Source organism: Arthrobacter sp. P1_A5 (genome assembly GCF_056406825.1).
Genome location: NZ_JBFTZL010000003.1, coordinates 1 through 56,438 on the forward strand (window position 1 = coordinate 1; position 56,438 = coordinate 56,438).

Genomic DNA, 56,438 nt, shown 5'->3' on the forward strand with positions numbered 1-56,438 from the left:
TGGCGAGCATGAGCACGTTCAGCCAGGTCCCGTGCTGGTTCCCGGCGGCCAGCCACAGATGCGCGAGGCACGACGCCGCGGTCACGGCGGCGCAGATCCGGGAATGGAAGACGACGCCGGCGAGGCCGGCCCGGCGGCCCAGCCTGGCTGCGACACTCACGGCGCCGGCCTAGCTGTGGCAGTGTGCGCCGGCGTCGCCCTCGCCATGGCAGCTTGAGGACTGTTGAGCGTTGGCCGGCACGTCCAGCACGGGGCTCCGGTCGAAGAAGCCCTCGGGGCGGAGCTTGAAGCCGACCGTGTCCACCGGCATGATGGGCCAGTCCTCGATCCGGGGGAAGTGGGTCAGGCCGAAGGTGTGCCACACCACGATGTCCTGGCCGTCGATGTCGCGGTCCTGGGCAATGTAGGCCGGCAGGCCTGCTCCCCCGGCGTGCTGGTTGACGAAGTCCCCCGTGGGGTACCGCTCCTCCTCCGCGAACCGGGTGACCCACAGGTCCTTCGTGGCAAAGGCCGCGCGCCTGGCGATGGAGGACTCCGGATCTGCCAGGAGAGTGGGCTGGCCCTGGGCATGCAGCTTGTAGCCCACGGGTTCGCCCAAGCGGTTGCGTGATTCCGGGTTGGAAATGATCCAGGTCCGGCCGCTGCGCGCGTCGGCTTCCCGGACGGCTTCCGACTCGCGCGCCAGGACAGTCCGCTTCCGGGAGAACGCGTTGCCGCGTTCGTTGCCCTCGCCCATTCCCTGGCGGACCACGTCTTCTTCTTCGACCCGGTTGGTGAGGCCGTCGACCGCCATATCGAGACGGGCGCTGAACAGGTGCTGGTGGTACGGCGCGCCCAAGCCCGGGGCGAGCTGGGAGATGTTGGCCGAGCCGCCTTCGGGGTAGGCGGAGGTGAAGACGACGCCGGTGGCCTTGGCCTCGAACTCGATGGTGCCGTCGAGGTAGAGGTACCAGTAGAAGCCGTAGTCGTAGTTGCCGATGGTGGTGAAGAACGAGATCACCAGGCGGCGGTTGCGGCGGGTGTAGTTGATGCCCGTCCAGAGGTCGCTGTGCTTGGCCAGGATCCCCCAGTCTTCCTCGTGCATGCAGATGCCGTTGCGGATCTCGCGGGGGTTGCCGAAGGCGTCACTGATGACGGGGCTGAGGTAGGTGATCTCGCCCAGGCAGTCGCAGCCCAGTTCCAGGGAGTTGGCGTACTGGCCCACGAGGTATTCGCCGGTGTCGAAGTAGTTCTGCCACGACCGGATCGGCGACGGGTCCCCGTACGGGACCACCATTTCGGCGATGGATGCGCGGTTGATGATGGGACGCAGGCGGTCGCCGTCCTGGAAGGCAAGGTTGTGCAGCACCACCCCCTCGCGGACGTCGAAGCCGACGTCGACACTCCACTTTTCCCATTCAACGTGGTTGCCGCCGGTGACCGTGAAGCTGGGCCCGTCCGGCTGCGTGATGTTGATCGGCTTCTGCGTGGTGCGCATCGGGCCGGTGAGCTCCGGATCGGTGTAGTTGCCGTGCTCCGCGGGAATCGGGACGGCGCCGGTGTCCAGCACCTGCGTCACTTCCTGGCTCACGACGTCGACATATGCCACGAGCCCGTCCACCGGGTGCGCCCAGGCGCTGTCCTCGGGGAAATCCTGCACGAAGGCCAGACCCCGAAGGATCCGGCGGCCCCTTTCCTCCGGGTACTCGAAGACGCCGGCGGACAGCGGGGCAACGCGGACCTTGCTGACGTCCAGACCGCGGCTGGCGAGGGCCTTGAGCCAGCGCTCGTCCGTGGCCAGGAGCTGTTCGACGACTTCGAATTCCTCCTCCAGAACCGGGAGCTCGCCGGTCACCGCCGTGTCCAGCTCGACGGCGGAAACCACCGTGCCGCTGGAGACCGAAACGGTCACATCGGCCGGCCTTCCCCCTGCGGCATCGTGCAGGAAGACCCGGAACCGCCGGTCCTCACTTTCGGCCGGCGCGTTCCGGGCGGGGTCCAGCAGACCGAGGTACGCGATGCGCCGGGTCTCGCCCAGCAGTCCCGCGGCACGCAGGATGCCCTGGACCGCGGTGATTTCGGCGCCCGTGGCCAGGCTGTAGCGGCTGTACGGACTAAACGAGGTGCGGGTGTCAGTTTGTGCGGTCATCATGACGGCCTTCGTTCGGTGACCTTTGCAGGTCAGAGCTTTATTTTCTATAGTTGTAGAGAATACGGAAATGTAAGCTGTGCCACAAGAGTCCGACGCAAAATATTTGGGGAGCTGTCCGGTGCCAAAGATTGTCGACCACGACCAGCGGCGGCTTGAACTCGTCGACGCCACGTGGCGGATCATCGCCCGGCTCGGGATTGAAAGTGCCACCATGCGGGAAATTGCCCTCGAGGCAGGCTTCGCGAACGGCGCCCTCAAGCCCTACTTCCCCACCAAGGATGACCTGCTGACCTTCGCGTTCGGGCACGTCTTCAACCGCACCAACGAGCGCATCGCAGGAGTCACCGCCGGGCAGGCCGGACTGGCGGCCCTGCGGTCGTTTTGCGTCGAGGTGCTGCCGTTGGATGAGGAACGGATCAACGAGGCCCGGATTGTCATCCCGTTCTGGCAGAAGGCCATCAACGACCCCGGCAAGGCCCGGATCCACCGCGATTCGATGGAGCAGTGGCTTGCAGCGATGCGCCAGTATCTCGCCGAGGCCCGGCACGCCGGCGCCGTCACTACTACCGTCAGCGACGCCGCCCTGGCCGGGCAGCTGCTCAACCTCCTCCTCGGCGCGCAGATCGCGGCGGCACTTGCCCCGGAAGGCCAGGTGGAACTCGGGCTGAACGAGCAGCTGGAGGGCTTCCTGACCCTGCTGGGCTGCCAGGCCCGGTAACTGGGCCCGGGCGATCTTTTTTCGCCGGTTGTCGAAAAAAGATGACAGCGGCGGGCTGCGGCGCTACCCTGAAAGGACTGTGTCCCATGACAGACTCCCAGAAATACGACGGCGTCAGGATCTCCTATGACCGCAGTTGCAGCCCGCCCTCCGCTCGGTCCCACGGGACAGGACGTCCGAACCAGCACGGCAGAATCCTTCGACCACTGGCGGCACCTCGTCGCGGAATCCTTCGTTCCCCTGGCCGCCTCGAGCGCAAATGCGGACAACTTCCACGGCCGCTTACGGGCCCGCAGGCTGGACCGCGTGGCACTCGTCGAGGTCTCCTCCACAAGCCATGAGGTCCACCGCACACCGGCGCTGATTGCGCAGTCCAACCAGCGCTATTTCAAGCTCAACCTCCAGCTGCAGGGCACCGGGCTCCTCATCCAGGACAACCGCGAGGCAGTCCTGCATCCGGGCGATCTCTCCATCTATGACACCAGCCGCCCCTACACGCTTGCCTTCGAGGGCGACGCCCGGCTCATGGTGCTGATGTTTCCCTGGGACGCACTGTCCCTGCCGCCGGAGTGCATCGCACAGCTTTCGGCCGTGCGTTTGGCCTCCGACGGGGGCCTCGCCGCGATCGTCGGGCCGTTCATTGCCCACCTCGCGGAGAACCTGGAGGCGCTCAGCGGCCCCAGCGGATCGCGGCTGGCCACCAACGCCCTTGATCTCGTCTCCACGATGCTGCATTCGGAACTGGACATGTCCCCCGACCGTATGAAACCCCAGGCCCTGTTGGCGGCATCCGTCCGCGAGTACATCGATGCCCACCTGGCCGATCCAGTGCTGTCACCGGCGTCCATCGCGGCGGCCCATTTCATCTCCACCCGGCACCTGCACAACGTCTTCCATGAATCCGGGACCACCGTGGCGAGCTGGATCCGGACCCAGCGGCTGGAGGGGGCGCGCCGCGAACTGCGCGATCCGCTCCTGGCCGGAATGCCGGTCGGAGCCGTGGCCGCGCGCTGGGGCTTCCTGGATGCGGCCCATTTCAGCCGCTCCTTCCGGGATGCCTTCGGTGAGTCCCCCAGTGACTGGCGGCGCGGCGCCTGAGCCTGGCCTTCACCCCCTGCCGAGAGCACCTGCTGTCGTCAGCACCGCCGTTGTCGGCGCCGCGGAAACTACAAAGGCAGAGGGGGGGGGGGCGGGGCGGTGCGTGACCCCTGCGCGCGCGGCCCTGCCCTCCACGGCAATTTCCACCAGCACACCGGCGGTAAACACTATGGGTACGGTCAGCAGCAGGCCCACGGCCGTTTCGGCACTGCCGCCGATCAGAGCGGTGAAGTTGATGATGACGAGGGACAGGACCCAGCCAAGCAGCAGGGTGGCGAGCACCGGTGCCACCGCGGTCTGCCAGAGCTGGCCGGGCACCCTTTCCCGCCGGAAGTACGCGACGACGGCCAGCGAACAGAGCATGTAGAGCACCAGGAGCGCGGCCACGGCCAGCCCGCTGAACCAGGAAAAGAGGGTGAGGACAGGATCCAGGGACAGCACCGCGAACGGCGCCACGAGCAGGAAGGCGACCACGGTCTGGATCCGTGCAGCGACGGCGGGCGCTTTGTGCCGGTTGGTCCGGGCCACTCCGCGGGGCATCGACCCGCGCAGGGCCAGCGAATGGAGGTAGCGGTTGATGCCGTTGTGGAAGGCGATGATGCCGGCCAGCAGGGAGGTCACGAGCAGCATGCCGGTGACCGTTCCGGCCCACGGCCCGAACAGCTCCACCATCGGCGTCAGCACGAACGCGGTGGAATCGCCCGATTCGAGGGCCGCGCCCGCGGCGTCGATGACGTGCGAGGGTCCGTAGTAGCTGACCAGCATCCAAGAAATGAAGGAGAAGAAGACCGCGATGACGACTACCGAGAGGTACGTGGCCCGGGCTACGGTGCGGTGGGCGTCCTTGGCCTCGGCCGAGTAGATGGCCGTTGATTCGAAGCCGAACATGGAGGCGACGGCGAACATGATGGCAACGCCCGGGGCGCCTGCGCCGATCGCCGCGGGAGAGAAGGACGCCGCCAGGCTGATCCCCTCCGGCCCGCCGCCCCGCAACAGCACGGTGAACCCGAACATGAGCAGGATGGCGACCTCCAGGCCCACGAGCACCGCCAGGACCCGCGCCCCGAGTTCGATGTTGAGGGAGCCCAGCACCTGCACGCCCGCCATGGTGATGGCGGCCAGAAGCCACCAAGGGACCACGATCCCGGCAGATCCGAGGAGGCCCGAGAACGCCGCGCCGTACAATCCATACATCGCGGCCTGGACCGTGCTGTACGCGAGGAGCGCGAGCCACGCCGCTCCCGCGCCGACCTTGCGTCCGAAGGCGGCGGTGACATAGGCGTAGAAGGCACCGTTGGCCTGGATCTTCCGGCTCATGGCCACGAAGCCGACCGCGAAGATCACGATGACGATGCCCACCACCAGATACGCGCCGGGGGCGCCGGCGCCGTTGCCGAGCGCTGCGGCCAGGGGTGATGCCCCGACGATTCCGGTCAACGGCGCCTGGGCTGACAAAACAAAGAAAAGAATGCCCATGACGCCGACGCTGCCGGCACGCAGCGCGGTGGAGTGCTCCGTGCGGGGGCTGGATTCTGCGGTCCGGGAATCTGAATTTGAAATACTCATCGGATCCTTCTTAACGGTCATGAGTCTGGGGAACGGCGGTCTGGGAAATGGGGGTGCGTTGCACCGTGAAATCCAGCATGGCAGGTGGCGCCCGTCACGCTTTTGTCGCTGAGCGACCGGTTGTTGTTCCTGAGCGTAGTCAGCACCAGGGCCGTCGCCGCCTGCACGGCCGGCCGGACGCCCTCCGGTCCGCAGCCTCGGGAAATTGCTTTCGGTGTTCCGTTCGCTCCCGCACAACAGCTCTTCGCGGATAGACAAGCCCCCCGGCCCCTCGCCGGAGCACGCTTGAAACAGCACTCTTAGGCCGCACCGGCCGCGTTCTCTGACCTACTCGATGTGGAGTACCCCCATGGAAACCTACGACGCCCTACTCGCCTCGATCACCCCGGTGGCCGGGGAAACCCGCACGATCTTTGACCCGGCCACCGGACAGCCGGTCGGCGAAGCACCGGTCCACACCGTTCAGGACCTCGAAGCCGCCATCGCCGCCGCAGCCGCCGCGCAGCCGGCCTGGGCTGCACTGGGCCACGACGCCCGGTCCGCCGCGCTGCTCAAGGCCGCCGACGCCGTCGAACGCTCCGCCGAGGAACTCGCCCGCCTGCTCTCCCGCGAGCAGGGCAAACCGCTGAACGGCCCGAACGCCCGCTTTGAGGTCGGCGCCTGCGCCGCCTGGCTCCGCGTCGCCGCCGGCACGCCCCTGGACCCCGAAACCGTGGTGGACGACGGCGAAACCCGCGCCGAACTGCACTACCGGCCCATCGGCGTCGTCGGCGCGATCGGCCCCTGGAACTGGCCCATGATGATCACCGTCTGGCAGCTCGCCCCAGCCCTGCGCATGGGCAACGCCGTCGTCATCAAGCCGTCCGAATACACCCCGCTGTCCGTCCTTGCCCTCGTCGAAGTCCTCAACCAGGAACTCCCCGAAGGCCTCCTCACGGCGGTCTCCGGCGGCCGTGACGTGGGCGAGGCCCTGGCCGGACACCCCACGATCGGCAAGATCATGTTCACCGGCTCCACCGCCACCGGCAAGGCCATCATCAAATCCTCCGCCGATACCGTCAAACGCCTCACCCTGGAGCTCGGCGGCAACGACGCCGGCATTGTCCTGCCCGACGCCGACCCGAAGGCGATCGCCGAGGGCCTGTTCTGGGGCGCCTTCATCAACACCGGCCAGACCTGCGCGGCGCTCAAGCGCCTCTACGTCCACGCCGACATCTATGACGCCGTCTGCGAGGAACTCACCACCGTCGCCCGGGCCATGCCCATGGGCAACGGACTCGACGAGGCCAACGTCCTGGGCCCGCTGCAGAACCGCCAGCAGTTCGACATCGTCGCCGGCCTCGTCGGGGCAGCCCGCGACTCCGGCGCCAGGATCCTGCTCGGCGGCAACCCGGAGAACGACCAGCCCGGGAACTTCTACCCCGCCACCCTGGTCGCGGACATCGCCAACAGCAACCCGCTGGTCGCGGAGGAGCAGTTCGGCCCCGCCCTGCCGATCATCCGCTACGGCACCGTGGACGAGGCCATCGTAATGGCCAACGCCGTCGACGTCGGCCTCGGCGCCTCGGTCTGGTCCTCCGACCCCGCCGAAGCCCGCAAGGTGGCGGCCCGGCTCGAGGCCGGCACCGTCTGGATCAACAAGCACGGCGCCGTGGACCCCCGCATCCCGTTCGGTGGCGCGAAGCAGTCCGGCTACGGACTCGAATTCGGTGTCGAAGGCCTCAAGGCCCTCGGCGTTCCGCAGGTCATCAACGGCTGACGCTGCACTTAGCAGGGGCCATCAGCGCAGCGCCTGCGGCACTGGTTCGTGCCGCAGGTAGCTGCGCCGGAACCGGCCGCTGCCGGCGGTCAGGGCCCGCAACTCCACCGCGTACCGCAACAGTTCCTGGTCCGGCACCTCGGCGCTGATCTCGGTGCCGTCGGCGCCGGCGGAGGTGGTTCCGGTCAGGCGTGCCCGCCGGGAGGACAAGTCGCTCATCACGGCGCCCACATGGTCCTCCGAAACGCTGATGGTCACGGACGAGACCGGTTCCAGGAACTGGATGCGGGTTGCCCCGGCCGCCTCCCGGAGAGCCAGCGCCCCGGCCGCCTGGAAGGCAGCATCGGAGGAATCCACGCTGTGCGTCTTGCCGCCGATCAGCGTTACCTTGATATCCACTACCGGGAACCCGGCCGAGACGCCTTTCTGCATCTGGGCCCGCACGCCCTTTTCCACCGAGGTGATGAACGGCCCGGGAATCACGCCGCCAACGGTCTTGTCGACAAACTCGAACCCGCCGCCACGGTCAAGCGGTTCCACCTCGATGTCGCACACCGCGTACTGGCCGTGGCCGCCGGATTGTTTGACGTAGCGCCCGTGCCCGGCGGCCGGCGCGGCAAACGTCTCCCGCAGCGGCGTGATGACCGGGACGCTCTGCAGGTTCACGCCCTGGTCCCGCAGCCTGCCCAAGACGACGTCGGCGTGCGCCTCGCCCATGCACCACAGGATCAGCTGGTGGGTTTCGGAGTTGCGTTCCACCCGCAGCGTCGGGTCCCCGGCCGTGACCTTCCCCAGGTTCCTGGCCAAGGCGTCCTCGTCGCCGTGCGTGGCGGCTTCGATGGCGACCGGCATAAGCGGGTCCGGCATGTCCCAGGCGGCCACCAGCAGCGGCAGCTCCTTGGCCGAAATCGTGTCGCCGGTCTCGGCGGTGCCCAGCTTGGTCAGCGCGCAGATATCCCCCGCGACGCAGAACGGCACTGGCCGCAGTCCTGATCCCAGCGGCGAGTAGAGGTGGGTGACCCGCTCGTCGCTGTCGTGGTCCTCGTGGCCGCGGTCGGCCATTCCGCGGCCGCCCACATGGATGGCGGCGTCCTCCCGCACCACGCCGGAGAAGACGCGCACCAGGCAGACGCGGCCAAGGAACGGGTCGATCGTCGTACGGACCACTTCACCGAGCAGCGGGCCGTCGGGGTCGCAGCCGAGCGCCCCGGCGGGCACCCCGTCGAGGTCGGTCGCTGCGGGGACGTCGCGCTCCCCCGGCGTCGGAAACGCACGCACCAGGACCTCGAGCAGTTCCGACAGGCCGAGTCCGGACTCCGCCGAGGCCGGCAGCACCGGATGGAAGGACCCGCGGGCCACCGCCGTCTCAAGATCGGTGATCAGGACGTCGGGGGCGATTTCCTCGCCTCCGAGGTAGCGGTCCATGAGCGTCTCGTCTTCGCTCTCGGCAATGATCCCTTCGATCAGCGCGCCCCGTGCGGACTCCGCGGCGGCGAGTTCGACGCCAGTCGCGGCCCGGGTGGCCGGCGCCGGTTCCGCATCACTGTAGTCGGAGACCGTGCCGGTCAGCAGTCCCAGCAGCCCGGTGACGGGACCGTCGGCGGGGACCGGCAGGTAGAGCGGAAGGATGGAGTCGCCGAATGCCAGGCGGCAGCGGGCGATGGCGGCGTCGAAATCCGCGCGCGGATGGTCCAGGCGGCTGATGACCACGGCCCGCGGCATCCCGAGCCGCTGGCACTCGCTCCAAAGCGCCGTGGTCGCTGCGTCGACATCGTCGGTGGCCGAGACGACGAACAGCGCCGCATCCGCCGCCCGGAGCCCTGCCCTCAGCTCGCCGATGAAATCCGTATAGCCCGGAGTGTCCAGGAGGTTGACCTTGATGTCCCCCACCATCACCGGCACCACCGCGAGCGCCACGGAGCGCTGCTGCGCGATGGCGGAAGGATCCGAGTCGCTCACCGTAGTGCCCTCGGCGATCGAGCCCTTGCGGGTGATGGCTCCGGTGGCGGCAAGCAGTGCCTCGGTGAGCATCGTTTTTCCGGAACCGGAATGCCCCACGAGTGCCACATTGCGGACCTTGTCCGGCTGTTCCGGCGGGGCGACGCCGTTGGCGTCTGCCCGCCGGAGGTCAGACGTACCCCGGACCGGTCCCCTTGACTGCGTCTTGGCGCCTTTCGATGGCATGAGAACCTCCCGGCGTCGCATCCACTCGTGCCCTGCAGGGCCTTGTGTTAAGGATTGGACACCCTGGGACGCCCGGACAGCAAGGTCTTTTTCAGGCCGTGGCCGGAGCAACCAGGGACCCGGAGGCTGCCCGGTTCCGGAGCCAACGGCCCAGGGCCTTGCCTTTGCCCTTCCACCAGCTGTCCTCGTCGCTGCCATAGTGCCACCGGAAGATCACAGCGACCATGACGAACACTCCGGCCGCGACCTCGGGCCAAGAGCCGGAGGCGGCATCGAGGAGCACGCTGATCGCCATGACCAGGATGGAAGGCAGCGCAAGTGTCCGGAACCACGTGTTGGCGACGTACCGGCTGCGGGATCGCGGCACGGAGACCGCGCGGACGAAGTCGAAGCACAGGCAGACGACCACCAGGGCCTGCCCCAGGGACATCAGGATGTGCCCCGGCAGGGAGCCGGCAAACAGCACGGCCGCCTGGAGCCCCGGGCTCACGGCGTGCCCGTCAAAGCAGCCGGCCGTGAAGAATCGGCAGTGGACGGATCATACTCGGTTGAATCATGCATGCGATGCCCCCCGGCGTCTACGCTGCTCCTGCGCTGGCTCCGCGCCCGGGCTTCCCGTAGGAGCTGTAGGCGTGTCATGCCAGCCTTTTCTGACACTCCAATTCAACGCGCGGAATGGGCATGAAGTCACGCAAATGAGGTACCCGACTATCGGATGGTCGGGTACCTGATTGCGTTCCGGTGTACTCGGTTCGCTCCTGCCGCTACTTGCCCCGGCGGATTCGCTCCACAGCCCGCCGGCCGGCTGATCGGGCAAAAAACAGACTTCTTGCTCCGTTGCTCCTGGTCGGCACACCTGCCCGGCACCAAGCCAAGGGCGAACTCGTCAAGAATCCGCTCCTGACCGTCATCAAGAATGTGGTCAACACGGGCGTCCCGTTCATGGTGATCCTCGTATATATCATCGGGTTGCCGATCCTGCGCGACATGCTCGCCGGCGCCCAGGGCGCCTGGTTCTCCGAGCTGTTCCCCGCCAACACCCGGACCTCCGGGGCATCCATCGGATACCAGTTCTCGGCCGCAATCTCCGGCTTCATCCCCCTCATCGCAGCAGCCACGGCCGCGGCCTGGAGCTGGAGCGGCGTGGCAATCGTCTACATGGCCTGCGGAGCCATCGGACTCATCCCCGCCCTGCTCACCAGGGAAACCTGGGGAAACAGCGAACGCGCCGCCGTCGACCAGCTCATCGCCGCCAGCAAGTAGGCCACGGCAGCCCCCCACCGGACGGAACAACAGGACGGAACGACAGGACGCAACAACAGCTGTGCCCGGGACCACTGGTCCCGGGCACAGCTGCGTGTCCTGGCCGATGAGTCCTAGCCCATGCCCCTCGGCCGCCACACTACCAGCGCCTGCGACCGCGCCTGCGGACGCTTGCCGCGGGCCAGGCTGACGACGTCGCCGGCGGTTCCTGCGGCGAAGATCCGCGAATCGGCCCCTTGGCGGCGCCGGCCCAGCTCCTCAGTCAGTTCGCCGACCCGGCGCTGCAGGGCGGCCACCTGGTTCTCCAGCTGCAGGATCCGCTTGATGCCCTCGAGCGAGACCCCCTCCTGGGAGAGCCGCTGGACCTCGCGGAGCATGTTCACATCCCGCTGCGAGTAACGCCGCGACTTGCCCGGGGCACGGCTGGGCGAAACGATGCCCAGACGGTCGTACTGGCGCAGCGTCTGCGGGTGCATGTCCGCCAGTTCCGCGGCAACGGAGATGACGAAGATCGGCTGGTCGAAGTCGATGGCCATGGCTGGATCCCGTTCCTAGAGCCGGGCCTTGGCTGTCAGGCCCGCGCGGACGTCCTCATTGGCGGTGGCCGTGGCGAAGGCCTTTACGGCCTCCTCCGCTTCCTTGTTCAGCTTCCGTGGAACAGCGACGTCGATCGTCACCAGCAGATCGCCGGTGGCTTTGGCGTGCTTGACGCCGCGGCCCTTGACACGCAGGGTCCTGCCCGAGGGCGTCCCTGCCGGAACCCTGACCTTGACCGTGTCGCCGTCGATCGTCGGAACCTCGATGTCGGCGCCCAGGGCCGCCTCCGGGAAGGAGACCGGGACGTGGATCCGGAGGTTGTCGCCGTCGCGGACGTAGAATTCGTGCGGCTTTACCGAGACGGTGACCATGAGGTCGCCGTTGCCGGCGGGGGCGTACTGCCCCTTGCCGCGGACGCGGACCTTTTGTCCGTCCTTGATGCCGGCCGGGATGCGGACGTCGATGATCTCGCCGTCCGGTTCACGCAGGCCGATCGTGGTGCCGCGGATGGATCCGCCGAATGAGATCGAGGTCGACGCGGTGCGGTCCGAGCCCTTCTGCGGAGCCCGTTGGAAGGACTGGCCCCCGCCGCCGAATCCGCCGCCGCCGAAGAGATCTGCGAACTCGGGCGGAATGCCGCCGGCCGTGCTGTAGCCGCCGGAGTGGCGGCCTCCGCCGCCGGTAAAGAGGCCGCCGAAGAGGTCCTCGAAGCCAGCTCCGCCGCCGGCCCCGCCGCTTCCGCCAGGGGCAAAGCGTGCGCCGCCGCCCATGGCCCGGATGGCGTCGTACTGCTGGCGCTCATCGGGGTCCGAGAGCACGGAATACGCCTCGGAGATGTCCTTGAACTTCTTCTCCGACGCGACGTTCCCCGCGTTGGTGTCCGGGTGGTGTTGCCGGGCAAGTTTGCGGTAGGCCTTCTTGATGTCGGCGTCGGAAGCGTCCTTGGCGACACCAAGGATCTTGTAGAAGTCCTTGTCCACCCAGTCCTGGCTAGCCAATGGCGTTTCCTTTCAAAAGTCGTGCAGAGTGCGTTTCGCAGATGATGGGCCCCCGCCCCTTCGCGTGGTGGCCTGGTCCTGACGGACCAAGCCACCACGCTCCGACAGGCCCGATGCCATTCCCGGGGCCCATCATCTGCTTCGCGCTGTTTCTCAACTCACTTTAGGCGAGCAACACGCTGGCGCGGAGGCCGGATAGGGGGCGGCGGTGTGGAGGGCACCGCGAAGCGGGCACCGCCCCCTATCCGGCGGAGCGCCAGAGGCAACCTACGCCGGTACCGCCACGATCACCTGGGCCGCGCGGAGGACACGGTCGCCGGACTTGTAGCCCGAGCGCAGCACCTGGCTGACGGTGTCGATTTCGATATCCGTGCCGGGCTGCTGGATGAGGGCCTCGTGGATGGTCGGATCGAACTCCACGCCGGTCTCATCGATGCGGACCAGTCCGTACGTCTTCAGCGCAGCCTCCAGTTTGGCGGCGATCGCGGCGAAGGGGCCGTCCGCGAGGTCGCCGTGCTGGCGGGCGGCGTCGACGTCGTCCAGCACCGGGAGCAGGGAGTTCAGGACGCCGATGACGGCCATCTCCCCCGCCACGGCCCGGTCGCGTTCGACGCGCTTGCGGTAGTTGACGTACTCGGCCTGCAGCCGGCGGAGGTCATTCCTGAGCTCCTCCGCCGCGGCCGCGTCAACGCCCTGGGCTACAGATTCCGCGGCGGGCACCTCAACACTGTTGAGGATGTCCTCTGCCTGGGACAGGGCGTCCCCGGAGTCTGCCGCGGCAGCGGCGTGATCCTGGCCGGGGTGGCGGGCCTGGCCGGTCTTCGGATCAACCTTGCGGTTGTCGTGGATCACCGGCTTCTGCGGCTCGTTCTCCTGCTGTTCCGCGTCGCGCCGGCTCTCGGAAGAACCGTGCTCTTCTTCGTTACCGTGGTGCGGCATGATTACTTCTTCTCGTCTTCGTCAACGATTTCGGCGTCGACGATGTCCTCATCGGAACCGGCTGCCTGCTCGCCTGCGGGGGCACCCTCCGCGCCGGTGGCGCCGTCGGGGGATCCGGCGTGGGCATAGATGGCTTCGCCGAGCTTGCTCTGGGAAGCCTGCAGCTTCTCGAACGCGGTCTTCACGGCGGCGTCATCGGTGCCTTCGAGGGCCTTCTTGAGCGCGTCGACGTCGGCCTTGACCTCGGTCTTGACCTCTTCGGGCAGCTTGTCGGCGTTGTCAGCGATCAGCTTGTCCACGGAGTAGGCGAGCTGCTCGGCCGTGTTGCGGGTGTCGGTTGCCTCGCGGCGGGCCTTGTCCTCGGCTGCGTGCTCTTCGGCGTCGTGGACCATGCGGTCGATGTCTTCCTTGGACAGCGCGGTGCCGCCGGTGATGGTCATGGACTGTTCCTTGCCGGTGCCCTTGTCCTTCGCCGAAACGTGCACGATGCCGTTGGCGTCGATGTCGAAGGTGACCTCGACCTGCGGAACGCCGCGGGGGGCCGGCGCGATGCCGGTCAGTTCGAAGGTGCCCAGCGGCTTGTTGTCGCGGGTGAACTCGCGCTCGCCCTGGAAGACCTGGATGGCCACGGACGGCTGGTTGTCATCCGCGGTGGTGAAGGTTTCGCTCCGCTTGGTCGGGATGGCGGTGTTGCGCTCGATCAGGTGCGTCATGATGCCGCCCTTGGTTTCGATGCCAAGGGACAACGGGGTGACGTCGATCAGCAGCACGTCCTTGCGCTCGCCCTTGAGGACACCGGCCTGCAGGGCGGCGCCGACGGCGACGACCTCATCGGGGTTGACGCCCTTGTTGGGCTCCTTGCCGCCGGCCAGTTCCTTGACGAGGTCGTAGACGGCCGGCATGCGGGTGGAACCGCCGACGAGCACGATGTGGTCGATCTCGGAGAGCTTGATGCCGGCTTCCTTGATGACGTCCTGGAACGGCTTCTTGGTGCGGTCCAGCAGATCCTTGGTGAGGTCCTGGAACTTGGCGCGGGTCAGCTGCTCGTCCAGGTGGACCGGGCCGTCGGGGGTGACGGACAGGTACTGGAGGGAAACGTTGGTGCTGGAGGAGGAGGAGAGTTCCTTCTTGGCCTGCTCCGCGGCTTCGCGGAGGCGCTGCAGGGCGATCTTGTCCTTCGTGAGGTCGATGCCCTTGACCTTGAGCTGGTTCAGCAGGTATTCAACGACGCGCTGGTCCCAGTCGTCGCCGCCGAGGTGGTTGTCACCGGCGGTGGCGCGGACCTGGATGGTGGAGAAGTTGTCCTCATCCTTGCCGACCTCCAGGAGGGAGACGTCGAAGGTTCCGCCGCCGAGGTCGAAGACCAGGATGAGTTCGTCTTCCTTGCCCTTGTCCAGGCCGTAGGCCAGGGCGGCCGCGGTGGGCTCATTGACGATGCGCAGGACGTTCAGGCCGGCGATTTCTCCAGCCTCCTTGGTGGCCTGGCGCTGGGCGTCGTTGAAGTAGGCCGGCACGGTGACTACGGCGTCGGTGACCTTTTCACCGAGGTAGGACTCGGCGTCGTTCTTAAGCTTCATGAGGATACGGGCGGAAATTTCCTGCGCCGTGTACTTCTTGTCGTCAATGGCGACGGTCCAGTCAGTGCCCATGTGGCGCTTGACGGACGCGATGGTGCGGTCAATGTTGTTGACGGCCTGGCGCTTGGCGATCTCGCCGACCAGGACCTCGCCGGACTTGGAGAAGGCAACAACCGACGGCGTGGTGCGGCCACCCTCGGCGTTGGCAATGACGGTGGGCTCGCCACCTTCGAGAACGGAGACGACGGAGTTAGTGGTTCCGAGGTCAATACCTACTGCACGTGACATGGATTGTTTCCTTACTTCCTAGGAATCTTGCGGAGATGGCCGCGGACCCGCAGTGGCTCTAACCGCAAGGGCTCTAACCGCAGTGGGTCCGACCGTTATTGAGCGATCTACACTCAACTTTACCCAGAGGGAGACATAAGTCAATTTAAAGTTGAGCGAAGTCGACTCAACTTTGCTTTCCAGTCCCGCCCGCGGCAGCTCCCCGCCGCCTAAATTCCCCTCAATCCAGCCCTTCCGGCGCGTCCCGGGCGGCGTTTCGCCCTGCGCGAACCTGCACCCTGGGCGCAGGGGCACAGGGGCGCAGACCATGGCAGGGGACCAGCCGGCACCCGCGCCGGCTGGTCCCGCCAGCTTTGGTCTCGTTAGTTGTCGCCCCGAGCGGCGTCGCCGTCGGCAGGCTCTCCCGTTGCAGGCCGGGCGGATCGCTCGGGACGGGACGTACCGGCGCTCCCGTAGTCACCTTCGGGGTATTCACCTTCCTCGGCGACGCCGGCCGACTCACCGGCGACGCCGGCGGGCTCACCTGAGACCCCGCCCTCGCCGTAGTCGCCCTCGGGATAGTCGCCTTCCACGTCGCCGACGACGGCGGCTCCGGCCACGCCGGCCTCGCCATAGTCCCCCGCCGCGTACTCCCCCTCGACGGCGGTGGGCGGGAGTTGGCCGGCCGTGCCGGCGGAGCCGTAGTCGCCCTCAACGTATTGCCCCTCAGGTGCCGCGGCCTCTGCCTCAACTTCCGCGGGACCGGCATCGACGTTCCGCGGCGCCGCTTCTCCGGGGACATTCTCTTCAGGCGTGTTCTCTGCCGGCCTGTTCTCTTCAGGCCTGGTCTCTTCAGACATGGATGGATCCTTCCTGGACGCATCTGGCGCGCCCGTGCGGGCGCAGGGGCAGTCTATCGAGCGCCACGGCAGGGCAACAGGGGAACCTGCTTTACCGGGCAGCGCCGGCCGCCGGCAGGCCCGCGACGTCGGCCAGCACCGCGAGGTGGTGGCCGAAGAGCTCCTCCCGGGCAGTGAACGTGCCTGGGCCGTACTGGCCGAAAACCTCGAAACTGACGGCGCCGAAGAGTGAGGTCCAGGCCAGTGCGCCGCGGGCCAGGAGGTCATCCGGCACCGCCAGGCCGAACTCGGCGCGGATTTTCGCCAGGTCCCCCGCCAGTCCGGCGGCCATGGCAGGACCCCGCCGGCCGGTCGCGGCGAGYCGCCCGGCCCGGAAGGCGCCGTCGAGGATTCCAATTAAGGCCGTAATCACCCTCGTCCCGGGGCCGGTGGTCCGCTCCGCCGGGGCCTGGTAACCGGGCACCGGACTGCCAAAGAGCAGGGCGTAGCGCGATGGCTCGCGCAGCGCCCAGTCCCGCACCGCGCCGCCCAGCGCCGCGAAGCGCCCGCCGAAGTCTTCCTCCGGCACGGCCCCGACGGCGGCATCCACCGCATCGCCAAGTTCGTTGTACGCATCAATCAGCAGAAGGGTCAGCAGCTCCTCGCGGCTCTCCACGTAGCGGTAGACCGCCGAAGAGACGACCCCGAGATCACGGGCCACGGCACGGAGGGACAGCGCGGCGGCCCCGTGCAGCGCCAGATGCTCCCGGCCCAGGCGGACGATATCGGCCACCGTCTGGGCGCGGGCACGGTCGCGCGGGGTGCGCAGGCGCACCGCCGCCGGGGCCGCTCCGGCCGGGCCGGCCGCAACGCCGGAGTCTGTCGCGCCCGCAATCCTGTCCTCTGGCATGAGTCCAGCATTCCACATCCAAGAGCACTGACAACAAATGTGAGCACTGCTCTTGACTTGTCGGCAGCGGCGTCGCATCCTGAATGGGAGAGCACTGCTCTCGTTATTTGAAAAGGAGATCGGAATGTCCCAACCTGCACCCTCCGGGCACCAACCGTCCCGGCTCCACGTCGTCACAGGGGCCGGGCCGGTGGGCTGGACCGTCTCCGAACAGTTGGCAGCGGCGGGACACCGGGTGCGCCTCCTGACAAGGTCCGGCAGCGGACCCGCCCACCCGCTGGTGGAACGAGTGTCGATCGACGTGTCCGAGCCCGCCCGGCTCGGCGAGGCCTTCCAGGGCGCCGCGGCCGTTTTTCACTGCATCCACGGCTCGCGGTACAACGCCGAGGTGTGGGCCAGGGAACTCCCGGCCGCCGAGCTGAATGTGCTCGCCGCGGCGGGCGCAGCGGGCGCCATCGTGGTCTTCCCGGAAAGCCTGTAYTCCTACAGCACCCCGGAAAACATCATGACCGAGGACAGCCCCCGGCAGGCGCAGGGCGGCAAGCGCGGAGTCCGGACCGCACTGCTCGCAGCCCGGGCGGCCTCCCCCACCGCCACCGTGAGCATGGTGGCCGGCGATTTCTTCGGGCCGCGGGTCCGCAACTCGCACGCCGGCGAGCGCATGGTCCGGCCCGTCGCGGCCGGCAAGCCAATGCAGGTGATCGGGCGGGCGGACCAGCCGCATTCCTTCACGTACGTTCCGGACCTCGCGGCCGCCATGATTGCGGCGGCTGACAGGCCTCAGGTGTGGAACCGGGTATGGCATGCGCCCACCGGACCTGCACTGACCCAGCGCGAGATCGCGGGGGCATTCGCCAAGGCGGCCGGCGCCCGGGCACCGCGTGTCACCGGAGTTCCCGGGTGGGCGGTGAGGGCAATGGGAGTGTTTTCTCCGGATATGCGGGACCTGGCCGAGACCCTGTACCAGTTCGAGCACCCCTTCGTCACGGATTCCATGGCGAGCCAGGCTGCCCTGGGGCTGACACCGACCCCGCTGGACGAGGCAGCCGCCGCCACCGTCGCCTGGTGGGGGGACCAGGGACAGTGACGGCGGCTGCGGTCTTCGGTTCCGCCTAGCGGACCCCGGCCTCCTCGTTTTCAGCCGGATCTGCCTTCGGATTTTCGGCGGGCAGCGTGGCCCGGGCGCCATCGCCGGCCACGGCCCCGCTCCCGGGCCGGCCGAGCTTGCCGGGCCACCAAAGCCGCGGGCCGATGTCGTAGGCCAGCGCGGGCACCAGCAGGGAACGGACCAGCACCGTGTCCAGCAGGACGCCGAACGCGACGATGAAGGCGAGCTGGACCAGGAACATGATCGGGATGACGCCGAGGGCCGCGAACGTGGCCGCCAGGACCACCCCGGCAGAGGTGATGACCCCGCCTGTCACTACGAGGCCGCGCAGGATGCCGGCCCGGGTGCCGTGCTTGAGGGATTCCTCCCGGACCCGGCTCATCAGGAAGATGTTGTAGTCGACGCCCAGTGCCACGAGGAAGACGAAGCCGAACAGGGGCACCGTCGCGTCCGCGCCCGGGAAGCCGAAGACATTGTTGAACACGAAGGCGGAGACGCCCATCGCCGCGGCATAGGACAGCACCACGGAGGCGACCAGCAGGACCGGCGCGAGCACCGAGCGCAGCAGCAGCATGAGGATGACCAGGATGACGCCCAGGACCACCGGGATGATGGTGACGAGGTCGCGCTGGGCAGTGGTGTTGGTATCCAGCGCCGTGGCCGTCACACCGCCGACCAGCACGCCGCTGTCTATCTTCTTCAGGTCCTGGCGGAGCGACACCACGGCGTTTTCGGCCTCGGCGGAGTCCGCGGCGTGGTTCAGCGTCGCGTTGATCAGGACCTTCCCGTCCCTGATTGCGGGGGCAGCCGGTGCGCCCGGGGCGCCGGTGATGACCGGGGCGCCGCCTTCGGCCAGCAGATAGGCGTCTCCGACGCCGTCGCTGGTCTGCAGTTTCGCCAGAACCTCTTGGGCGTTTGCCTCGTCGGCCACGATCACCGCGGGGCTGCCGGACCCGGCGTCGAAGTGCCGGCCCAGGGCATCCTGCCCGTCGACGGCGTTGGAGGCGGTGAGGATGACGTCGGTCTGGGCGACGCCGTTGGCTTTAAGCTGCAGGACGCCGGTAGCGGCTACCAGGAGCAGCAGCACCGAGGCGACCCAGACCGTGCGCGGCCGGCGGGATACGAGCGAACCGGTGGCCCGCCAGAGTCCCTTCTGGCCCTCGAGGCCGGTGACCAGTTCCGGTTCCCGATCGGTTTCCGGGAGCAGCTTGGGCCTGAACGGCCAGAACGCGGCCCGGCCCAGCAGTGCCATCAGGGCCGGCAGCAGGGTCAGGGCGGCGAAGAGCGCGCAGAGGATGCCCGCCGCCGCCACCGGGCCGAGGGCCTTGTTGGAGTTGAGGTCGGAGAACAGCAGGCAAAGCAGCGCGATGATTACGGTGGCGCCAGAGGCCAGGATCGGTTCCCAGGCCGCCTTCCATGCGGTGACGGCGGCGGCCGTCCGGTTGGTGGTGTGGGTCAGGGCTTCGCGGAACCGGGCCACATACAGCAGTGCGTAGTCGGTGGCTGCGCCGATGACCAGGATGGACAAAATGCCCTGGCTCTGGCCGTTCAACTGGATCCAACCGGCCTTGGCCATGCCGAACACCAGCAGGATCGCGGCGCACAGCGCGAAGACCGAGGTGAACAGCACCATGACGGGCAGCAGCAGGGAGCGGTAGACAATCAGCAGGATCAGGAACACGGCGCCCAGGGCCACGAGCAGCAGGATGCCGTCAATGCCGGCAAAGGCACTCACAAGGTCCGCGGTGAGCCCGGCCGGTCCGGTGACGAAGGTCTGCATTCCGGCCGGCGCGGAAGCCCGGACCTCGTTGCGCAGTTCTTTGACCACCGTTTTCACTTCCGCCGAGGAAGCAATGGGCACCACGAACTGGACTGCCTTGGCGTCCTCGGAGGGGATGGGACCGATCACCGTGCTCCCGGCCTGCAGGGCCTCCAGCTTGCCCTTGAGGGCCGCGGTCTCGCGGAGCTGGGCCGGAGTGAAAGCGGAGTCACTCTCAACCACGATCACTGCCGGGATCTCCTTGGAGTCCCTGAACTTGGCCTGCCAGTCCGCGGCCTCGGTGGCCTCGGCTCCGGCGGGAAGGAACGATGCCTGGTCATTGGATGACACCTCGCTCAGGCGGCCGAATGTAGGGCCGCCGACGCCGGCGATGGCCAGCCAGGCCAGGACGAGCACTGCGGGGACCAGCCAGCGCAGCCAGAACGGGACACGGGTCGCCGCGGACGAAGTCGTTTTCATGTTTCCTTCCAGGGTGCGCCTCGGAGTGGGAGCAGAGATCAACTCCATAGTAGACTATCTCCATCATAGAGATAACCCATCGGCCGGGGCACCGGAGGAGAATAGAGACAGCCGGCGTCAGGCCGCTGCGCAGACCCTGCAGTAGACTCCCGAAGGCGCCGTCGACAGCGCCGACCTGCCGCGGTCAGACCGCCGGGGCAGGATCAAGGGACGAAGGAGGTCCGCCGTGTCAGCCGAATCCCCGGGCCTATCCGAAGACGCGGCCTCGCCCAGGAACACAGTCCCGCCCGAAGCCGCCGGTCCGCCGCCCCTCGTCCGGCTCCTGCAGGAATTCACCCTCGAAGCCAACCGCTATGTGGACTCCGCCGGCGGCCGCAATGACATGCACCGCACGGACCTCAACGCCCTCGCCGTCATCATGCGGCACGCGGCGCGGGACCAGATTGTCACTCCAGGGGTGCTGAGGAAAGAGCTGAACCTCAGCTCCCCGGCCACCACCGCACTGATCGACCGGCTCCACAGTTCCGGCCACGTGGTCCGTGAGCGCGAGGGCGCTGACCGCCGCCAGGTGCAGCTGCGCATGACGCCCAAGGCCTACCGGGACGGCGGCGCAATGTTCCTGCCGCTGGCCCGCCATATGGGTGCAGCCATGGCGAACTTCACGCCGGAGGAACTGGAGATCGTCACCCGGTTCATGAACTCCATGATCGATGCCACTGTCCGGGCGGGCGAGGAAGCGGCCCGCGGCCCCGGGCCGGAGCAAGCGCCGGGGCAGCGCCCCGGCTGAATCGCGGCCCGGACGTCACGGATGGGCGGCGGTTTGCGGCCGGCGACCGGGGAGCGCCTCCGCCAGTGCAGAAGGCGCCGTTTCCGGCATCGTTTCCTGTTCTGGGGTCCCGCCAAAGCGCCTGCCGACGCCGACGGCGGCCGCTGCCAGTGCCAGCGGAACCCCCAGCGCCCAGCCGCTGAAGATCAGGACGGCCACCATGACCCCGGCCGCCACGATTACGCCGTACCAGGCAACGGTCCGCGGCTGCAGCAGCCGAATGCCGGCCGCCAGCCCAAACGCGGTGACGGCCGTGAAACACGCCGAGGCCGCGCCGATCTGGAACTGCATGTCGGTGAGTCCGGCGACGGCGGCAGCGAAGGACAGCAAGGTCAGGACGGCCAGAGTTGCCAGGCTTGCGGCGGGTACCTGTCCCCGCCCGGCACCGCGTGCAAGCGCGGGCGGCAGCACGCCGTCGGACGCCAGAGCAGCCCCGAGCCGGCTGGCCCCGGCCACGAAGGTGTTGATGGGGCCGAACGTCAAAACCGCCGCCGCAACCGCGGTGAGCGGGGCCGCCAATGAGCCCAGCCCTTTCTCCAGCAACGCCGCGACGGGCACCGCAGTAGCGGGCAGTTCCGGGCCGAGGACGGCCACCGAGGCGGCGACAACGCCAATGTAGACCGCGCCCACCACAATCAGCGTGAGCCACGTGGCCCGTCGGAGATCGCGCCCGGGGTTCCGGAACTCACCGGCCAGGTGCGAGACGGCTTCCCAGCCGGCGAAGCAGAAGAACAGCAGGCTCGCGGCACCGCCGACCGCCCAGTAGCCGTGCGGGGCGAAGGGCTGGAAATTTTCCGCATTGGCGTGCGGTGCCGCGAGCACGACGGCGAGCGCGAGCAGTGCCACCAGCAGCACCATGAGCGCCAGTTGCATGCGGCTGGAAACCCTGATGCCGACGGCGTTGCTCGCGAAGGCGGCCAGCAGGATCACCGCCGCCGCGAGGACTGCGGTGTCCCGGCCGCCGCCGGCAGCGTGGGCGATGTAGTTGCCGCCGATCACGGCCGTAGCCGGGGCGCCGAAGGGGATCGAAAAGTAGAAGAGGTACCCGGCCACCACCGAGGCGCGGCGACCAAAGGCACGCTTGACGAAGTGGGCGATCCCGCCGGCGTCGGGCTGCTGGCGGCTCATTTCGGCGAAGCTGAAGGCAACGGGAACGCAGAACACCAGCAGGACGGCCCAGGCCAGGAGCGACGCCGGGCCGGCCTCCTTGGCTGCGATGGCGGGAAGCACCAGGACACCCGAGCCCAGGATCGCGCCGACATAGATTCCGGTGGCCCGGAACAGGCCCAGTCCGTTGCCGGCGCCGCTGCCGCTGCCGTCATTTTTTCTGTTGACTTTCACCCCTCCATTCATCCGTAGAATCACCGGCGCCGGAAGCGGCAAAACTGACGGCCACCCGCAAAAAACTGCCTGCCGCCGCGCCTGCTGACCCGCAGTCGGGGGTCCACCCTTTTCCGGGCGAGGGAGGGTAGCGTTCCATTATGAGTGCGCAGCAGCCTGACGATGTGTACACGCACGGCCACCACGAGTCGGTGGTCCGTGCCCATGCCTCCCGCACGGCGGAAAACTCGGCAGCGTTCGTGCTCCCGCATCTGATGCCCGGGACCTCCGTCCTCGACGTCGGCTGTGGGCCTGGCAGCATCACCTGCGACTTCGCGGAGCTGGTGGCGCCGGGCAGGGTCACAGGCTTGGACCGCTCCCCCGACATCATCGCCCAGGCCGCGGCCCTCGCCGTCGAGCGCGGCGTGGACAATGTCGGCTTTGCCGCCGGCAACATCTACGACCTCGACTTCCCGGACGAATCCTTCGACGTCGTCCACGCCCATCAGGTCCTCCAGCACCTCACGGACCCGGTCGCGGCGCTGCGGGAGATGCGCCGGGCGGCCAAGGCAGGCGGGATTGTGGCGGTGCGCGACGCCGACTTCCACGGCATGAGCTGGTACCCGGCCATCCCCGAGCTCGACGACTGGATGGAGCTCTACCAGCGAATCGCCCGTCGCAATGGCGCCGAGCCCGACGCCGGCCGCCGGCTCGTGTCCTGGGCGCAGGCCGCCGGCTTCACGGATGTGGCGCCGTCCAGCAGCAACTGGCTCTACGCCACTGGGCATGAGCGGCGGTGGCAGGCCCGGGTGTGGGGCGAGCGGGTGCTGCATTCGTCCTTTGCCGACCAGGCGCTCGAGTACGGCCTGGCCAGCGAGGCGGACCTGGCCCGGATTTCCGCGGGCTGGCACCGGTGGGGCTCCACCGACGACGGCTGGTTCCTGATTCCCAACGGCGAGGTCATCGCCCGGGCGTGAGCGGCGGCCAGCGGTCACAGCACCGGCACAGCCCGCCGAAAGTGCAGCCATAACTCCGCGCCTGAGGCTGGGTACAGGCCGAATCCTCGGCCGGCCCGGAAGCCCGGGCCCCAGCAAAGGAGTTTCACCATGGCAAAGATCAACAAGACCACCGCGGGCATCATGCTCGCTGCGGTGATCGGCGGCGGCGCCATCGGCGCATCGGCCATCCCCGCGATGGCTGCCGATTCCACCGGCAGCTCGTCCTCGACCCGGGCCACCGACGGCTACGGCACCGGGGGCCAGCGCGGCCCGCACCAGGCCAACGGAAAGACGGAGGAGGTCCTCACCGGCGACACCGCCACGAAGGTCGAGGCGGCGGTAAAGGCCGCCCAGCCGGATGCGACGATCGAGCGGATGGAGACCGACGCCGACGGCGCCACCTACGAAGCCCACATCACGAAGGCGGACGGCACGCGCGCCACTGTCCTGCTGGATGCGAACTTCACGGTGACCGCAACCCAGGAAGGCCAGGGCGGCCCCGGCGGCGGCCATGGCGGCCCCGGGGACACCGCCACGGATGGCTACACGTCCAACGGCTAACCCTTAGCGGGTCTTGGGCGCGCCCTTGCACGCCCAAGGCCCGCGATCCTGGCGGCACGGCCGGCCTCCGGGGCATTCACCGTCGCGTTGCCGGCAGCCATTCCCTGCTTCCGGGTCTGCGGATAGGGTGCATTAGACATCTGCACTGGAGACCACGGCAAGGAGAAACCCATGCGCAAATTGACGGCCGGCCTTTTCTGMTCTGTGGACGGCGTGGTTGAAGACCCGTTCAAGTGGCAATTCGACAGCTTCGACGAGGAGCTCGGCGCCGGGATGGGCGAGATGATGGGCCGGATCGACACTGCGCTCCTCGGCCGCGTGGGCTACGAGCAATGGGCAGAATACTGGCCCAACGCCGAAAGCGACGCGGACTTTGCCGGATTCATCAATCCGCTGCCGAAATTTGTCGCGTCCCGGACCCTGACAGGCGAGCTGGAATGGCAAAATTCACGCCTGATCGAGGGCCCGCTGGAAGACTTCGTCGCGGCCCTGAAGAACAGCGACGGCGGCGAAATCGGGATCTTCAGCAGCATTTCGCTGGTCCACCAGTTACTGTTCGCCGGGCTGCTCGACACCTTGATGCTGATCGTCCATCCCGTGATCGCCGGCAGCGGGCGGCGGCTGTTCAACGACGGCGATGCCCTCACCCGGCTGGAGCTGCAGTCGTCCCAGCAGACCAGCAAAGGCAACATGATTCTCAGCTACGGCCTCCGCCGCGACTGACTCCCGTCATCAATCGGACCCGCCACGGCCGGGACCGTAAACTTACCTGGTGCAACCCTCCCTTTGGCTGGCCCTGGCCGGCGCCGGCGTCCTGATCAGCTTCACTCCCGGCGCGGGCGCCATCAACACCATGAGCAACTCCCTGAACTCGGGATTCCGACGGTCCCTCTGGGGCATCCTGGGCCAGCAGGCCGCCCTCGTGGTGCACATCCTGATCGTGGCGCTCGGCGTCGGGGTGCTCGTGGCGAGCTCACCGGTTGCCTTCAACGTGATCCGCTACGCCGGCGCCGCCTACCTGGTCTACCTTGGCATCCGGCAGTTCCTGCACAAACCGGACCTGGACCAGGAGAAGGCCGCGGCCCTGCGCAACGAGCCGGGCCTGTCCATGTTCCGCCGTGGCCTCTGGGTCAATCTGCTCAACCCCAAAGCCGTGGTCTTCTTCCTGGCCTTCATGCCGCAGTTCATCCGGCCGGAGCAGCCGCTGCTGCCGCAGTACGTGGTCCTGGCCGCCACCGTGATCGTGATCGACGTCCTGGTCATGTGGTTCTTCTTCGCGGCTGCGGCCCGGTCCTTCCAGCGCTTCACCCGCGACGCCCGCGGACAAAAGGTCCTGAACCGGACGTTCGGCGGGCTCTTCGTCGGCGTCGGCGTCCTCCTGGCCGCAATCCACTAGGCACCGCGGCCGCCGGCGTCCCGGCACCGGCGGCAGGTCAGAGCCCGGGCGCCACCGACAACGCCTGCGCCGTTCCCGCCAGTTCGGGAGCTTCCCGGGCCACGATTTCCTCGACGTAGGCAGTGGCAGCGTCCGCGAGTCCGTCGTAGAGGCGGACAAGGAGTTTCCTGGCCTCGGTCCGCGGCCAGGCTTCCGGCAGGAGCTCGGCGGGAAGATCACGGTCGCTCCACGGGAACGCCCGCCAGGCGTCCATCAGCTCGGTCCTGGCCCTGAAGGCCTCCGCCGGGCTGACCGTTCCGGCGTCGAGGCGTTCGGCCCAGGGCGTGAATTTTTCGGTAAACGGCCGGTATTGTTCCCTGAACTCCTGCGGTGACCACGCCTCGACGAGCCGCTTGCCGCGGAGGCTCGATTCAGCGGTGCGGAAGATGACGTAGTCGTCCACGCCGTAGCCCTTGCAGGTTTCTTCGAGTTCCTCGGCGTGGTCCCGCGGAGACACCCACAGCGCCCCGAACAGCGGCGCGAATCCGCGCCAACGCAGGCGTGAGCGGAACATTTCGCGGACATCCCGCGACGTCTCCGGAATCGAAAACGCGATGACGGTCCAGTGGCCGTCCCATTGGCGGGACTGTTCGCCGAAGACGGAGACCTGCTCGAGGCCGTGGCGGAGCCGGTTGCGCGCCCCCGGGGTGATCCGGTAGCGCGACGTTCGCCCTGCACTGGACTGTTCGAGTACGCCCCGGGACGCCAGGCGGCTCAACGCCGTCGCCGACGCCGAGGCCGTGATTCCCAGGCCCGCGGCCAGGGCGGCGATGAGCCGGGACGGCAGCCATGCCTCGCTCTTGAACCAGTAGTCAACCAGCAGGGTGAGCAGCTGGTGCTGGGTGGACGGCCCCTTCAAAGGCCGCGGAAAGTCGATGGCCAGGTCCGGGTCCATGCCGGGCAGGGAGGCCGGCCGCTCGCTCATCACGCCTCCATCATGCCAGTCACATCCGCCATCATTTTATTTTGCACTTAGATTGACGGACGCCAATTTAAGTGCATACTATTGCACCAGAGTGACGGAGGCCACAGCCGACCCCGCCCGCCCTGCTCAGCATGCGAGCCCAAGATCTTCCCCCAGCCCCACCTTCCCGCGCCATATCCCTGCCCACCTAGGAGATCCGCAATGACCGCTGGTCCCATCGTTCCGCCGACGCCGTTGACGCCGCCCGCGGACCAGGCCCGCCCCGTTTCCGCCGAGGGAACCAAACATGCCCGCCGCGCCGCCACCGCCAGCTTCATCGGCAGCACCCTGGAGTACTACGACTTCTTCATCTACGGTTCGGCATCCGCCCTGATTTTCAACAAGATCTTTTTCCCCGGCATCGATCCCGCTCTCGGCACCATCCTGTCCATGGCCACCATCGGCATCGGCTACGTCATCCGCCCCCTCGCGGCCAGCGTGATCGGCCATTTTGGCGACCGCATGGGACGGCGCCAGATGCTGGTCCTGACGCTCGTGGTGATGGGCGTGGCCACCTTCCTCATCGGCTGCCTGCCGCCGGCCTCCGTCATCGGCGCGGCCGCCCCGGTCCTCCTGGTCGTCCTGCGCGCGCTTCAGGGCGCCTCCGCGGCCGGCGAATCAGTCGGCGCCGTCACCATGACCATGGAACATGCGCCCAGCAATAAGCGGGCCTTCTACAGCAGCTGGGTCAACACCGGCGCCGTGGCCGGGATCATGCTCGCCTCCCTGGCCTTCCTGGCTGTGTCCCTCCTGCCGCAGGAGGACCTGCTCAGCTGGGGATGGCGGCTGCCGTTCCTCGCCAGCATCCTGGTGGTCGCCGTCGGGCTCTGGATCCGCCTCCGGTTGCCCGAATCCGAGGTGTTCGAAGCCGCGAAGGAAGCGGAAACCGAGGAGGAACTGCCCATCAAGGTGGTTCTCCGCGACCATTGGCGCACTATCGTCAAAGTCATCTTCTTTGGGCTCTGGAGCGTGGTGTCGTCGGTCTTCGCGGCCTTCGGGCTGGCCTACGCCACCGGAAAATTCGGGATCCCGTCCGCCGCCATGCTCGGGGTCACCATCGCCACGGCCGCCCTGGGCATCATCGCCCAGCCCTACGCCGGCATCCTCGCGGACCGGATCGGCCGCAAGCCGGTCTTCATCACCGGCAACATCATTTGCGCCGCGGCCGCCTTCGCCTACTTCTGGTCCATCAGCACCGCGTCCATCCCGCTGATCTTCGCCAGCGGCATCCTGTTCATGACCGTGGGCTACGGGATGGTCAACCCGCTGGGCCCGGCCATGACGGCCGAAATGTTCCCCACGAAGATCCGCTACTCCGGCGCCGCCACGGCCTCGCAGCTGGGGCTCGTCGTCACCGGTTTCGCGCCGGCCATCGCCGCGGCCATCGTACAGCCCGGCCCCACCGGATGGATTCCCGTGGCCGCCTTCACCGCGGCCTGCTGCCTTGCCTCGGCAGCCGTCACCGCAATCTGGGTCAAGGAAACCTACAACGTCCCCACCGAGGCGCTGGGGACCAGGGAATCCGCGAACGCTTAAATCCTGATCCCAGGACAAAAGCGGAGGGGAACGGCCGGGTGATTCTCGGCCGTTCCCCTCCCGTCGTGAACAACCCACAGCCCTCGAACAAACCACACGCCCTGAACACGCCAGTGAGGAAACCTTCCGTGACACCGAGCCCCGCGCTAAAGCCTGTGCTGATTGAACAAGACATCGAAACCCGGATGCCGGATGGCACCATCCTGCGATCCACGGTGTACCGCCCGGCGGACGGGGAACCGTGCCCGGTGCTGCTGACCAGGACGCCCTACGGCCGTGACCTCTCCGTCAACTCCGCCTACTTCAACCCCGTAACCGTCGCGGCGGCGGGCTACGTGGTCATCATGCAGGACTGCCGCGGGCGCTTCGGCTCCGACGGGGTTTTCGACCCGTCCGCCAATGAAGCGTCCGACGGCGCCGCGACCGTCGAGTGGGCCGCACTGCTGCCGTACTCCAATGGTGCCGTGGGGATGTGGGGCCGATCGTACTTCGCGGAGACCCAGTGGCGGGCGGCGTCCCTTGCCCCGAAGGGGCTCGCTGCCCTCTCCCCCGGCATTTCCGCCGGAGCCAACGCCAACAACGGTTCCCTGTACCGCGGCGGGGCCTACGAGCTCGGCAGCCGGCTGAGCTGGGGCCATGCCTCTGTCTCGGCCAGCGAGCTCCTCCGCGAATATGCGGACGACCCGGAACGGCAGGGCAAGGAATTACAGGCGTGGCTGGATCTGGACCGCTCATTTTCCGACGGCAGCGCCTTCGACACCCTGCCGCTGCGGGATCTCTCGGCACAGCTTGGCACATTCATGAACCGCCATGTCCTCCCCTCGGCCGGGGAGTCGCCGGGCAACAGCTTCACGCGCCTGTGGGACGAAGCATCCAGCAAGCCGGTGCCGTTGCCGACGCTGCACATCGGCGGCTGGTTCGATATCTTCTGCCCCAGCACCCTCTCCCAGTACTCGATGCAGCTCGAACACAGCAAAACGGGGGCCGCGCCCGCGCCCCGGCTTATCGTGGGCCCCTGGACCCACACGAACTTCTCCGCCGGCTACCCGGATGTGCACTTCGGGGTGAACGCTGCCGGGGGCATGATGAACGGCCTGGGGGATCTTTCCGGGCTCCAGACGGCCTGGTTCGATTCCGTCCTCAAGGGCGAGCCGGAGCGGCTGCGGCAGGTGCCGCCGGTCCTGCTGTACTTCATGGGCGAAAACCAGTGGCGCGGTTTTGAGGAGCTGCCTTCGCCGCGCAGCCACCGCGCCTGGTTCCTCGGCGCGGACGGGACGCTGCAGGACACGCCGGGATCCGGCGGTTCCGTCGGCTACGACTCCGACCCCCTGGACCCGGTCCCCGCCGCGGGCGGCGCCACCATGATCCACGGGGTGTACCCCGCAGGCCCGGCCGCGCAGCACGCCGTGGAGGCCCGCGCCGACGTCCTGACCTTTACGGCAGAGGCGTTCGAGGAGCCGGTCACCCTGTTCGGCGAGGTCAGCGCCACGTTCTTCGCGGCCTCCACTGCCGTGGACACAGACTTCGTGGTGCGGCTCTGCCGGGTCACTCCAGATGGGACATCCCTGGGCATTGCCGACGGCATAGTCCGCGCGTCCTGGCGGGACAGCTATGCGGGCACAGGGCTGTGGGAAGCCGGCCACGAGCCCTCCCCGATCGAACCCGGCCGGCCGTACGAATACACGGTCAGTCTCTGGCAGACGGCCTGCACCTTTGCCCCCGGCGAGCGGCTCCGCGTCCAGGTCACCTCCAGCTGCCACCCGCGCTGGGACCGGAACCTCAACACGGGCAAGCTGGCCTATGACTCCGCCGAGACACTCGTTGCCCGGCAGTCCATCCTGTTCGGCGAGGGCCACCCCAGCCGGCTGACGGCTGGAATCCTGTGACCGCGCCCTCGCCTGGAGCCCCGGAAGCACCCGGGCTGACCTTCCTTGCGGAACTCTCCGTCATCGTCGCCGAGCCGATCGACGTCGGGCCAACACCGGAAGGCCACCGGCGCGTCATCCCGATCACCGGCGGAACGGTCAGCGGGCCGGTCCTGAACGGGCGGGTCCTCCCGGGCGGCGCGGACTACCAGCTCCTCCGGAGCGCCACGCTGACGGAGCTGGACGCCCGGTACGTCCTGGAAACCGACGACGGCGAGCGGATCTTCGTGCACAACACCGCTCTCCGGCACGGCTCGGCCCGGGACATCGAGCTGTTGAACTCCGGCTCCGCCGTCGACCCTTCAAAGATCTACTTCCGCTGCTGGCCACGGCTCACCACTGCCTCCCCCGCCCTGGACTGGCTGAACACCCGCCTCATGCTCGGGTCGGGCGAACGGCGGCCCGGCCGGGTGGTCATCAGGATCTTCACGGTCGATTAGCGGCCGCCCGGCCGGCCGGGCACAGGCAGGACCGGGGCTGCTTCACCGCAGCCCCGGTCTTTCCGTGTGCTTCCTACGCTCGTGCCAAAAGCGTCCCCGCTCCCCTGTCAGACGGGGCCGGGCGCCAGCTTCCGAAGGTCCGCCTTCCGGATCTTGCCGCTCGCTGTCCGGGGCATCTCGTCCACGAAGACGACGGACTTGGGGATCTTGTACCTCGCCAGCCGGCCCTCCAGGTGGGAGCGCAGCTGTTCTTCCGTGAGCCGGGCGCCCTCCCGCAGCAGCACCACGGCCCGCGGCACCTCGCCCCATTTCTCGTCCGGCATCCCGATCACCGCGACGCTTCCGACGGCGTCGAGCTCGGCGATGGCCTGCTCCACCTCGGCCGGGTAGATGTTCTCCCCGCCGGAAATGATCATGTCCTTGAGCCGGTCGGAGATGAACACGAAACCGTCCGGGTCCTTGTAGCCCATGTCACCGGATTTGAACCAGCCGTCCGCTGTGTAGGAATCCGCGGAGGCCCCGGGCCGGTTCCAGTACTGGTGGATGACGTTGGGACCCTTGATCTGGAGCTCCCCCACCGTTGCGGGCGCAGCGGGCCCGGACGCCGGGTCGAGGGGATCGGCCACCCGGACATCGGTGAAGAAATGCGGCAGTCCGGAGGACCCGGCCTTGTCCCGGGACCTCGCCGCCGGCAGCGTGGTGGCGCCCGGGGCCGTCTCGGTCATGCCGTAGCCGTTGGAGAAGCGCAACCCCCTCCGCTCGTAGGCTTCCAGGACCCGCATCGGCACCGCGGACCCGCCGCAGGTCAGTTTGTTCAACGAGCTGAGGTCCGTGGCGTCCCAGTCCGGGTGCTCGCACAGCATCTGGTACGTCGTGGGCACCCCGCTGATGGTGGTTGCGTGGTGCTGCTGGACCAGCTCGAGCGTCCGGCGGGGATCGAACTTGGCCTCCAATATCACGGTGCCGCCTTTGAGGAGCGTGGGCAGGACGCCCATGTCCAGGGAGGCGACGTGGAACATCGGGGAGATCATGAGGGCCACGTCGGTGGAGGCAAAGTCGAAATCGACCAGAACGTTGACGCAGTTCCACGTGATGTTGCCGTGGGTCAGGAGCGCGCCTTTGGGGTTTCCGGTGGTTCCGGAGGTGTAGAGGATCATGGCGGCGTCGTCCAGGCCCACGGGCTCGTCCGGCGCCAGCGCCGCACCGGACGCAATGACGGCCTCATACGCCTCCACGGCGGTTCCCCGGCCAGCACCGCCGTTGGCCCCGCCGTCGGGAACCGTTGAATCGGGCAGCATTGAATCGGGAACTGTTTTGGCTGGCACTGTCGACTCGTCGACGACGATCCGCGAACCCACAGCGGTCTCCGCCGAGCCGCGTTCCGCAAGCACCGCGAGCGCCGCCGAATGGACCAGCAGGACAGCGCCGCTGTCCCGGAGCTGGAACTGGATCTCGGGCGGGGCAAGCCGGGTGTTCAGCGGGACGAAGACCGCCCCGGCCAGGCCGGCGGCGAAGAGGGTCTCCAGGAAGGAGGGATCGTTTTCGCCCAGGTAGGCCACCCTGTCGCCCTTGACTACGCCGCGGTCCCGGAAGGCGTTCGCGAGCCGGGCGGAACGGTCCGCGAGCTCGATGTAGCTGAGACTGCGTTCCCCGGCGATGATTGCGGTCTTGGTGCCCGACTTCGGGCGGCGCCGTTGCAGCCACGAGCCGATGCCAAAATTCTCCACGGAAAATCCTTTCTAGTTAGACGGTAGCGCCAGCGGGCCGGCTTAGGACCGGACAGCCTGCAGATCGTTGTTCTTGGGCTCTCGCGTCAGCAGGATGAAGACGATCGACACGACGGACATGATGGCCAGGTACCAGACCACGGCGGCGGTGTCCTGTCCGGAGTCCTTGAAGATCTGCGCCACGATGCCCGGCGTGAATCCCGCGCCGAGGAGCGTGGCGAGCTGGTAGCCCAGCGAGGCGCCGGTGTAGCGCGAGGTGGTGCCGAACTGCTCGGACACGAACGCTGCGAGCGGGCCGAACAGGGTGGAATGGATCATGAGGCCCACGGCGAAGGCCACGAAGATCAGCCCGATGTTGTTGGAGGACAGGAGCTGGAACATCGGTGTGAGGTAAAGGATGAAGAGCACCAGGCCGCCGACCATGACGGGCCGCCGGCCCAGCTTGTCGGAGAGCCGGCCGCCCATGATCACGAAGGCGATGGACACGAAGGAGGCGGCCGCGAAGGCGTAGAGCACGCCCTGCCGGTCCGCGCCCTTGGACACGGCGTAGGTCACGGAGAACGTGGCCAGCACCACCTGGAGGGCAAACCCGGCCGCGCCGGCCAGCATGGTGAAGATCAGAGTCTTGGGCCGGCGCAGGACCTGCAGGAGCGGAATCTCCCGGCGCGCCGACGCGCTGCCCGGCACCGTCGGCTGGGTGTTGTCCCGTTCGGCATGTTCCCGTTCGGCTTTCTCTTGTTCCAGTGCCGCCTTGAAGATGGGGCTTTCGGAGACCTTGAGCCGGACGAACATGCCGATGCCCAGCAGGACGAAGGACAGCAGGAACGGCACGCGCCAGCCCCAGGCCAGGAACTGTTCGTTGGGCAGGGCCGCGAACGCGCCCATGACCAGGGTGCCCAGCACCGCGCCGGTGGGGGCGCCGGCGTTGACGAACGAGGCCGCGAAGCCGCGCTTGCCCGATTCCGAATGCTCCAGCGCCATGAGGGCGGCGCCGCCCCACTCCCCTCCGACGGCGATGCCCTGGCAGACCCGAAGGATGACGAGCATCACGGCACCCCAGGCTCCGGCTACCGCGGCCCCGGGCACCAGTCCGATCAGGGTGGAGGCGATGCCCATGACCAGCATCGAGACAATCAGCATGTTCTTGCGTCCCAGCCGGTCGCCGAAGTGGCCGAAGATGATGCCGCCGAGGGGCCGCGCCACGTAGCCGGCGGCGAACGTCCCGTACGCGGCCACCACCCCCACCCATTCATCCGCGCCGGAGAAGAACACCTTGGGAAAGACCACCGCGGCGGCCGTGGCATAGAGCAGGAAGTCGTAATACTCGATGGTGCTGCCGAGATAGCTGGAGGCGATGACGGTCCGTGCTTCACGGCGACGCGTACCCGCGTCCATGGCCTGCAACTGCGAAATTTGGGACATCGTTGTTCCTTATGGCAGAGGGGGATGGTGAAGGGGTGTGGCGGTTTACTTGTAGAAGCGGGCGAGGAACTCGGCCACGACGGCCGGGCGTTCCTGACCTTCGATCTCGATCGTGTTGGCGACCTTGATCTGGGCGCCGCCCTTGACCTCGGTGACTTCCGCGATGGTGGCCCGCATGCGGATGCGTGAACCCACCTTGACGGGGGAGGTGAAGCGGACCTTGTCGAGGCCGTAGTTGACCTTGGTGGTGACGCCGTCGACGTCGAACAGCTCGCCCCAGAACGGGATGATGAGCGAGAGGGTGAGGAAGCCGTGGGCGATCGGGGCTCCGAAGGGGCCGTCCTTGGCGCGTTCCGGGTCCACGTGGATCCACTGGTCGTCGCCCGTGGCGTCGGCGAATTTGTTGATTTGTTCCTGGGTGATTTCGCGGTAGTCGGTGGCGCCGAGGTCGGTGCCGGCGAGGGTGAGGAGTTTGTCGAAGTCGACGACGAGGTTGGGCATCTTGGCTCCTGGAGCGGTTGGGTTTGGGTGTCCGACGACGGCGGAACGCCGTCAGCGGGTGAAGAGCGTCAGTGGGTGAAGAGCGTCAGTGGGTGAAGGCGCTGTGGCCGGTGAGGGCCCGGCCGACGATCAGGGCGTTGATCTCGTGGGTCCCCTCGTAGGAGTAGACGGCTTCGGCATCGGCATGGAACCGTGCGACGTCGGCCGCGAGCATGATGCCGTTGCCGCCCACCACTTCGCGGGCCAGCGCCACGGTCTCGCGCATCAGCAGGGAGGTCTGCATCTTGGCCAGGGCCGAGTCCTGGTCCCGGTAGATGCCCTTCTCCTGCTGTTCAGTCAGCCGGACCACCAGGGACAGCGCCGAGGTGACGTTGCCGAGCATCCGGGCGAGCTTTTCCTGGACGAGCTGGAAGGACGCGAGCGGGCGGCCGAACTGCCGGCGCCCGGAGACGTAGCGCAGCGCGGCTTCGAAAGCTCCTGCCGCGATGCCGGCTGCGATCCAGGCGACGTCCGAGCGCATGGCCCGCAGCATCGCCGCCACGTCCCGGAACGAGTTCACGTTGTGGAGCCGCCTGGCCTCGGGGACGCGGACGCCGTCGAGGGTGATGTGGGCGTTCTGCATCATCCGCAGCGCAGTCTTGCCGTGGATCTTCTCCAGGGTCACTCCGGCCGCCTCACGGTCCACGAGGAAAGCCTTGACCTGGCCGTCGGCGACGTCGCGGGCGAAGACGGCCAGGACGTCGGCCGTTGCCGCGCCGCCGATCCAGCGCTTGGCGCCGTCCAGGACCCAGGTGTCGCCGTCCGGGCCAGCCTCACACCCCTTTTCCCTGCGGGCCGTCGTCGCGAGTCCGCCGGCGATGTCGGAGCCGGATTCCGGCTCGGTCAGCGAGAAGACGCCCTTGAGCGAGAAGTCGATGACCCTGGGCATCCAGTCGGCCTGCTGTTCCGCGGAGGCGCCGACCCGGATGGCGGTCCGGAACAGCCCGGCCTGGGCCGTGTACCAGGTGGCCAGCGAGGCGTCCGTGCGGGCGAGTTCGAAGATCCGGAAGCCCTGGTAGATGCCCCGGGCAGGCGTCTGACCCGCACCCGGGACGCCGGTCAGTTCCGCCGGTTCCATGAGGTCCAGATCGATCAGCGGCCGGGCGAGCTGGTCCGGGAACTCGCCGCGCTCCCAGTAGTCGGCCAGGAGCGGGCGGGCCTGGGTGTCCAGGAACTCCCGCAGCCGCCCCAGCACTTTCCGCTCCCCGTCGGTGAGGAGGGATTCGGCGTCGTAGTAGTCGCAGACGCTGTAGAGGCGCTCCTGGGCTGTTGTCTGGGGCGCGGTTTCGACGGGCATCTCAGCCACCGAGCCCGAGCAGGCGGACGGCGTTGTGCTTGAGGATCTTGGGCCGGACCTCGTCCTTCAGCGGCAGGTCCGCGAAGGCGCCCAGCCATTTCTGCGGGGTGATGAGCGGGAAGTCGGTGCCGAACAGGACCTTGTCCTGCAGGACCGAGTTGGCCATCCGGACCAGGGACTCCGGGAAGTACTTCGGGGACCAGCCGGAGAGGTCGATGAACACGTTGGCCTTGTGCGTGGCGATCGAGTTGGCCTCGTCCTGCCACGGCACCGAGGGGTGGGCCATGATGATTTGCAGCTCCGGGAAGTCCGCGGCCACGGCGTCGAGCAGGAGCGGGTTGGAGTAGGCCAGTTTGATGCCGTATCCGCCCGGGAGCCCGGCCCCCATGCCGTTCTGTCCCGTGTGGAAGATGCCCGGCAGGCCCAGTTCCTGGAGGGTTTCCCAGAGCGGGTAGAACTGCTCGTTGGAGGGGTCGAAGCCCTGCAGGCTCGGGTGGAACTTGAACCCGCGCGCGCCGAGGTCGATTGCCTGGTGCTTGGCGCCCTGGATCGCCTCGGCGCCGGTGCGGGGGTCCACGCTCCCGAAGGGGATCAGGACGTCGTTGTTCCGCGCCGCCCCGGCAATGAGGTCCGGGATGCTGTTGGGCTCGTGCTTGAGCTGGGTCCGGGCGTCGACGGTGAAGACGACGGCGGCCATGTTCAGTTCGCGGTAGACCTCGGCGATCCGGTCCAGCGAAGGGCTGCGGTCCTCGGCCTTGAAGTACTTGGCGGAGGCCTCGGTCAGGGCCGCCGGAAGGGACTCGTGGCCGTGGCCGTCCACTTCGAGGTGGACGTGCATGTCGATCGCATCGAGTGAGGCGGCGTCGATGCCGGGTTCGTAGCGCCGGGCAGCCATCTCAGCGGACCTCGGCCGGTTCGGGCTGCAGTTCCGCCGGCAGCGGCAGGAAGTCCTCGCCCACGCTTTGCAGCTTGTCCCCGAAGAGCGCGCCGAAGTTTTCCACGAGATCCTGGTAGCCCCAGCCGCCCTCGCGGTATTCGGTGGCGGCGGCGTCGGGGTGGGTCCAGAGTTGCAGCCGGTCACCGCCCGCTCCGATTGCCTGGCCGGTGACGCCGGCGGCAGCGTCGGAGGCCAGGAAGGCCACCAGCCCGGCGACGTCGCCGGCCGTGCCAAACCCGAGGTCGTGGCGGAAGAAGGCCGGCATCGCCTCGCCGCGTTCGTCGGCCTCGACGGCCTTCTGGAAGTACGGGACGGTCTTGGTCATGGCGGTGGCGGCCACGGGAATGACGGCGTTGGCGGTGACGCCGGCCTTCTTCATTTCCAGCGCCCAGGTGCGGACCATGCCCACGATTCCGGCCTTCGCGGCGGCATAGTTGGTCTGTCCGAAGTTGCCGCGCTGGCCCGTCGGGGAGCCGATGGTGATGATGCGGCCGGGAATGCCGTGCTCCTTGAAGTAGCCGAAGGCCTCCCGGGCGCAGGTGAAGGTGCCGCGCAGGTGGACGTTGATCACGGCGTCGAAGTCCTCGTCCGTCATCTTCAGCAGGCTCTTGTCCCGCAGGATGCCGGCGTTGGTGACCAGGATGTCCAGCCGGCCGAACTCGGTGACGGCTGCCTGCACGAGCCTCTTGGCGACGTCGGAGCTGCCCACCGGGGCGACGACGGCGGCTGCGCGGCCGCCGTCGGACTGAATCGTCCGGACAGCGTCGGCGGCGACCTCGGCGTCCACATCGTTGACGACGACCGCGGCGCCCTGGCGGGCCAGTTCCCGGGCGTAGGCCAGGCCGAGGCCCCGTCCGCTTCCGGTGACGATTGCTACTTTTCCTGACAGGCTCATTGCCGCTCCTTTGCTAGCTGCCTTGTGCATCCGGCCCCGCGGCGTGGGATGCTGTTCTGTATCCATGAAAATATGGATAGTTGAAAAAGTCAACGATTTATTTTTTGGACTATTGGAGTTGGGCATGGCGACCGAAGTTGACGACGGGCCGGGCACCGAGCCTGCGGAGAAGCTCACGGCGGCAACCATCAGCCTGGACGCGGGCTTCCTGCTGGCCAAGCTGCATGCCGGCGGGTCGGTCCTGAACAACCGCGCCCTGGCCGCGTTCGACCTCAAGGAGCGCTCCTACTCGGTGCTCGCCCTGGCCAACAGCGGGCTGGAACCAACCCAGCGGGAGATGGCCGAGTTCCTCAGCCTGGACCCGAGCCAGATTGTCGCCCTGATCGACGAGCTGGAGAAGCGCGGGCTGGTGATCCGGGCGCCCGGGAAGCTGGACCGGCGCGCCAAGATTGTTTCCTCGACCCCGGAGGGGGAAGCCCTCTTCCGGCGGGCCGAGGCCGCGGCGCGGGACGCAGAATCCGCCGCCCTGGCCGGCCTCAGCGCCCCGGAGATCGCGACACTCAAGGGGTTGCTCCGCAAGGCACTGTGGGGGCCGGCAGCCTGATCGCGGCCGCTCAAGCACTGAGGGAATACCCTTGGGGCAGGAGGGAGCCATGACCGTTCGCAGCGCAGGCCTTCTGCTGTACCGGCTAAGGAGTGCGTCCCCGCCCGGCGGGGCGCCGCCATCCGGCAGCGCACCGCAGCTCGAGCTCTGGATAGCCCACATGGGCGGCCCGTTCTGGGCCCGCAAGGACGCCCGCGGCTGGTCCATCCCCAAGGGAGAATACCTCGCCGACGAGGACCCCCTGGCGGCCGCGCACCGCGAGTTCGCGGAGGAAATCGGCACACCGGCACCCGCCGCCGAGTACCATCGGCTCGGCGACTTCCGCCAGCCCTCCGGCAAGATCATCACGGTCTTCACGGCGGAAGCGGACTTCCAGCCCGAACGCATCGTGAGCAACACCTTCGAGCTGGAGTGGCCGAGGGGATCGGGCACAATCGGAAGCTTCCCCGAGATCGACCGCGCGGATTGGACCGCCGAGCCCGCAGCCCGGTCCAGGCTGGTCAAGGGCCAGCTGCCGGTCCTCGACGCGCTGGTCCGGCACCTTGGACTTGACCCGGCCGAACCCGCGCCCGGGCATGACAATAAGTAAAAGTCAGTTGACATCTTTTGTAATACTTCGCGGGGGCCAGCTAGCCAAGAGGCCCGGGATCGTTCATGCTTAGCTATGACCTCAATGTCGAGCCAGTACCGGATCATCGCGGTCTGCACCGGAAACATCTGCCGGTCCCCGATGGCGGAACTTATGCTGGCGGAGGCATTCCGGGCCGAGCGCCTCACGGGGGCCGTGGTCGATTCCGCCGGCACCACCGCGTATGAGGCGGGCCGGCCGATCGATCCCCGGGCAGCGCGCAAACTCACGGCGCAGAACATCGCTTCGGACCGCCACGTGGCGCGCGAATGGCGGCCCGAATGGTTCGCGAGCCGGGATCTGATCCTGGCCCTCGACGTCGACCACTACGGCTGGCTCCGGCAGGCAGCACCGGACCGGGACTCTCTGGCCAAGATCCGCATGCTCCGCAGCTTCGACCCCGCCGTGGCGGACGAGGACCCGCTGGAGCAGGGCATCGAGGACCCGTGGTACGGCGGCCACACCGACTTCGACACCACCTGGAACCTCATCCGGGCCTCCCTTCCGGGGATTGTGCAGCACGTACGCATCGAGCTTGAGCGGCAGGACGGGCAACATCACGGCAGTGATCAACCCAATGCACAGCAGCCGGTACGCTCTATTTCATGAGCCCCGCACCCGTCATCATCGCAATCGACGGGCGCTCCGGCTCCGGCAAGACCACCCTGGCCATCGAACTGGCGGCGCGGTTGAGGGAGCACCACAAGGTCTCGCTCTTCCACCTCGAGGACATCTATCCCGGCTGGAACGGGCTGGCGGCGGGGATCGAACGCTACGTCACCACCGTGCTTTCGCCCTTGCGGCGCGGGGAGAACGCGGAATGGGTCAGCTGGGACTGGGCACGGCACTACGACGGCGAGACCCGCACCACACGCCCGGCCGAAATCGTCCTGGTGGAGGGCGTCGGTGCCGCCGCGGCGGCCGCAGTGCCCCTGCTGGACGCCGTGATCTGGGCGGACTCCTCCGACGCGGACCGCCGGGCCCGGGCGCTGGCCCGGGACGGCGACACCTACGAACCGTTTTGGGACCAGTGGGCTGCGCAGGAAGCGGAGTGGCTGGCGGCCGATGACGTCCCGTCCCGCGCGGATGTGCACGTGCTCAACCTGGCGGACGGCACCGCCCCGGACGACGTCCTGCAGGCCCTTCAGTACCTTCCCGCCGTCGCCCCCGCCCTGCTGCCCGAACTCGCCGCCCGGCGCGGGCTGCAGTTGCTGGCAGAACGGGTCGAGGCCCGGCCCGAGGCCGGGCAGCTGTTTGCGTCGCTCTTTGGCGGTTCACCCAACGCCGTGTGGCTCGACTCCTCCCTGGACCCGGCAGGACTGGCCCCGGAGGCCGCGGAGCGGAGCCGCTTCAGCATTCTGGCCGACGACGGCGGCCGCTTCGGCCAGGCCGTCCGGCACAGTTCCGGACTGACCCGCGTCAGCACGGGCCAGGCCACCGTGACCACCGATGGCCCGTTCTTCCGCTGGCTCGACGGCGTGTGGGGCCGCCGCGCGCTCCGCGCACCCGAGGCCTACCCGTGCGAGTTCACCCTGGGCTGGCTCGGGTACCTCGGCTACGAGCTCAAGCGCGAAACCGGCGGGAGCGACGTCACCGCCGCCACCCCGGACGCCTGCCTGATCTTCGCCGGCCGTGCCGTGGTCCTCGACCATGCCGAGGGCACAGCCTGGCTGCTGACCCTGGACGCACCCGACGCCGGGGACTGGCTTGAAACGGCACGCACGGCCGTCACCGCGGCCGCGCCGGCGCACGTGGCCGCGCACGCCTCCCCGGCCCAGCGCGCCAGTGCCCCGCAAACCACCGCCCCGCAACCCACCGCCCCGCGCTTCGCCGCCCGGGACACGGAAGCCGGCTACAAGGCGAAGGTCACCGAGGCCCAGCGTGAGATCGCGGAAGGAAACACCTACGAGGTTTGCCTGACCACCGTGCTCACGGCTGCCTCGCCCGCGGGGTCTCAGGGCGTGGATCCGTGGCCGGCCTACCTGGACCTGCGGCGCCGGAACCCGGCCCCGTTCGCCAGCTTCCTGCGGTTCGGCGGGCTCGCCGTGGCGAGCACGTCGCCGGAGCGGTTCCTGCAGATTGCCGCGGACGGCAGGATGCGGGCCGAGCCGATCAAGGGCACGCGCCGCCGGGACACGGACCCAGGGACGGATGCCGCGCTGCGCGAGGAACTGGAATCTTCGGCCAAGGACCGGGCGGAAAACATCATGATCGTGGACCTGTTGCGCAACGACTTGAGCCATTTTGCCGTCCCGGGTTCGGTGGCCGTCAGCCGGCTGTGCGCGATCGAGAGCTACGCCACCGTGCACCAAATGGTGAGCACCATCGATGCCCGGCTGCGGCCCGGGATGCCGCGGGCCGAGGCAGTCGCGGCCTGTTTCCCCGCGGGTTCGATGACCGGCGCCCCGAAGGTCAGCACCATGGCCATCCTGGACCGGCTGGAGGCCGCGCCGCGCGGCGTGTACTCCGGGGCGATCGGCTACTTCTCCCTGAACGGGGCCGCCGACCTCGCCGTGGCAATCCGGACCCTCGTCGTCAGCGCCCTCGGCGAGGGTGCCGCGGAACTGAGTCTCGGCGTCGGCGGCGCTGTCACCGCCGACTCGACCCCGCAGGAGGAGTACGAGGAAATCCGGACCAAAGCGTTCGGTGTCCTCTCGGCGCTCGGCGCCGGGTTTCCCACGGGCTGAGTCGGCTGTCCCGCCGCCCCCGGCTACTGCAGGGTGGCCGTCAGCCGCGCGACGTTGTCCACGTATTTGACGCCCATCGGACGTTTCATCCAGTCCTCGAGCGTAAGTTCGCGCGAAATGCCCCGGTAGGTGTCCTCCACGGCGCTGATCCGCCGCACGATGTCCTCCCCCAGGAGCATCACCGAGACCTCCAGGTTCAGCGAGAAGGAGCGCATGTCCATGTTGCTGGAACCCAGCACGGCAACGTCGTCGTCGATCGTGAAGTGCTTGGCGTGCAGCACGAAGGGGGCCTTGTAGAGGTAGATCCGCACCCCGGCTTCAAGCAGCGCCTCATAGTAGGACTGCTGGGCGTGGTGGACCAGGAACTGGTCGCCCTTTTCCGAGACGAAGAGTTCGACGTCGACGCCGCGCTGCGCCGCCGTCGTCACCGCATACAGCAGCGAGTCATCCGGGACGAAGTACGGGCTGCAGATCGAGATCTTGCGCTGAGCCGAGTAAATCAGCGTGTTGAAGAGCCGCAGATTGTTTTCGGTGATGAAGCCGGGGCCGCTGGGCACCACCTGGGCGGTGATGTTGCCGGCGTGCAGTTCGGGCCGGTGCGCGAGCTGTTCCTCAATGGATTCGTCGGTCTCGCTGAGCCAGTCCGTGGCGAAGACGACGTTGAGCGTGGTGACGATCGGTCCACGCAGGCAGGCCATCAGCTCGACCCATTCGCGGCCGATCTTTCGGTGCTTGGGGTTGTTGTAGGAGGGCTCGATCAGGTTCTGCGATCCGGTGAAGGCGATCTCGCCGTCGATCACCATGATCTTGCGGTGGTTGCGCAGGTCCGGTCGGCGCCACTGCCCCTGCAGCGGGCTGAGCGGCAGCATGGGCCGCCAGCGGATCTTGCTGGCCTTGAGCCGGGCGATCAGCTTGCGATAGCCCTTGATGCGAAGCGTGCCAAGGTGATCGAACAGGACACGGACCTCGACGCCGCGCTCGGCGGCCTCTTCCAGCGCGGTCAGCAGATCGTCCGTGACGTGGTCCGAGCTCATGATGTAGAACTCGGCGTTGACGAAGGACTTTGCGCCGCGGACCGCCGCGGCCATCGCCTTGATGGAGTCGGGGTAGCCGGGCAGCAGCTCCACTTGGTTACCGTCCACCATCGGCAGCGAGCCCAGCGTCTTGTTCAGTTCCGCGGCGGAAGCCACCCATTCGGGTCCGGCGTAGCGGCTTTCCAGCATCGCCAGTTCCGAGGTCCCGGCGCGCACTCGGGTATTGACCGCGTCCTGCTGCGCGCGGCGCTTGCGGGAGAGCCGGAAGTTGCCGAACAGCAGGAACAGGAGCAGGCCGATGGTCGGCACGATGAAGATGCCCAGCAGCCACGCCATCGCGGTGGTGGGCCGCCGGTTTCCGGGGATGATGCCCAGTGCCAGCACTCGGATGGCGAAGTCGATCACCGTCAAAATCAGAATCGCCCAGGACGGTAAAGTCTCCGCCAGCGGAAATGGCCACAGCACAGGCGAACCCCTCAACGTACAAGCCACGCGGAACAGTTCCGAACGGGCAGTGCCCAAATCCTATCCCGGGACCACCGAGACTAAGCTTTAGCCATGACCACTCCTGCCCCTGTTCCTGCGCCCGCGACCGTTCTGGTCTTCCTCGACCCGGCGTTCGACGGCGGCCGCGTTGCCGACGCGTCGCAGCCCCAGCTGATGGCCACGGACCTGGGCGCCACCCGGGGCGACGGCGTTTTCGAATCCCTCCTGGCCGTCGGCGGCCGGCCCCGCAAGATCCAGGCGCACCTGACCCGGCTGGCTGGCTCGGCCCGGCTTCTGGAGCTGGACATCCCCGCCGAGGATGCATGGCGACGGGCGGTGGAAACCGCCATCCGCGAGTTCCGCGGGCAGGAACCCGCCGCGGCTGCACCGGGCGGCGCGGCGCAGGACGAGGTGGTGGTGAAGCTGATTGTCACCCGCGGGCCGGAGGGCGCGGCTGCCCCCACGTGCTGGGTCCAGGCCTCCGCCCCGGCCGCCGCGGGACGGCGGCAGCGCGAGACCGGGATCGACGTCATCCTGCTCGACCGCGGCTACGACAGTGAAGTCGGCGAGCGCGCCCCGTGGCTCCTGCTCGGCGCCAAGACCCTTTCCTACGCCGTGAACATGGCGGCGCTGCGCTACGCCCACCGGCAGGGCGCCGACGACGTCATCTTCACGTCCGCGGACGGCAGGGTGCTGGAGGGTCCGACGTCGACCGTTCTGCTGGCCCACCTGGAAACTTCGGACGACGGCGCCGGCGGAGTCCGCACCGTCCGGCGGCTCATCACGCCCCAGCTGGACAGCGGCATCCTGCCCGGCACGTCACAGGGCGCCCTGTTCACCGCCGCCAAGGCCGCCGGCTGGGAGCTGGGCTACGGCCCGCTGGAGCCGAAGGACCTGCTGGACGCCGACGCGGTCTGGCTGATCTCCAGCATCCGGCTCCTGGCCCCGGTGAACCACATCGACGGGCAGGAAATCGGCACCCCGGAACTCCGGCGCCAGCTCACGGCCGAACTCAACGCCCTCTTCGCGACCATCGAATAGGAACGCTCACCCCAGGGCGTCCGCGGGCACTGCCGGGCACCGGCGGAACGAGGCCGGGTTGAACGCCGGGAGCATGAACGTTGCGAGCACGGCGTCGAGCATTTCCGGGGCCCAGGTGCTGTTCTCCCCCAGGGTCGCGCAGACACCCAGCACCACGGGCGTTCCGTCGGTGCGGCGGCGGATCTGGACCTGGACCGGCCCGGCCAGCCCGAGCGTGCGGACGGCGGCCAGGCCCAGCTTGCGCACATCCCCGGCCTGGTTCGCCGGCACCCTGCGGCTGACCTCGTCGCTGCCGGCGCGTCCATACGGAGTCCTGGTCTTCTCGAGGACCACCGCCACCGGCGCCATCGCGTTGCGTGCCGGGGTGCCGAACACCAGGCACACATAGTCGGCACCCGGGATAAATTCCTGGACCAGTTGCCCCGCCGGCATGTTCTTCCAGCTAACGGAGCCGGTTCCGGCCAGCAGGTGGACACCATGGGAGCCTTTGAAGACCCGAGGCTTGACCACCACGGGGCCGCTGAGGCCGGCGAGGGATGCCGGCGCGGCGGCGAGGTCGCCCGGAACCGCGAACCGGGGCACCGGGATGCCGGCGGCTTGCAGCGCCCAGGTGGTGAACAGGTGGTCGTTGGCGAGAGCCACCGCGGCGGGGTCGGCCACGATGATCCGCACGTCCTGGGCGAATCCGGCGCGGGCCGCGGCCAGGACCGGGAGCTCCACGGTGAGGGTCGGAATGATGACGTTGATGGCTTCGCGGTCCACCACCCGGCGCAGGTCCAGGACCATGTCCGGGTTCGTCGCCGGCAGGAGCCTGACCGCGGCGGCGGGAGCCTCCCCGGCCTGGCGGGTGTCGGCGCGGGCGTCGGAGCCGAGGTACGGGAGGCCCCGGGCTTCGAGCTGGGCCGCGACGGCCCGTCCGGCGGCGCTTGTAATCCCGGTAACGAGTATGCGCGGGCCCACGATTGCTCCATTCCGCCGTCACCGGCCGGACCGCGGCTGCGGCTCCGACCGTTCCAGCCACCGATTCCCAGACAGCTTGTTGATGGACAGGCGAGTCGATTCCGGGACTGCTCGATTCACACATTGCTCGAATCACCTGCAGCTCCGGCCGACTCGTCGGACCTAATCCCCCCCAGTAGACGGCGAAACGTCCCGGCAGACACGAGTGGGCTGTACCCGAAACTGGAGCCCGCCACTACTCGCCCGGGCCGCGGTCCGGTTACGGAACATGACGACGGCGGCGGTGCGGGCCGGCGTCGCAGGTGTTACGTTTTTGGGGAGTAATGAGAACCGGTGCCAAGCCCTGACTGGCCGGTCGGCAACCCTCCCTTTCGCGGCGGGGTGCCTCAGGTGAATACTCGGCATTCGAGAATTCGAGCTGCAAGCGTGAAAGAGGAGATCCGTCGTGCCCGAGACGTCAATACCCACAACAGCCACACCCGGTTCAGCACCCGGCGCGGAGAGGCTGGCTTACCGCCTGTTCACCGGCGCGGATGACCGCGCCTTTTGCGAGCGGGTGTCAGCCGCCCTGGCCGAGGGCTACGTGCTGCATGGAAGCCCCGCCGCCAGCTTCAACGGAAGCACCGTGATCGTGGCGCAGGCGCTGGTCCTGCCGGCCGCGATTGCCAGTGCGGACGCCGCCGTGGCCAATGCGGTTGATGAGCTCGACGCCGACGAATTTGGCGCCGACGGAGCCTTCGCGGGCCACGCATGAGCTACGCCGGAGACCTCAGCCCGCAGGAGGCGTGGGCCAAGCTGGAGGCCGGAGCCATCCTGGTGGATGTCCGGACCGAAGGCGAATGGGCCCACATCGGCATCCCGGACACCGCGGCCGCGGGCGAGAGCCGCAACGATCCGCTCTTCATCCAGTGGAACCTTGCCGGCGGCACGCCGAACCCGCACTTCGTGGAACAGCTAAGGCAGCAGGCGCCGGCGGACACCGCCGTCGAACTGGTGTTCCTTTGCCGTTCCGGTGCCCGGTCGATCGGCGCCGCGACGGCCGCGACGGCCGCCGGCTACACCTCGTACAACGTCCTTGAGGGCTTCGAAGGCGAGACCGACCGCTTTGGCGAACGCACCGTCAATGGCTGGAAGAACCGCGGCCTGCCCACCAACCTCGGAAAGATCTAAGTGACTTTCAATCCCGACGCCGCCGGCTGGGCGGCCGACACCCAGGCTGTCCGTGGCGGCCTTGACCGCACCGGCTTCCAGGAGACCACCGAGCCGATCTTCCTCAACTCAGGATTCGTCTACGAGTCCGCGGCCGCCGCCGAGCGCGCCTTCACCGGGGAGGACGAGCGCTTCGTCTACTCCCGCTACGGCAACCCCTCCGTCGCCACCTTCCAGGAGCGGCTGCGGCTGCTCGAGGGAACGGAGGCGTGTTTCGCGACGGCGTCCGGCATGTCCGCCGTCTTCACCGCCCTGGGCGCGCTGCTGGCGGCCGGCGACCGGGTGGTCGCGGCCCGCTCGCTGTTTGGCTCGTGCTTCGTGATCCTCAACGAAATCCTGCCGCGCTGGGGTGTCGAGACGGTCTTCGTAGACGGTCCGGACCTGGAGCAGTGGCAGTCCGCGCTGTCCGTGCCGACCACCGCGGTGTTCTTCGAGTCGCCGTCGAACCCGATGCAGGAAATCGTGGACATCGCCGCCGTGAGCAAACTGGCGCACGCGGCCGGCGCCACGGTGGTGGTTGACAACGTCTTCGCCACCCCGCTGCTCCAGCGCTGCGGCGACCTCGGCGCGGACGTGGTGGTCTACTCCGGCACCAAGCACATCGACGGCCAGGGCCGCGTCCTGGGCGGAGCCATCCTGGGCACCAAGGAATTCATCGACGGGCCCGTCAAGCAGCTCATGCGGCACACCGGTCCGGCGCTTTCGGCGTTCAACGCCTGGGTGCTCACCAAGGGCCTGGAGACCATGGCCCTGCGCGTCAACCATTCCTCGGCCTCCGCGCTGCGGCTGGCCGAATGGCTCGAGGGACAGCCTGCGGTCGGCTGGGTAAAGTACCCGCTGCTGCCGTCCCACCCGCAGTACCCGCTCGCAGTGCAGCAGATGAAGGCCGGCGGGACCGTGCTCACCCTGGAACTGCAGCCCTCCCCCGGGCGCACGGCGAAGCAGGCCGCGTTCGCACTCCTGGACGCGCTGCGGATCATCGACATCTCCAACAACCTGGGCGATGCCAAGACGCTTATCACGCACCCGGCCACCACCACGCACCGCGCGATGGGCCCGGAAGGCCGCGCGGCGATCGGGCTCAGCGACGGCGTGGTCCGGCTTTCGGTGGGGTTGGAGGACGTCGAGGACCTGATCCGCGACCTCGGCCAGGCGCTCAAGCAGGTCTAGGCACTCAAGCAGGTCCAGGCCCTCAAGCAGGTCCAGGCCCTCAAGCAGGTCCGGGGCCATGGCCGCTCAGGCCCAGGCCGCCTTGAGCGCCCGCCAGGCGGCGTCGTCGAGCATGCTGGATGGTGTGACGGCGACGGCGGCCGCCCCGCCGGAGACAGACGCCTCCAGCCCGGCCGCCAGGTCCGCGGCGGAGATGCGCCCGTCCTGGGCCCACATCCCGACCGAGATGGCGAACTTCCCGGACCGCTTGGCCATGGCCGCGGCCAGCTCGGCGGAGTAGGCCGGAGCGGCGTCGTTGAGCCCGAAGTAGTCCCACAAGACCAGCCGGTCCGCGGCCGCGGCGAGCAGCCCGTAGTCATGGCCGCTCTCCGGCCGGTCGGCGGCGGGATCGTGCCACGGCGCCCGGACGTCCATGTCGAGCGTGGCGCCGTTCGCGTGCGCGGCCGCCGCCGCCTTGGCCACGATGGCTGCCACCGCCTTCGACCGCCAGGCCCCGAGGCCGGGGTGTTCGACGTCGATGGCCCCGTTCGCGAGCCGCGGCCAGTCCGTCCCGCCGCTGGCCAGCCGGTAGGAGTCGCGGTCGTCGCCGCCGTAGGTGTTGTTATCGAACATCAGTTCCGTCAAGGCCACGGCGTCCGGCTGGTACCGCCTGGTCACCTCGGCCACGAAGGCGACCAGCCGCTCCCCGACGGGTCCCGTCGTGAGTGCGCTGACGCTGGCGAACTCCGTGGAGCGGGTGCCGTCGAAGTTGATGCCGGCCAGGCCCGGGTTGGTGCGGATCCAGCCGGGGATCAGCAGGTCGATGGTCAGTGTGATCCTGCGTTTCCTGCCATCACCGCCGGTCCCCAGCGCCTTGACCGCTTCGGCGACGTGGTCACGGCCCGGGACGGCCTCCACCTCGGGGTGGGCGTCCCAAGGGAACGCCGTCCAGTCCAGCCGCCCCACGCTGATGGTGACGCTGTTGGCGTTGACCTCATCGAGCCGTCTGGCCAGTTCCGGCAGCGTCGAGGCGGCGTCGACCACAGTTTCGTAGCCGACGCCGACAGTGCGCTCCGCGGCGGGCGCCGTGGGTCCCTGCGGGCCGCCGCACCCAGTGGCGGCAAGCGCCAGCACCGACAGGAGCGCAAGGGCAGGGAAGGCAGCCGGTCCGCGTTTCAAACGCTGACGTCCGGGCGCACCGCCGGGGCGGTGACGCTGACCACCCCGGTCCGCGTCAGCTTGTTCCAGTGCGCCTCCTTGCCGCGGAGTTCCTGCACCAGCGCGGTCACCATGGTCAGGCTCGTAAACACGGAATAGAGGGGGATGAGCGGGAGCGCCCAGGCGTGCCGCAGGTCCTTCCACGCCCTGTTCATGGCCAGGGCAAACACCGTGAGCAGCAACGTGATGAACAGCCCCACCCAGCCAAGGATTGCCCAGACGTCCGCGCCGAACGGACTGCGGCCCAGCGCCGTGAGGAAGACCAGATCCACGAGTACCAGGATCTGGAGCACCGGGAGCACCACCATGGTGATGGTGTTGAACAGCAGGTACGCGCCGAACTGTCCGTGCCGGAGGTTGCCGATCATGCGCTTGTGCACACCCATGGTCTGCAGCAGCCCGCGGGCCCAGCGGACGCGCTGGCGCCAGAGCGCCCGGACCGTTGACGGCGACTCGGCATAGACCAGCGCCCGCGGGGCGAAGACCACCCGGTAGCCTGCCTTGTGCACCCGCCAGGTGAGTTCCAGGTCCTCGCCTACCGTGTCTTCGCGGAACGGCCCGATCTCCTCCAGGATCCGGCGGGGGAACGCCCCAATGTTGCCGGAGACGATCGGGAGGCAGCCGATCATGGTCAGGGCGCGCCTGACCATCCCGGTGCCGACATGGCTGATGAAGGCCAGCATCCGGGTCTGGACCCGGTCCAGGTTTACCGGCCTGTCGTCGCCGCACACGGCTCCGGTGCGCTGGTCTGTGAAACCCTGGAGCATCCGCTTGACGGTGTTCTGGGAGAAGATCCCGTCAGCGTCGACAAACATGAGGACCTCGCCCGTGGCGTGGCGGATGCCCAGGTTCAGGGCGGCCCCCTTGCCGGCATTGGCCTGGGTCAGGACCGTGATCCGGGGATCCGTCGCGGCGAGCGCGCGCATCAGCCCGGCCGTGTTGTCAGTGGAGCCGTCATCCACGAGCACCACCTCGTACCGGTCGTACAGGGTGAGCTGAATGGAGCGGACGCAGTTTTCGATGACGGTCGCCTCGTTGAAAGCCGGGACAATGATCGACACGCTGGGCCGCTCATCCAGCAGGGTGGGCGTTGCGCGGCGGCGGCGGCGCCCCGCACGGAGTTCAAACCAGACGGACAGCGGCAGCACGAGCAGCTTCACGAGCCCGAACACCAGAATCGGCAGGCCGATGACGAGCAGGAGGTACTCGGCCCCGGGGACGGCTGATGCGGAGGCGGAACTAAACCAGGACATTGGCGTACGCTCCTGTGCTTTGCCTGAAGGAGGCCGGGTTGAAGGAGGGAAGGGCAAACGACGCCAGCACGGCGTCGAGCAGTTCCGGGGCCCGCCCGCTGTTCGCGCCGAACCGTGCGTTCACTTCAAGGACCACCGGGGTCCCGTCGGCACGCCGGCGGACATCGACGTCGACCGGGCCCGTGAGGCCCAGCGAGCGGACGGCCGCCATCGCCAGATTTCCGACGTCCGTGGCCTCGCCGGCTTCGGCGCGGCGGGTGCTCACGGCGTTGCCCACGCTGCCCTGCGCCAGTTCGGTCTTCTCCACGACGACGACGAACGGTGCGGCCCCGTTGTGCGCCGGGGTGCCGAAGACCATCGGGCCGTATTCGGTGCCCGGGATGAACTCCTGGACAATCAGGCCTTCCGGCAGGCCGTGCCAGTCCACCTGTTTGCTGCCGTCGATGACCATCACGCCGCGTCCGCCGCGGGAGACCCGCGGCTTGAGAACTATGGGGCCGCCGAGCGCGGCCATGGCGGCACCGGCATTGGCGAAGTCCCTGGGCACGCCGAATCTCGGCACGGGGACCCCGGCGGTCTGCAGCTGCCAGGCCGTGAAGAGCTTGTCGTTGGCGAGAGCCACCGGACCGGGATCGCCGATGATGACCCGGACGTCGGTCCCGAAGGCGGCACGGTACCCCGCAAGCTGCGGGAGTTCCTCACTCACCGTGGGGATGACCAGGTTGATGCCCTCCTGGACGACAAGCCGGCGCAGAGCCGAGACCATGTCCGGGTCCGAGGCTGGGGGCACCGGGACGACGGTAAGGCCCGCCCCGGCGGGCAGTTCGCGGATGTCCGTGCCCAGGACGGGAACGCCACGGGACTTCAGCTGGGCCGCTACGGCGCGGCCCGCGGGGCCTCCGGCGCCGGTGACCAGCACGCGGGGCATCACAGCTTTTCCATTTCCGTGCTCAGGAGACGGACGGGTTCGTAGGCTTCGGCGACCCGGCGCCTCGCCTGCCCGCCGCGGAACGAGGCGATGCCGCGGACCCGCTCGGGCGTCATATACGGCTTGGCGAGCTGGTCGCTGTGCATCCTCACGGCCTGGACCTTGGCGTCAAGGTAGTCGTCGATGTCAATGAAGACGCTCGGGCTGAAGTCCCGCGTTGCCGACGGGCTTTCATAGCAGAGGATTGAGTGGTGCTGGCGGGCGGCCCGCAGCGTCGCCATGTGGACGGCCTGATGGTCCTGGTGCTGGTCGTGGTTGGAATGCGTGAGGATGATGTCCGGGTTGTAGCGGGCGATGGCGGCTTCAATGACACCCACCATTTCCTGGCTGTGCCGGAACAGGTCCGTGTCTGTGAAGTTGTAGTGGGTCATTCCGGTCAGGCCCATGAACGCCGCGCCGCGCCGCGCGTCGAGGGAGCGTTCCAGGGGATCCCCTCCACGGGTGCCATCGCTCATGACGAGCCCCTGCACCTCGTGTCCGGAGTCTACGAACTTCGCCAGGGTACCGCCGCAAGCAAGTTCAAGGTCGTCGGGGTGGGCGCCGATGGCCAGAACTCTGCGCGGCTGGGGGGCCGGGGCCCCCCCGGTGCGAAGGGCCGTCAAAGCAACGCCCAGGGACGCGAGCCCGCCAAGGGTAAACGTGAGGTCGGCAGTCCGCCACAACTCGGGCGCCTCGAGGAAAACGCTGGCCAGATTTGCCACCAGCAGCGTTGAGCCGGCAAGAAGGCAAATCCTGCGAAGCAGTTCGGGACGGCGCAGGCGGCGGTGGAACCAGGACCGGCCAAGGGCGGCGGCGGCCACAAAAGTAATCAGGAAAACGATGAGCAAGACATAAATCGAGACCATATGAATTCAATTCCTATGTTGTTCGGCACCCCAGTGCCGGGCCGGATTTGATCTTCAGGGCCGGGCGCATAAGCGAACCTGGCTTTGGGAAGTGGGAGGGGCAATTTTCTGAATCGGTTCGCGGCACCCTTGGCAGGGTGCCGCGTCGGCGAAAGGTGCAGCCACTGCGGGCTGTGCGAGCATTGCAGGACGTTGACCAGCGCATATGTGGCACAGCACAACCGCCCCCCGGCGTGTTACGTGACATTGTGAGACCTTCTGGAAACCTTCGGAAAACCTTGAACTTGCTCTTCCAGTAAAGGCGAGTGGCCTATCAGGGCGCCCGAGTAGGCAATACCCGAACCTCAGTGAACGGAATTAATGGCGGTCACAGGTAGTACTCATATTTCTTGTTTCGACTACCCGGATCAGGCTTTCGCAAGGCGAACAGGGGCGTGCCGCCCTGCCGGGAACGGTTAACTGAAAAGGGCTGGGCGGCAATCATTAAACAACCGTGATTCCCTATCAGCATTCGGCAATAAATGCGGCGCCTCTTCGGCCGTATTTTCTTTTGGCGTCCCGCACCCGCAGCTGTTGCGGGCTCCCGGTCAGGCCGGGCGCAACCGGCCCAGGACCGAACGATTGTCTGCCGGCCCCTCGGTGACGGGCCCCTGGGTGGTCAGTTCGATGGCCCGCTCGACGACGGCGGGCAGGCCGCCGGCCCGGAACGGGCCGCGCTGCAGCTGGGAACCGGTGCCCTCTGCAAGAATCCGTTCGACGCCGTCGCGCGCCAGTTCCAGCTCGCCCTGCTCCTCAAGCACCGGGGCCACGAAGTCCACGAGCGCCCTGACCACGTCCGCGGCCGGGGCCGGGGTGAAGGTTCCGAAGTCCAGGAGCTCCCCGCGCAGTCCGCAATTGCTGGCCTGCCAGGCGGCCATCCGCAGCAGCAGCGTGGGCACCGGGGCGGGATCGACGCCGTCGTTCCATTCCCGCGCGGCCGACTCCACGAGGGCGCGCACCAGCACGGCAATCAGGGCAGCATCCTCGGCCCGCAGGCAGACATCCGCGACCCGGATCTCCACGGTGGGATGCTGCCGGGCCAGCCGTGCGTCGAAATAGACCATCCCCTCATCCATCAGGACGCCGCTTTCGACCAGCCGGGTGACCACGCGGCGGTAGACGGGCAGGCTGCCGAAGATCATCGTGGGACCCGAGCCCGGCCAGCGGTTCCAGGCCTGGGTGCGGTAGCTTTCGAATCCGGTCTCGGCCCCGTTCCAGTACGGGGAATTCGCGCTGAGTGCTATCAGCACGGCCAGCTTGTCGCGGATCCGGTCCATTACCGCCACGCCCTCCTCCGGGGACTCCACAAAGGTGTGGACGTGGAGGCCGCAGGTCAGCTGGTTCCGGACGGTGAGCCCGAAGCGCTGCTGCATGGTCATATAGCGCGGATTCGGGGTCAGGTGGGTGGCTGAGCCTTGGGGCGACGTGGCGATGGCCGCGACGCGCCCGCCGTGCGCCCGGGCGGCCTGGTCCGCAAGGGACCGGCCACGCCTGAGCTGCCGGAGCAGTTCCGTGTATTCCAGGCACGGATGCGTCTGGGTCTCGATCTGTTCGAGCTTGAGCTCGTAGCTGAAGTCGGCGCCTTCGTGGACCGGTTTCTGTGCCGGGAGAACCCTGGCGGCTTCCTGCTGCGGCGGCACCAGRCTCGGCAGCATGAGGTCAGCGAGGGCAAGCARCATCCCSGATTCGGGGTCCACTATCAGCAGTTCTTCCTCCACRCCGAAGGTGCGCATGAATCTATTGTGCGTCAGGATCCGCCGAAACGCCCCACACCAACGCGGGGCTCAGTCTTGGAAATACTCGATCTTCGCCCCGATGGTGTTCAGCCGTTCGGCCAGGTCCTCATAGCCGCGTTCAATGACATAGATGTTCCGCAGCTCCGAGACGCCACGGGCCGCCAGCATGGCCAGCAGCAGGCAGGCGGCGGGGCGGAGGGCAGGCGGGCAGCCCACCTCGGCCGCCCGCCACTTGCTGGGCCCGTTGACGTAAATGCGGTGCGGATCGAGCAGCTGGACCTGGGCGCCGAGCTTGTTGAGCTCGGTCAGGTAGATGGCCCGGTTCTCGTAGACCCAGTCATGGATCATGGTCTGGCCGTGGGCGTTGGCGGCGATCACCGCGAAGAAGGGCAGGTTGTCGATGTTCAGCCCGGGGAAGGGCATGGGGTGGATCTTGTCCTCCGGCGCCCGCAGCTCCGAAGGCTTGGTGGTGACGTCCACCAGGCGGGTTCGGCCGTTGCGGGCAAAGTACTCCCCGGAAACCTCAAGCCGCTGGCCCATCTGCTCGAGCGTGGCGAGTTCGATTTCCATGAATTCGATCGGGACGCGGCGGATGGTGACTTCCGAGTTCGTCACGATGCCGGCGGTGATGAGGCTCATCGCCTCGATGGGGTCCTCGGACGGGAAGTATTCGATGTCGGCGTCGATCGACGGCCGGCCGGTGATCTTCAGCGTGGTGGTGCCAACCCCAGCGATGTCCACGCCGAGCATCTGCAGGTAGAAGCACAGATCCTGCACCATGTAGTTCGGGCTGGCATTGCGGATGATGGTGGTGCCACGGCGGTGGGCTGCGGCCATGATGGCGTTCTCGGTGACGGTGTCGCCGCGTTCGCTGAGCACGAAGGAGCGGTCGTGACCGTCCGACGGCGGCGCCTGCACCGCGTAGAACCCGGACTTCGCCTCCACGCTAAGGCCGAACTGGCGCAGTGCCTGCATGTGCGGCTGCACGGTGCGGGTGCCGAGGTCGCAGCCGCCGGCGTAGGGCAGCCGGTAGGTGTCGGCCTCGTCCAGCAGCGGGCCCAGGAGCATGATGACGCTGCGGGTCCGGCGGGCCGCCTCCACATCCATGGAGGCCAGGTCCAGGACGGCGGGGCGGCGGATCTGGAGGTCGTTCGCGTTGAGCCAGGTGCACTCGACGCCGATGCTGGTCAGCACCTCCACGATCCGGTTGACTTCCTCGATCCGGGCAAGCCTGCGCAGCGTGGTGGTGCCGCGGTTGATAAGGCTGGCGCACAACAGCGCGACGCCGGCATTCTTGCTGCTGTTGACGTCCACCGCGCCGGCGAGGGTGCGGCCGCCCTCGACGCGCAGGTGGGTCATCTGGGGCCGGCCCACCTTGACGATGCTGTGCCCGACGATCGCCTCCAGGCGCTGGATCATCTTCAGGCTCAGGTTCTGCTTGCCTTGTTCCATCCGGGCGATGGCGCTCTGGCTGGTGCCCAGCTCGGCGGCGAGTTGCCCCTGGGTCCAGCCCTTGGCGCCGCGCGCCTCGCGGAGCAGGATGCCTACGTGTTCAGCAGTCGGTTGAGTCATGCTCCCGAAAATATCACGCATGATTTATAAACCACGGCAATTCCGGCCGGAATGGCGTCAATCTCACACGGATACCCACGCCATGCGATAACCGGCGGCGACGGTCTACTGGCGGGTGAGGAAGACGAGGTTCCAGGTGCCCGCGCCGAGGGCCGCGGCGACGGCGGCGGCTGCGATGCCGAGCCCGCCCAGCAGCACCCAGGCATCGAGTCCGCTGAACGTTGAGGGCCGGGCCCAGGTCCGGGCGGCACCGCCGAACCCGCGGGCCTCCATGGTCACCGCGAGCCGCGAGGCGCTCCGGATCGCCTGCACCAGCAGGCCGAAACTCTGGCCCAGCGTGGCGCGGAACCGCTGATAGGGGTTGCCGCTCGAGCCCACGCCGCGGGCCCGCCGGGCCATGCCGATGGTCTGCCATTGCTCGGCCATGATTCCGACGAGCCGCATCGCGGCCAGGGTGCCCAGGACGAACCGGTGCGGCAGTTTCGCGTTCTGGGCCAGGGCGTCGGCCAGGTCCGTGGGGTCGGTGCAGCTCATCAGCAGCACCGCGGGCAAGGCGATCGCGAGTCCGCGGAGCATGAAGCCGATCCCCAACTGCAGGGAACCGGCGCTGATGGACCAGATCCCCGCATCGAGCAGGACGGGTCCGGAATCGGGCGCCAGGATGGCCGTGCTCCAGCCGCCCAGCGCCGCGGCGAGGATCAGCGGCCAGCCGCGCTGCCACAGCAAGGCCACAGTCAGGCCCGCCAGCGGCAGGAGCAGCAGTTCGAACGCCAGCGCCACCGACGCCGACACCCAGTCAATGGAGAGCGCCAGGACCAGGGTGATCAGGGTGACCGCCGTGAACTTGGCGAGCGGGTTGGCTCGGGTCAGCAGCGCATGGTTGCCGCGCAGGCTCAGTGCGTCCCTCATGGCGAAGCTCCCTCCGGCAGCTGAAGATCCGGGCCGGGCGCGTCCGCGGCGGCGGTTTCCCGTGGCCGGAGGCGGAGTTCGGCGCCACCGAGGACGGCGCTGAATTCGGCGTCATGCGTCACGGACACGACGGCGGTGCCGGCGTCAAGGAGCTCGGAGAGGAACGAGGCGAGTTCGGCCCAGGTATTGGCATCCTGGCCGAACGTGGGCTCGTCCAGGACCAGCACCTGGGGGTGCGCAGCCAGCACAGTGGCTACCGAAAGGCGCCGCTTCTCTCCGCCGGAGAGCGTGTAGGGGTTGGCGTCCACAAGCTCCGTCAGCCGCAGCCGCTCCAGCAGTTCGTCCACGCGGTCTTCGCCGTAGCCGAGGTGGCGCGGCCCGAACATGAGCTCGTCGAGGACCTTGCCGGTAACGAACTGGTGCTCGGGTTCCTGGAAGACGGTTCCGATCCTGGCGATCAGCTGCTGGGCCTTCCACCGGTAGGGATCGGGTCCGGCGCCGCCGCGTACGCGGCCACTGGAGCGACCGCTGGAGTGACCGGTGGCGGGACTGCTCAGCTCCGCCGTGGCCGAGACTGTTCCCGCGACGGGCCGCAGGAGACCGGCCAGCGTCAGCGCCAGGGTGGACTTTCCCGTGCCGTTCTGTCCGGTGATGGTCAGCGCCTCGCCGGCGCGGACCCGGACGGAGAGCCCGGACTGGACCGGACGCGGCGCGATGGTGCGGAAGCCGTCGCGCAGCCCGGTCCGCCGCGGCCGTTCCCGGGACACCGCGAGCGCGTCGGCCGTGAGCAGAGTCTGTCCCGCGCCCCGCGCCGGTGTCCGCATCCGCGTCGCCGGGACGTAGCCCGGCACCCAGACGCCCGCACCGATGAGCATGTCCCGCGCCTCGGCCAGGACCCGGTCCGGCGGTCCGTCAATCAAGACCGCCGAGTCCGTGGCGGACCCTGGCTGCAGCACGACGATCCTGTCCACCAGGTCTTTCCAGACCCCCACCCGGTGCTCCACGACCACCAGCGTGGCGCCAGTCTTGTCCAGGCAGCGGCCGACGGCGTCGCGGACCTCCAGGACGCCCGCGGGGTCGAGGTTGGCGGTCGGCTCGTCGAGCAGCAGCAGCCCTGGCCGCAT

At 68.2% G+C, this 56,438-nt stretch carries 50 protein-coding genes and 1 riboswitch (1 of these 51 running past the window's edge); of the genes, 21 read left to right on the forward strand and 29 right to left on the reverse strand.

Annotation, left to right across the window (positions count from 1 at the left end; genetic code table 11):
- Positions 1 to 169: 169 nt before the first annotated feature.
- The gene (locus AC1D1S_RS01560) at positions 170 to 2,131 is read right to left on the reverse strand and encodes a primary-amine oxidase (protein WP_476943231.1); all 1,962 of its coding nucleotides are present in this window, start codon (positions 2,129 to 2,131) and stop codon (positions 170 to 172) included.
- Positions 2,132 to 2,249: 118 nt separating this feature from the next.
- On the opposite strand from AC1D1S_RS01560, the gene AC1D1S_RS01565 reads away from it, so the two are divergent.
- Positions 2,250 to 2,849 carry a TetR/AcrR family transcriptional regulator gene (locus AC1D1S_RS01565; protein WP_243180605.1) on the forward strand — a complete coding sequence of 200 codons (600 nt, stop codon included), beginning with the start codon at positions 2,250 to 2,252 and terminating at the stop codon, positions 2,847 to 2,849.
- A 126-nt stretch (positions 2,850 to 2,975) separates the two neighbouring features.
- On the forward strand, positions 2,976 to 3,947 hold the full coding sequence (locus AC1D1S_RS01570; RefSeq protein WP_476993566.1) for an AraC-like ligand-binding domain-containing protein: 972 nt from the start codon (positions 2,976 to 2,978) through the stop codon (positions 3,945 to 3,947).
- A 9-nt stretch (positions 3,948 to 3,956) separates the two neighbouring features.
- Here the strand turns inward: AC1D1S_RS01570 and AC1D1S_RS01575 are convergent, their stop codons facing one another.
- The gene (locus tag AC1D1S_RS01575) at positions 3,957 to 5,513 is read right to left on the reverse strand and encodes an APC family permease (RefSeq protein ID WP_476993567.1); all 1,557 of its coding nucleotides are present in this window, start codon (positions 5,511 to 5,513) and stop codon (positions 3,957 to 3,959) included.
- A gap of 349 nt (positions 5,514 to 5,862) precedes the next feature.
- On the opposite strand from AC1D1S_RS01575, the gene AC1D1S_RS01580 reads away from it, so the two are divergent.
- Positions 5,863 to 7,272, forward strand: coding sequence for an aldehyde dehydrogenase family protein (locus AC1D1S_RS01580; RefSeq protein ID WP_243180602.1), 1,410 nt, complete (start codon positions 5,863 to 5,865; stop codon positions 7,270 to 7,272).
- Between the two features lie 21 nt (positions 7,273 to 7,293).
- On the opposite strand, the gene AC1D1S_RS01585 is transcribed toward AC1D1S_RS01580, so the two are convergent.
- Both AC1D1S_RS01585 and AC1D1S_RS01590 read right to left on the reverse strand, forming a co-directional pair.
- On the reverse strand, positions 7,294 to 9,456 hold the full coding sequence (locus AC1D1S_RS01585; protein ID WP_243180601.1) for an elongation factor G-like protein EF-G2: 2,163 nt from the start codon (positions 9,454 to 9,456) through the stop codon (positions 7,294 to 7,296).
- A gap of 91 nt (positions 9,457 to 9,547) precedes the next feature.
- Positions 9,548 to 9,946, reverse strand: a complete 399-nt coding sequence (locus tag AC1D1S_RS01590; protein WP_243180600.1) for a hypothetical protein — start codon at positions 9,944 to 9,946, stop codon at positions 9,548 to 9,550.
- Positions 9,947 to 10,293: 347 nt separating this feature from the next.
- Between AC1D1S_RS01590 and AC1D1S_RS01595 the strand changes: the two genes are divergently transcribed.
- Entirely contained in the window at positions 10,294 to 10,719 is a 426-nt protein-coding gene (locus AC1D1S_RS01595; RefSeq protein WP_476993568.1) for a hypothetical protein, read from the forward strand.
- Between the two features lie 113 nt (positions 10,720 to 10,832).
- Here AC1D1S_RS01595 and AC1D1S_RS01600 read toward each other — a convergent pair whose 3' ends face one another.
- From AC1D1S_RS01600 to AC1D1S_RS01625, 6 genes are all read right to left on the reverse strand, one after another.
- A complete protein-coding gene (locus AC1D1S_RS01600; RefSeq protein ID WP_028275425.1) occupies positions 10,833 to 11,255 on the reverse strand; it encodes a heat shock protein transcriptional repressor HspR in 423 nt (140 codons plus the stop codon).
- A 15-nt stretch (positions 11,256 to 11,270) separates the two neighbouring features.
- On the reverse strand, positions 11,271 to 12,254 hold the full coding sequence (locus AC1D1S_RS01605; RefSeq protein WP_243180598.1) for a DnaJ C-terminal domain-containing protein: 984 nt from the start codon (positions 12,252 to 12,254) through the stop codon (positions 11,271 to 11,273).
- Positions 12,255 to 12,521: 267 nt separating this feature from the next.
- Positions 12,522 to 13,193 (reverse strand): nucleotide exchange factor GrpE, encoded by a 672-nt coding sequence (locus AC1D1S_RS01610; RefSeq protein WP_028275424.1) that lies wholly within the window; start codon positions 13,191 to 13,193, stop codon positions 12,522 to 12,524.
- 2 nt (positions 13,194 to 13,195) lie between these two features.
- The gene (dnaK, locus tag AC1D1S_RS01615; protein WP_223915273.1) at positions 13,196 to 15,058 is read right to left on the reverse strand and encodes a molecular chaperone DnaK; all 1,863 of its coding nucleotides are present in this window, start codon (positions 15,056 to 15,058) and stop codon (positions 13,196 to 13,198) included.
- 362 nt (positions 15,059 to 15,420) lie between these two features.
- Entirely contained in the window at positions 15,421 to 15,897 is a 477-nt protein-coding gene (locus AC1D1S_RS01620) for a hypothetical protein (protein WP_476993569.1), read from the reverse strand.
- Between the two features lie 91 nt (positions 15,898 to 15,988).
- Positions 15,989 to 16,786, reverse strand: coding sequence for a TetR/AcrR family transcriptional regulator (locus AC1D1S_RS01625; protein WP_476943236.1), 798 nt, complete (start codon positions 16,784 to 16,786; stop codon positions 15,989 to 15,991).
- Between the two features lie 124 nt (positions 16,787 to 16,910).
- Here AC1D1S_RS01625 and AC1D1S_RS01630 point away from each other — a divergent pair, with 124 nt between their 5' ends.
- Positions 16,911 to 17,873 carry an NAD-dependent epimerase/dehydratase family protein gene (locus AC1D1S_RS01630; RefSeq protein WP_476943237.1) on the forward strand — a complete coding sequence of 321 codons (963 nt, stop codon included), beginning with the start codon at positions 16,911 to 16,913 and terminating at the stop codon, positions 17,871 to 17,873.
- 25 nt (positions 17,874 to 17,898) lie between these two features.
- On the opposite strand, the gene AC1D1S_RS01635 is transcribed toward AC1D1S_RS01630, so the two are convergent.
- A complete protein-coding gene (locus AC1D1S_RS01635; protein WP_243180595.1) occupies positions 17,899 to 20,133 on the reverse strand; it encodes an MMPL family transporter in 2,235 nt (744 codons plus the stop codon).
- 226 nt (positions 20,134 to 20,359) lie between these two features.
- On the opposite strand from AC1D1S_RS01635, the gene AC1D1S_RS01640 reads away from it, so the two are divergent.
- A complete protein-coding gene (locus AC1D1S_RS01640) occupies positions 20,360 to 20,920 on the forward strand; it encodes a MarR family winged helix-turn-helix transcriptional regulator (protein ID WP_243180594.1) in 561 nt (186 codons plus the stop codon).
- A gap of 15 nt (positions 20,921 to 20,935) precedes the next feature.
- Here AC1D1S_RS01640 and AC1D1S_RS01645 read toward each other — a convergent pair whose 3' ends face one another.
- A complete protein-coding gene (locus tag AC1D1S_RS01645) occupies positions 20,936 to 22,300 on the reverse strand; it encodes an APC family permease (RefSeq protein ID WP_476943239.1) in 1,365 nt (454 codons plus the stop codon).
- Positions 22,301 to 22,440: 140 nt separating this feature from the next.
- On the opposite strand from AC1D1S_RS01645, the gene AC1D1S_RS01650 reads away from it, so the two are divergent.
- The 4 genes from AC1D1S_RS01650 to AC1D1S_RS01665 all read left to right on the forward strand — a co-directional run bounded on the left by AC1D1S_RS01650 (position 22,441) and on the right by AC1D1S_RS01665 (position 25,234).
- Entirely contained in the window at positions 22,441 to 23,256 is an 816-nt protein-coding gene (locus AC1D1S_RS01650; RefSeq protein ID WP_243180592.1) for a methyltransferase domain-containing protein, read from the forward strand.
- Positions 23,257 to 23,385: 129 nt separating this feature from the next.
- Positions 23,386 to 23,838 carry a hypothetical protein gene (locus AC1D1S_RS01655; RefSeq protein ID WP_243180591.1) on the forward strand — a complete coding sequence of 151 codons (453 nt, stop codon included), beginning with the start codon at positions 23,386 to 23,388 and terminating at the stop codon, positions 23,836 to 23,838.
- Between the two features lie 171 nt (positions 23,839 to 24,009).
- Positions 24,010 to 24,561, forward strand: coding sequence for a dihydrofolate reductase family protein (locus tag AC1D1S_RS01660; RefSeq protein ID WP_476993570.1), 552 nt, complete (start codon positions 24,010 to 24,012; stop codon positions 24,559 to 24,561).
- Between the two features lie 49 nt (positions 24,562 to 24,610).
- Entirely contained in the window at positions 24,611 to 25,234 is a 624-nt protein-coding gene (locus AC1D1S_RS01665; protein WP_028275416.1) for a LysE family transporter, read from the forward strand.
- Between the two features lie 37 nt (positions 25,235 to 25,271).
- Here the strand turns inward: AC1D1S_RS01665 and AC1D1S_RS01670 are convergent, their stop codons facing one another.
- On the reverse strand, positions 25,272 to 26,198 hold the full coding sequence (locus AC1D1S_RS01670) for a PaaX family transcriptional regulator (protein WP_476993571.1): 927 nt from the start codon (positions 26,196 to 26,198) through the stop codon (positions 25,272 to 25,274).
- Positions 26,199 to 26,399: 201 nt separating this feature from the next.
- On the opposite strand from AC1D1S_RS01670, the gene AC1D1S_RS01675 reads away from it, so the two are divergent.
- The 3 genes from AC1D1S_RS01675 to AC1D1S_RS01685 all read left to right on the forward strand — a co-directional run bounded on the left by AC1D1S_RS01675 (position 26,400) and on the right by AC1D1S_RS01685 (position 30,138).
- Positions 26,400 to 27,773 carry an MFS transporter gene (locus AC1D1S_RS01675; RefSeq protein ID WP_243180589.1) on the forward strand — a complete coding sequence of 458 codons (1,374 nt, stop codon included), beginning with the start codon at positions 26,400 to 26,402 and terminating at the stop codon, positions 27,771 to 27,773.
- Between the two features lie 155 nt (positions 27,774 to 27,928).
- The gene (locus AC1D1S_RS01680) at positions 27,929 to 29,659 is read left to right on the forward strand and encodes a CocE/NonD family hydrolase (RefSeq protein ID WP_476993572.1); all 1,731 of its coding nucleotides are present in this window, start codon (positions 27,929 to 27,931) and stop codon (positions 29,657 to 29,659) included.
- The gene (locus AC1D1S_RS01685) at positions 29,656 to 30,138 is read left to right on the forward strand and encodes a DUF3237 domain-containing protein (protein WP_476993573.1); all 483 of its coding nucleotides are present in this window, start codon (positions 29,656 to 29,658) and stop codon (positions 30,136 to 30,138) included. Before AC1D1S_RS01680 ends, AC1D1S_RS01685 begins: the two co-directional genes overlap by 4 nt.
- A 107-nt stretch (positions 30,139 to 30,245) precedes the next feature.
- Here the strand turns inward: AC1D1S_RS01685 and AC1D1S_RS01690 are convergent, their stop codons facing one another.
- The 6 genes from AC1D1S_RS01690 to AC1D1S_RS01715 all read right to left on the reverse strand — a co-directional run bounded on the left by AC1D1S_RS01690 (position 30,246) and on the right by AC1D1S_RS01715 (position 36,956).
- Complete coding sequence (locus AC1D1S_RS01690; protein WP_243180586.1) at positions 30,246 to 31,865, reverse strand: acyl-CoA synthetase; 1,620 nt, start codon at positions 31,863 to 31,865, stop codon at positions 30,246 to 30,248.
- A 42-nt stretch (positions 31,866 to 31,907) separates the two neighbouring features.
- The gene (locus AC1D1S_RS01695) at positions 31,908 to 33,287 is read right to left on the reverse strand and encodes an MFS transporter (RefSeq protein WP_243180585.1); all 1,380 of its coding nucleotides are present in this window, start codon (positions 33,285 to 33,287) and stop codon (positions 31,908 to 31,910) included.
- A 45-nt stretch (positions 33,288 to 33,332) separates the two neighbouring features.
- Positions 33,333 to 33,788 (reverse strand): MaoC family dehydratase, encoded by a 456-nt coding sequence (locus AC1D1S_RS01700; protein WP_090952699.1) that lies wholly within the window; start codon positions 33,786 to 33,788, stop codon positions 33,333 to 33,335.
- 85 nt (positions 33,789 to 33,873) lie between these two features.
- A complete protein-coding gene (locus tag AC1D1S_RS01705) occupies positions 33,874 to 35,124 on the reverse strand; it encodes an acyl-CoA dehydrogenase family protein (RefSeq protein ID WP_243180584.1) in 1,251 nt (416 codons plus the stop codon).
- 1 nt (position 35,125) lies between these two features.
- Positions 35,126 to 36,019: an amidohydrolase family protein gene (locus AC1D1S_RS01710; protein WP_243180583.1), complete on the reverse strand. Its 894-nt coding sequence runs from the start codon at positions 36,017 to 36,019 to the stop codon at positions 35,126 to 35,128.
- A gap of 1 nt (position 36,020) precedes the next feature.
- The gene (locus AC1D1S_RS01715; protein ID WP_243180582.1) at positions 36,021 to 36,956 is read right to left on the reverse strand and encodes an SDR family NAD(P)-dependent oxidoreductase; all 936 of its coding nucleotides are present in this window, start codon (positions 36,954 to 36,956) and stop codon (positions 36,021 to 36,023) included.
- A gap of 124 nt (positions 36,957 to 37,080) precedes the next feature.
- On the opposite strand from AC1D1S_RS01715, the gene AC1D1S_RS01720 reads away from it, so the two are divergent.
- The 4 genes from AC1D1S_RS01720 (at position 37,081) to pabB (ending at position 40,875) form a co-directional block, all read left to right on the forward strand.
- Positions 37,081 to 37,560: a MarR family winged helix-turn-helix transcriptional regulator gene (locus AC1D1S_RS01720; protein WP_028275406.1), complete on the forward strand. Its 480-nt coding sequence runs from the start codon at positions 37,081 to 37,083 to the stop codon at positions 37,558 to 37,560.
- 49 nt (positions 37,561 to 37,609) lie between these two features.
- Positions 37,610 to 38,149: an NUDIX hydrolase gene (locus AC1D1S_RS01725; RefSeq protein ID WP_476993574.1), complete on the forward strand. Its 540-nt coding sequence runs from the start codon at positions 37,610 to 37,612 to the stop codon at positions 38,147 to 38,149.
- Between the two features lie 75 nt (positions 38,150 to 38,224).
- Positions 38,225 to 38,797 (forward strand): low molecular weight protein-tyrosine-phosphatase, encoded by a 573-nt coding sequence (locus tag AC1D1S_RS01730; RefSeq protein ID WP_476993575.1) that lies wholly within the window; start codon positions 38,225 to 38,227, stop codon positions 38,795 to 38,797.
- Positions 38,794 to 40,875: an aminodeoxychorismate synthase component I gene (gene pabB, locus AC1D1S_RS01735; RefSeq protein ID WP_476993576.1), complete on the forward strand. Its 2,082-nt coding sequence runs from the start codon at positions 38,794 to 38,796 to the stop codon at positions 40,873 to 40,875. The genes AC1D1S_RS01730 and pabB overlap by 4 nt, the downstream gene beginning before the upstream one ends.
- Positions 40,876 to 40,898: 23 nt before the next feature.
- On the opposite strand, the gene cls is transcribed toward pabB, so the two are convergent.
- Positions 40,899 to 42,374: a cardiolipin synthase gene (cls, locus tag AC1D1S_RS01740; RefSeq protein ID WP_028275402.1), complete on the reverse strand. Its 1,476-nt coding sequence runs from the start codon at positions 42,372 to 42,374 to the stop codon at positions 40,899 to 40,901.
- A gap of 93 nt (positions 42,375 to 42,467) precedes the next feature.
- On the opposite strand from cls, the gene AC1D1S_RS01745 reads away from it, so the two are divergent.
- Positions 42,468 to 43,436: an aminodeoxychorismate lyase gene (locus AC1D1S_RS01745; RefSeq protein WP_243180578.1), complete on the forward strand. Its 969-nt coding sequence runs from the start codon at positions 42,468 to 42,470 to the stop codon at positions 43,434 to 43,436.
- A gap of 6 nt (positions 43,437 to 43,442) precedes the next feature.
- Here AC1D1S_RS01745 and AC1D1S_RS01750 read toward each other — a convergent pair whose 3' ends face one another.
- Positions 43,443 to 44,396 carry an ATP-grasp domain-containing protein gene (locus tag AC1D1S_RS01750; protein WP_476993577.1) on the reverse strand — a complete coding sequence of 318 codons (954 nt, stop codon included), beginning with the start codon at positions 44,394 to 44,396 and terminating at the stop codon, positions 43,443 to 43,445.
- A 319-nt stretch (positions 44,397 to 44,715) separates the two neighbouring features.
- Positions 44,716 to 44,829: riboswitch (SAM riboswitch) on the forward strand.
- A 12-nt stretch (positions 44,830 to 44,841) separates the two neighbouring features.
- Here AC1D1S_RS01750 and AC1D1S_RS01755 point away from each other — a divergent pair.
- The 3 genes from AC1D1S_RS01755 to AC1D1S_RS01765 are packed head-to-tail and all read left to right on the forward strand — an operon-like array spanning position 44,842 to position 46,775.
- A complete protein-coding gene (locus AC1D1S_RS01755) occupies positions 44,842 to 45,150 on the forward strand; it encodes a DUF1737 domain-containing protein (protein WP_243180576.1) in 309 nt (102 codons plus the stop codon).
- On the forward strand, positions 45,147 to 45,566 hold the full coding sequence (locus AC1D1S_RS01760; RefSeq protein ID WP_243180575.1) for a rhodanese-like domain-containing protein: 420 nt from the start codon (positions 45,147 to 45,149) through the stop codon (positions 45,564 to 45,566). Before AC1D1S_RS01755 ends, AC1D1S_RS01760 begins: the two co-directional genes overlap by 4 nt.
- Positions 45,567 to 46,775, forward strand: coding sequence for an O-succinylhomoserine sulfhydrylase (locus tag AC1D1S_RS01765; protein ID WP_028275399.1), 1,209 nt, complete (start codon positions 45,567 to 45,569; stop codon positions 46,773 to 46,775).
- Positions 46,776 to 46,841: 66 nt separating this feature from the next.
- On the opposite strand, the gene AC1D1S_RS01770 is transcribed toward AC1D1S_RS01765, so the two are convergent.
- The 8 genes from AC1D1S_RS01770 to AC1D1S_RS01805 all read right to left on the reverse strand — a co-directional run.
- Complete coding sequence (locus AC1D1S_RS01770) at positions 46,842 to 47,933, reverse strand: hypothetical protein (RefSeq protein WP_243180574.1); 1,092 nt, start codon at positions 47,931 to 47,933, stop codon at positions 46,842 to 46,844.
- Positions 47,930 to 49,225, reverse strand: a complete 1,296-nt coding sequence (locus AC1D1S_RS01775; protein WP_476993578.1) for a glycosyltransferase family 2 protein — start codon at positions 49,223 to 49,225, stop codon at positions 47,930 to 47,932. The genes AC1D1S_RS01770 and AC1D1S_RS01775 overlap by 4 nt, the downstream gene beginning before the upstream one ends.
- On the reverse strand, positions 49,212 to 50,153 hold the full coding sequence (locus AC1D1S_RS01780; protein WP_476993590.1) for an ATP-grasp domain-containing protein: 942 nt from the start codon (positions 50,151 to 50,153) through the stop codon (positions 49,212 to 49,214). The genes AC1D1S_RS01775 and AC1D1S_RS01780 overlap by 14 nt, the downstream gene beginning before the upstream one ends.
- Entirely contained in the window at positions 50,153 to 51,058 is a 906-nt protein-coding gene (locus tag AC1D1S_RS01785; protein ID WP_476993579.1) for a PIG-L deacetylase family protein, read from the reverse strand. Before AC1D1S_RS01785 ends, AC1D1S_RS01780 begins: the two co-directional genes overlap by 1 nt.
- A gap of 587 nt (positions 51,059 to 51,645) precedes the next feature.
- The gene (locus tag AC1D1S_RS01790; protein WP_476993580.1) at positions 51,646 to 52,830 is read right to left on the reverse strand and encodes a glutamate--cysteine ligase 2; all 1,185 of its coding nucleotides are present in this window, start codon (positions 52,828 to 52,830) and stop codon (positions 51,646 to 51,648) included.
- 51 nt (positions 52,831 to 52,881) lie between these two features.
- Positions 52,882 to 54,405 (reverse strand): UDP-N-acetylglucosamine 1-carboxyvinyltransferase, encoded by a 1,524-nt coding sequence (locus tag AC1D1S_RS01795; protein ID WP_028275394.1) that lies wholly within the window; start codon positions 54,403 to 54,405, stop codon positions 52,882 to 52,884.
- A 105-nt stretch (positions 54,406 to 54,510) separates the two neighbouring features.
- The gene (locus AC1D1S_RS01800) at positions 54,511 to 55,314 is read right to left on the reverse strand and encodes an energy-coupling factor transporter transmembrane component T family protein (RefSeq protein ID WP_476943255.1); all 804 of its coding nucleotides are present in this window, start codon (positions 55,312 to 55,314) and stop codon (positions 54,511 to 54,513) included.
- Positions 55,311 to 56,438: the 3' portion of an ABC transporter ATP-binding protein gene (locus tag AC1D1S_RS01805; protein ID WP_476993581.1), read on the reverse strand. 540 nt of this gene lie beyond the right edge of the window; 1,128 of the gene's 1,668 nt are visible here — the last part of the coding sequence; its start codon lies off the right edge, out of view — the gene reads right to left on this strand; its stop codon occupies positions 55,311 to 55,313. Before AC1D1S_RS01805 ends, AC1D1S_RS01800 begins: the two co-directional genes overlap by 4 nt.

Excerpts from the sequence above, each read along its gene's own strand:
- AC1D1S_RS01560 (WP_476943231.1), bottom strand. The coding sequence starts at position 2,131 with ATGATGACCGCACAAACTGACACCCGCACCTCGTTTAGTCCGTACAGC.
- AC1D1S_RS01570 (WP_476993566.1), top strand. The coding sequence starts at position 2,976 with ATGACCGCAGTTGCAGCCCGCCCTCCGCTCGGTCCCACGGGACAGGAC.
- AC1D1S_RS01575 (WP_476993567.1), bottom strand. The coding sequence starts at position 5,513 with ATGAGTATTTCAAATTCAGATTCCCGGACCGCAGAATCCAGCCCCCGC.
- AC1D1S_RS01580 (WP_243180602.1), top strand. The coding sequence starts at position 5,863 with ATGGAAACCTACGACGCCCTACTCGCCTCGATCACCCCGGTGGCCGGG.
- AC1D1S_RS01585 (WP_243180601.1), bottom strand. The coding sequence starts at position 9,456 with ATGCCATCGAAAGGCGCCAAGACGCAGTCAAGGGGACCGGTCCGGGGT.
- AC1D1S_RS01600 (WP_028275425.1), bottom strand. The coding sequence starts at position 11,255 with ATGGCCATCGACTTCGACCAGCCGATCTTCGTCATCTCCGTTGCCGCG.
- AC1D1S_RS01610 (WP_028275424.1), bottom strand. The coding sequence starts at position 13,193 with ATGCCGCACCACGGTAACGAAGAAGAGCACGGTTCTTCCGAGAGCCGG.
- dnaK (WP_223915273.1), bottom strand. The coding sequence starts at position 15,058 with ATGTCACGTGCAGTAGGTATTGACCTCGGAACCACTAACTCCGTCGTC.
- AC1D1S_RS01620 (WP_476993569.1), bottom strand. The coding sequence starts at position 15,897 with ATGTCTGAAGAGACCAGGCCTGAAGAGAACAGGCCGGCAGAGAACACG.
- AC1D1S_RS01635 (WP_243180595.1), bottom strand. The coding sequence starts at position 20,133 with ATGAAAACGACTTCGTCCGCGGCGACCCGTGTCCCGTTCTGGCTGCGC.
- AC1D1S_RS01650 (WP_243180592.1), top strand. The coding sequence starts at position 22,441 with ATGAGTGCGCAGCAGCCTGACGATGTGTACACGCACGGCCACCACGAG.
- AC1D1S_RS01655 (WP_243180591.1), top strand. The coding sequence starts at position 23,386 with ATGGCAAAGATCAACAAGACCACCGCGGGCATCATGCTCGCTGCGGTG.
- AC1D1S_RS01670 (WP_476993571.1), bottom strand. The coding sequence starts at position 26,198 with ATGAGCGAGCGGCCGGCCTCCCTGCCCGGCATGGACCCGGACCTGGCC.
- AC1D1S_RS01675 (WP_243180589.1), top strand. The coding sequence starts at position 26,400 with ATGACCGCTGGTCCCATCGTTCCGCCGACGCCGTTGACGCCGCCCGCG.
- AC1D1S_RS01695 (WP_243180585.1), bottom strand. The coding sequence starts at position 33,287 with ATGTCCCAAATTTCGCAGTTGCAGGCCATGGACGCGGGTACGCGTCGC.
- AC1D1S_RS01700 (WP_090952699.1), bottom strand. The coding sequence starts at position 33,788 with ATGCCCAACCTCGTCGTCGACTTCGACAAACTCCTCACCCTCGCCGGC.
- AC1D1S_RS01705 (WP_243180584.1), bottom strand. The coding sequence starts at position 35,124 with ATGCCCGTCGAAACCGCGCCCCAGACAACAGCCCAGGAGCGCCTCTAC.
- AC1D1S_RS01710 (WP_243180583.1), bottom strand. The coding sequence starts at position 36,019 with ATGGCTGCCCGGCGCTACGAACCCGGCATCGACGCCGCCTCACTCGAT.
- AC1D1S_RS01715 (WP_243180582.1), bottom strand. The coding sequence starts at position 36,956 with ATGAGCCTGTCAGGAAAAGTAGCAATCGTCACCGGAAGCGGACGGGGC.
- AC1D1S_RS01720 (WP_028275406.1), top strand. The coding sequence starts at position 37,081 with ATGGCGACCGAAGTTGACGACGGGCCGGGCACCGAGCCTGCGGAGAAG.
- AC1D1S_RS01725 (WP_476993574.1), top strand. The coding sequence starts at position 37,610 with ATGACCGTTCGCAGCGCAGGCCTTCTGCTGTACCGGCTAAGGAGTGCG.
- AC1D1S_RS01730 (WP_476993575.1), top strand. The coding sequence starts at position 38,225 with ATGACCTCAATGTCGAGCCAGTACCGGATCATCGCGGTCTGCACCGGA.
- pabB (WP_476993576.1), top strand. The coding sequence starts at position 38,794 with ATGAGCCCCGCACCCGTCATCATCGCAATCGACGGGCGCTCCGGCTCC.
- AC1D1S_RS01745 (WP_243180578.1), top strand. The coding sequence starts at position 42,468 with ATGACCACTCCTGCCCCTGTTCCTGCGCCCGCGACCGTTCTGGTCTTC.
- AC1D1S_RS01760 (WP_243180575.1), top strand. The coding sequence starts at position 45,147 with ATGAGCTACGCCGGAGACCTCAGCCCGCAGGAGGCGTGGGCCAAGCTG.
- AC1D1S_RS01775 (WP_476993578.1), bottom strand. The coding sequence starts at position 49,225 with ATGTCCTGGTTTAGTTCCGCCTCCGCATCAGCCGTCCCCGGGGCCGAG.
- AC1D1S_RS01780 (WP_476993590.1), bottom strand. The coding sequence starts at position 50,153 with ATGCCCCGCGTGCTGGTCACCGGCGCCGGAGGCCCCGCGGGCCGCGCC.
- AC1D1S_RS01785 (WP_476993579.1), bottom strand. The coding sequence starts at position 51,058 with ATGGTCTCGATTTATGTCTTGCTCATCGTTTTCCTGATTACTTTTGTG.
- AC1D1S_RS01795 (WP_028275394.1), bottom strand. The coding sequence starts at position 54,405 with ATGACTCAACCGACTGCTGAACACGTAGGCATCCTGCTCCGCGAGGCG.
- AC1D1S_RS01800 (WP_476943255.1), bottom strand. The coding sequence starts at position 55,314 with ATGAGGGACGCACTGAGCCTGCGCGGCAACCATGCGCTGCTGACCCGA.